Raw genomic sequence first — 51688 nt, forward strand, 5'->3', positions numbered from 1 at the left:
AAGCTTAGCCTCGTGGGGTCGGGGATGTGTATAAGGGCCAGGGCCTACAGTGACTACCAGGCTTGCGCCAGCAAGCTGCTGCCCATGAACTACGACCAGGTGCGTCAGACCCAGGTGGGCTTCCCCGGTGGCGGCATCGTGCTGGATCAGGCGGCCAAGGCCCGCCTCGATGTGCTGCTCGAATACATGAAGGCCGACCCCAGCGTCAATCAGGTGGCCTTGGACGGGCATTCCGACAACAGCGGCAATCGGTTGACCAACCGCGACCTGTCCCGCCGGCGGGCACTGGCGGTCGCCGATTACCTCATGGCCCACGGCGTGCCTGAAAGCCAGATAACCGTGCGTTTCCACGGCGAGCGTTATCCGCTGGCCAAGAACAACAGCGCCGGCAATCGCGCCCGTAACCGGCGGGTCAACATCGAACTTGAGCGAGGCCCTGCCCAGGCGCAGCCCACGCAAAAGGCGGTCGAGGCCCCCGCCGCCCCCGCTGCCCCGGCGCAGGCTGCAAGTGCCACCAAGCCGGTCCCGGACAAACCCGCCACTGCCAAGTAGCGGCCGTCGCGCCATCGACAATTCTTGTCGCTTTGTCGTCAGAAGCTGTCGCGCCTCTATAAATTGAGCCTCAACGCCGTTAGAATCGGGCCTTTTCCGTACAACCCCGTGGAGTGATGGCATGGCGGACGTAAAAAAGGTCGTACTGGCGTATTCCGGCGGCCTTGATACTTCGGTGATTCTCAAGTGGCTGCAAGATACCTACAACTGCGAAGTGGTGACGTTCACCGCCGACCTGGGGCAGGGTGAAGAGGTCGAGCCGGCGCGCGCCAAGGCTCAGGCAATGGGCGTCAAAGAGATCTACATCGACGATTTGCGCGAAGAATTCGTGCGCGATTTCGTATTCCCGATGTTCCGCGCCAACACCGTGTATGAAGGCGAGTACCTGCTGGGTACCTCCATCGCCCGTCCGCTGATCGCCAAGCGTCTGATCGAAATCGCCAACGAAACCGGTGCCGACGCTATCTCCCACGGCGCTACCGGCAAAGGCAACGACCAGGTTCGTTTCGAACTGGGCGCCTATGCCCTCAAGCCCGGCGTCAAAGTCATCGCGCCATGGCGTGAATGGGACCTGCTCTCGCGCGAGAAACTGATGGACTACGCCGAGAAGCACGGTATCCCGATCGAGCGTCACGGCAAGAAGAAGTCGCCTTACTCGATGGACGCCAACCTGCTGCACATCTCCTATGAAGGCGGTGTCCTGGAAGATACCTGGACCGAGCATGAAGAAGACATGTGGCGTTGGAGCGTTTCGCCCGAAAACGCCCCAGACCAGGCAACCTACCTTGAGCTGACCTACCGCAACGGCGACATCGTCGCAATTGACGGCGTAGAGAAGAGCCCGGCCACCGTGCTGGCCGATCTGAACCGTATCGGCGGCGCCAACGGCATCGGTCGACTGGACATCGTCGAAAACCGCTACGTGGGCATGAAGTCGCGTGGCTGCTACGAGACCCCTGGCGGCACCATCATGCTCAAGGCGCACCGCGCCATCGAGTCGATCACCCTGGACCGCGAAGTCGCCCACCTCAAAGACGAGCTGATGCCCAAGTACGCCAGCCTGATCTACACCGGTTACTGGTGGAGCCCGGAGCGGGTCATGCTCCAGCAGATGATCGACGCGTCCCAGGTCAATGTGAACGGTGTCGTACGCCTGAAGCTCTACAAGGGCAACGTTACCGTGGTCGGCCGCAAATCCGACGATTCGCTGTTCGATGCCAACATCGCCACCTTCGAAGAAGACGGCGGTGCCTACAACCAGGAAGACGCAGCGGGCTTCATCAAGCTCAATGCGCTGCGTATGCGTATCGCTGCGAACAAGGGCCGTTCGTTGCTCTGATCCAGCAAGCCGTTCTTCAAAAACCCGGCCTGGTGCCGGGTTTTTTGCCTTTACTCGAGCGGGCTGACTGAAAGCCGGACACATTGCCCTCTTGGCACATTGCAGAACTGCCAGGTGCGAGCCGGCTCAGGCGCTTGGGCGAGCGCTTGCAACAACTCTTTTTCCATCAACTGACTCGCCTCTGGCCCGCTGAACATGAAGGTCACCGGCTCGCCGTGCACGATTGCGCTTGCGGTTGGCAGGGTCGTGGACGTGATCTTCCGGGCGCTCTGCGCACTGTCCACTGATTCGATACGCGATCCAGCAGGCGTATAGAAAGACTTGTGATTGAAGTTCAGCGTCAAGAAGAACAGGGCGGTCAGGAAGAAGGGAAAACCAACCAGAAACCATGTATACAGCGTCTGGCTGGCTTCGCTGAGAAAGGGCAAGGTAGCCAGGGCGGAGGCTTCGATTATGCCCGCAAAGATAGCGACGATTGTTAGCGGAGCAACGGGTTGTGCTTGATTCATGGAGCCTTCTCCTGCGCTTTCGTACATCTATAACCTAGGTCCTTGCTCAGCTAAACCCTGCACCGTTTCCCATACCGGGCCTGCGCCTGCCAAGCGCTTCAAGCGTCACGAACAACGGTGTCAGTGTTTGATGTGGAAGTTGTCGGGAGTTGTCCTCTAAGGGAGTTCTTATTCGCTTTTATTAATTAGCTTGTAACAACTCTTCATCTTGTGTGTAGGAAACTTCCGTAAGTTTAGTAAGCCGTGTCTGTACGTCCATTTCTAGGCGAAAATGCCGCGCCATGAGTTCTTCTCTCGGTTATCGTGGCCTGCCAATGCAACAGCAATGAATGGATATCGCATGAACAAAGTGCTTATCGTGGATGATCACCCTGTGATACGTCTGGCCGTACGCATGCTGATGGAGCGGCATGGGTACGATGTCGTCGCTGAAACGGACAACGGAGTGGCCGCGCTGCAACTGACACGGCAACATCTTCCCGATATCGTCGTGCTGGACATCGGCATACCCAAGCTCGACGGCCTCGAAGTCATAGCCCGCATGGCCAGTTCAAGCCCATGCAGCAAAGTACTCGTACTGACCTCCCAGGCACCCGGCAACTTCTCGATGCGGTGCATGCAGGCAGGGGCGGCAGGGTACGTGTGCAAGCAACAGGAACTGACCGAGCTGCTCAGCGCGATCAAGGCGGTGTTGTCGGGCTATAGCTACTTCCCCAACCAGGCGCTGCATGCCTCGCGAGGGCGCAGCGGCGGCAGTGAAGCGGAAATGGTCAACCGCCTTTCGGCAAGGGAGATGACAGTGCTTCAGCAATTGGCGCGGGGCCGGTCGAACAAGGAAATCGCCGACAGCATGTACCTGAGCAACAAGACGGTCAGTACTTACAAATCTCGGTTGCTGCTCAAACTCAACGCACGGTCATTGGTGGACCTGATCGAACTGGCGCAGCGACACGGGTTGAACTGATGGTATGCAGAGCCTCCTGCAGGAGGGCTCTGCACCGAATTCGAGGCCTGAACGGAGAGGGAGCGGGTCTTTCGGAGGCCCGCCAGCAAGCACCTACCTAGAGATCGTAATCGAAATCGGCCAGCTGCCTCTGCAGTCGACGTTCTTCCAACAGATTGTCGATGGTGCGACGTTTGCTCAGATTGGTTTTCGCCGGTTCCACTTGCGGCTCGACTTCTTCTTCAGCTGTCACAAAATCATCTTCAATCGCGAGGTCGTCTTTATCAGTGCTCATGAGTCGCTCCACGGCAAGGGCCAATGGCCGACCTTATAACCATAAAGCGAGCGATGGTAAAAAAGATTTTTTCAATCGAAGCGCAGTTTTTTTACTATTGCTTCAATCATCAGAGGTCTTGTGCTTGAATTCGCACAGGTCCTCGATTCGGCAACTGCCGCATCTGGGCTTACGCGCCTGACAGACATAGCGGCCGTGCAAGATCAACCAATGGTGTGCGTCGAGCAAGTAATCCTTGGGGACGAACTTGAGCAGTTTTTTTTCCACCTCCAGCACCGTCTTGCCCGGGGCGATGCCCGTGCGATTGCTGACGCGGAAAATATGGGTATCCACCGCCATGGCCGGTTGGCGAAACGCCGTATTGAGCACTACGTTGGCTGTCTTGCGGCCAACGCCCGGCAAGGCTTCGAGGGCCTCGCGCGTGTTCGGCACCTGCCCGTCATGCCGCTCCATGAGCAGGCGACAGGCCTCGATGACGTTTTTGGCCTTGCTGTTGTAGAGCCCAATGGTCTTGATGTACTGGCTCAGTCCGTCGACACCGAGCGCGTAGATAGCCTCAGGGGTGTTGGCAACTGGAAAAAGCCGCGCTGTCGCCTTGTTCACACCCACATCGGTGGATTGCGCGGAGAGAGTCACGGCTACCAACAGCTCGAAGGGTGTGGTGTAAGCCAGCTCGGTTTTGGGTGTCGGGTTGTCTTCGTGCAGTCGACGGAAGATTTCTCGACGTTTGACGGCATTCATGAATTCGTAGCGTTCCTGGAGAACATAAGCAGGCCGTTGGACTTGGCCGCTCTAGGCAAAGCGCAGCAGCCGGTGGCTGGGCGCCATTGTCGCAAGGCAGGGGCCTGCTGCAGGCCCCGCTTATGAGTCACTTGATGCGCTGACCGGGCTTGGCGCCGCTGTCGGGGCTGAGCAGGTAGATTTCTTCACCGCCAGGGCCGGCGGCCATCACCATTCCCTCGGAAACCCCAAAGCGCATTTTACGTGGCTTGAGGTTGGCGACCATCATGGTCAGCCGGCCTTCGAGCTGAGCGGGGTCAGGGTAGGCTGACTTGATGCCGGAGAAGACGTTGCGGCGCTCATCACCGATGTCCAGGGTCAACTGCAGCAGCTTGTCAGCACCCGGTACGGCCTCGGCCTTGACGATCAGTGCCACGCGCAGGTCGACAGCGGCAAAGGTGTCGAAGTCGACTTCCGCCGACAGCGGGTCCTTGTGCAGCTCGCCATTACCCACAGGTGCCTTGGGCTCCTCGGCGGCCAACAGGTCCTCCTTGCTGGCCGCGATCATGCCTTGCACCTTGGCAGGTTCAATGCGGCTGAGCAGGGCCTTGAATGGGTTGAGTGAGTGATTTTCCAGGCGCGAACGGTGATCGTCCCAGGTCAAGGGAGCCACATTCAGGAAAGCCTCGGCATCGGCCGCAAGCACTGGCAGCACAGGCTTGAGGAAGATCACCAACTGACGGAACAGGTTGATGCCCTGGGCGCAGATGGCTTGCACCTCATCTTGCCTGCCTTCCTGCTTGGCCAGCGACCAAGGCGCTTTTTCGGCAATCCAGGCATTGGCGCGGTCGGCCAGTGCCATGATCTCGCGCATGGCGCGTGCGAAGTCTCGGCCCTCGTACGCCTCGGCAATTGACGGTGCGGCTGCCAGGAAGGCTTCGGTCAGCTCTGGAGCTGCATCACCGGCCACCATCACGCCGTCGTTGCCTTTATGGATGAACCCGGCACACCGGCTGGCGATGTTGACCACCTTGCCCACCAGGTCGGAGTTGACCTTCTGCACAAAGTCCTCAAGATTCAGGTCCAGGTCATCGACCCCGCGACCGAGTTTGGCGGCATAGTAGTAACGCAGGTATTCGGGTTGCAAATGGTCGAGGTAGGTACGGGCCTTGATGAACGTGCCCCGCGACTTGGACATCTTCGCACCGTTGACGGTGAGGTAGCCGTGCACGTTGACCGCAGTCGGCTTGCGCAAGCCAGCGCCTTCGAGCATGGCGGGCCAGAACAGGGCATGGAAATTGACGATGTCCTTGCCGATGAAGTGGTAAAGCTCAGCGCTGGAGCCTTGGTTCCAGAAGGCATCGAAGTCCAGGTCCGGGCGACGCGCGCACAGGTTCTTGAAACTCGCCATGTAGCCGATCGGCGCGTCCAGCCAGACGTAGAAGTACTTGCCAGGCTCGCCAGGGATCTCGAAACCGAAATAAGGCGCGTCCCGGGAGATGTCCCACTCCTGCAGACCGGCATCCAGCCATTCGGCGAGCTTGTTGGCCACGGCGTCCTGCAACGTGCCGCTGCGCGTCCATTGCTGGAGCATGGCCTGGAAGTCGGGCAGCTTGAAGAAGAAGTGCTGGGAGTCGCGCAGCACCGGTGTAGCACCTGAAATGGCAGACTTGGGGTCTTTCAATTCGGTCGGTGCATAGGTCGCGCCGCATTTTTCGCAGTTGTCGCCATACTGGTCTTCGGCCGCGCACTTCGGGCACGTGCCCTTGATGAAGCGGTCTGCCAGGAACATGCCCTTTTCAGGGTCGAAGTATTGGGTCACCGAGCGAGTGGAGATATGCCCCGCCTCGCGCAGCCGGGTATAGATCATGCCCGACAGCTCACGGTTTTCTTCGCTGTGGGTGGAGTGGAAATTATCGAAGTCCACCAGGAAATCGGCAAAGTCGGCGCTGTGCTCGGCCTGTACGTTGGCGATCAGTTGCTCTGGCGTGATGCCTTCCTTTTCGGCTCGCAGCATGATGGCCGAGCCGTGTGCATCATCGGCACAGACATAGATGCACTGATTGCCGCGCAGCTTTTGAAAGCGGACCCACATGTCTGTCTGGATGTACTCGAGCATATGGCCAAGATGGATCGATCCATTGGCATAGGGCAGGGCGCTGGTGACGAGAATCTGACGTGGCTCGGACATGGTGGCTCGGCTACTTATCTGGCGACGGGTGAAAATGAGGATGATCGGCCACTATAAAGGGCTGACGAATATATTTCACCCCGCGCACGCATCTGCTGACGATTGACGGGTTAGGATAGGCGCTTGTTTTACATTCAGTTTGCCAATGGGAGTGTCCATGAGTGCCCTCAATCGCGCCGCCATCGAAGGCGTGCTTCGCCAGTACACCGACCCCTATCTCGACCAGGACCCGGTCACTGCCGGTTGCGTGAGTGCCATCGAAATCCAGGATGGGTGTGTCAGCGTACAGATGCAGCTCGGCTATGCCGCAGGCCTGTTCAAGCAGGGCTGGGCGCAGGTGCTGGAAACGGCGATCGGTAACCTTGAGGGTGTGACCCGCGCACAGGTGAGCATCGAGTGCGTGATCGCGGCCCACAAGGGCCAGGCCCAAGTGCCCGGCATGGCCAACGTGAAGAACGTCATCGCCGTGGCATCGGGCAAGGGCGGCGTGGGCAAATCCACCACCGCCGCCAACCTGGCGCTGGCACTGGCCCGTGAGGGTGCGCGCGTAGGCATCCTCGATGCGGATATCTACGGCCCCAGCCAAGGCGTGATGTTCGGCATCGCCGAAGGTACGCGGCCGCAGATTCGTGATCAGAAATGGTTCGTGCCTATCCAGGCCCATGGGGTCGAAGTGATGTCGATGGCATTCCTGACCGATGACAATACCCCCATGGTGTGGCGCGGTCCCATGGTCTCGGGGGCGCTGCTGCAGTTGGTCACCCAGACGGCCTGGAATGATCTCGATTACCTGGTCATCGACATGCCGCCTGGCACCGGCGACATCCAGCTGACGCTGGCGCAGAAAGTGCCGGTGGCAGGTTCGGTCATCGTGACCACGCCCCAGGACCTGGCGCTGCTCGATGCCAGAAAAGGCGTGGAAATGTTCCGCAAGGTCAACATCCCGGTGTTGGGCGTGGTCGAGAACATGGCCGTACACATCTGTTCGAACTGCGGCCACGCTGAGCATCTGTTCGGCGAGGGTGGCGGTGAGAAACTCGCCAGCCAGTACGGCGTCGATCTGCTGGCGTCGTTGCCGCTTTCGATGGTGATCCGCGAGCAGGCCGACAACGGCAAGCCTACGGCCATCGCCGAGCCTGAGAGCCAGATCGCCATGGTGTACCAGGAGCTGGCGCGCAAGGTGGGAGCGCGTATCGTACTGCGTGAGGCGGCAGCGCCAGCGATGCCGAGCATCACCATCAGTGAAGACTAGTCGGCTGTAGTACCGCAGCCTTTCAGATCAGGACCAGAGGGCGGCTCGGTGAGCCGCTCGTGCTGACAGGTCGTGCTCATAGGAGGCCAGGCGCCTATCTGTTCAACGGGCGATCCTTGACCATGGTCAGCGCGCCCTGGCGCCTGCTGACTGAGTAGCAGGCATAAAAAAACCCGCCGAAGCGGGTTTTTTTGAAAGCTAGAAAGCTCGATCGACTTAGGCGATCTGAACTTCTTCAGCCTGCATGCCTTTCTGGCCGCGGGTAGCGACGAAAGTAACAGCCTGGCCTTCTTTCAGGGTTTTGAAGCCGTCAGCTTGGATGGCTTTGAAGTGCACGAACAGGTCATCGCCCGACTGAGGGGTGATGAAGCCGTAGCCTTTCTCATCGTTGAACCACTTGACGGTACCGCTTTGACGATTGGACATTTTTCTGTCTCCTTGGACAATTTGATTTCGGTCAGGAAAAACCCTGCCCGGGACTGAGCGCAAAGAGAGCAGAAAATTCAGCGATGGGCCGATCAGGATCGTGCATCAAACTAGAGATTCTCGGTGTCACGTGCAGCACAGTGGCAACACCTTACCCCACTTTGCTCAAGCTGCCAATGGCCAGACGCCGCTTTCCCTGAAAAGAGATCGACGGCGGCTGCAAGCCACGCCTCGCGGGCACTGTAGCCGCGGCGGGCGGCAAACGCAGGATGGAACTTTGAAGACCGCGCCGGGACCGGTAAGATGCGCGTCTATCTTTACCTTGCAGACTCTTCAGGACATCCCGCCATGAGCATCAAATCGGACAAGTGGATTCGCCGCATGGCGCAGGAACACGGCATGATCGAGCCGTTCGTCGAGCGCCAGGTGCGTGGCGAACAGGATAACCGGGTCATCTCTTTCGGTGTTTCCAGCTACGGCTACGACGTGCGCTGCGCCGACGAATTCAAGGTCTTCACCAATATCAACTCGGCCACCGTCGACCCGAAGAACTTCGATGCCGGCAGCTTCGTCGACATCAAGAGCGACGTGTGCATCATCCCGCCCAACTCCTTTGCACTGGCGCGCACCGTGGAGTACTTCCGCATCCCGCGCGACGTGCTGACCATCTGCCTGGGCAAGAGCACCTATGCGCGTTGCGGCATCATCGTCAACGTGACCCCGCTCGAGCCCGAATGGGAAGGCCACGTGACGCTGGAGTTCTCCAACACCACCACGTTGCCGGCCAAGATCTATGCCAACGAAGGGGTAGCGCAGATGCTGTTCCTGCAATCGGACGAGCCTTGCGAAGTGTCCTACCGGGACCGCGGCGGCAAGTACCAGGGCCAACGTGGCGTCACCCTGCCACGCACCTGACCGACAGGCGTCGGGAATTTCATCGGCTTTTGACGCTCCAAGTGGTAACCCTGCCGATTTGCATAAAGCGGGTCGGCTGTTGTCAGGAGGTGCCAATGAAACTCCACCCAACGATCAGTGCGAAGTTGGCTGGCTTGCAGCCCAATCACATCGGGCTGCTGTCCTGGTCGCTGTTGGCTGACCCATTGCCGCTGCATGCCGGCGGTGTGCCAGGGCAGCCTGACCCCGACACGCCGCAGCCTGGCCAGCCGGGTGATACGCCTATGGAACCTGGCGAGCCCACCCTTCCCGATGAACCGCCTCCGGCGCCTGTGGCCTGATTCATTTCATAGCGGCCATACCCGGCCGGCACCGGCCAGATAGACCTGGCTGGTGCCGGCGGGCTCGATCTCCCAACCGCCTGTAAACTCTCCGAAAGCTGGCAAAAGGCTGACATGTTCGTCTATTAGGAAGCACGGCAGGCGCAGCCGTTGGCGAGCCCTGCCGCGCAGTACGAAGACCGGGTGGACGTGCCCTGAAAGCACCGTGAGCGCCGGATGCGCCTTGGGTTCGTGTTGCAGGGCGAACGGCCCCACCACGTAAGGTTCGTCTACCACGTCGATCCCCAGCTCAACAGGTGGATCGCCTGCGTTGCGGTCATGGTTGCCGCGTATCAGCACGATGCTCAACCCCGGATGACGCTCTCGCCAGGCTTGCACCCGGGCCAGCGTAGCCGGCGCCCGCGCAGTCCGGGCATGCAGGAAATCACCCAGCACGATCAGTTGCTCGCAGTCATGCTCGGCAAGCAGTGTGTCGAGCCGGGCCAACGTGGCTTCGGTAGTGCCTCTGGGAACAGGTTGGTGCAAGGCCCTGTAGCTTGCCGCCTTGCCGATGTGCACATCGGCCAGCAGCAACGCCTTGCGGGCTGGCCAATACACGGCTTTGTCCGGCAGCAGCCAGAGTTTCTGCCCGGCCAGTTCGATGGCGCAATGTGTCGTCATGTGCGGATCGCCAGGCCGTCGATGGCCAGCGATATGACCGCTACCCCATGAATGCGTTTGGTCGTTATCTGGTTCAACCTGCAATGCTCTCCAATTCCGCTACCATCCGCGCAATGCGGTCTGCCAGTTTTTCCGTGCTGAGGGTTTCACGCAGCCCTTCGACCAGTAGCGCGAACGCCAGCGGCCCGGTGCGCTCCATCACACGCAAGTCCAGCCTGAGGTCGGTCAGTTTCAGCAACTGGGCCCGAAGCCGATCGATTTCCAACTCCTCGCTAAGTACCTCATCACGTGCCTGGCCCAGCAGCAGGTTACCTGCGTCGTGCTTGCGGAACACCTCGTAGAACAACCCGCTCGAGGCCTGGATCTGGCGCATGCTCTTTTGCGCCGCAGGATAGCCACCGAACACCAGCCCAGCGATCTGGGCGATTTCCCGGAACCGGCGCAGCGCCATTTCCCCGGCATTGAGGCTGGCAAGCACATCCTCCAGGAGATCCTCGGTACTCAACGCACGGGGCAAGTAGCTGGCCCAATCCACCGGCCCAGGGCTTAGCAGCTCGAAGCCGTAGTCGTTGACGGCGATGGAAACCGACAGCGGTTGCTCACGGCTGACACGCCAGGCGATCAGGTTGGCCAACCCCATGTTGGCCATGCGCCCGGCAAATGGGTACACGAACAGGTGCCAGCCCTGCCTGGATTTGAATGTCTCTGCCAGCAGGGTCCCTGTCGTCGGCAGCGCCGACCACTGGGCTTGTACCGTGAGCAACGGCCTTACTGCGCGCATTTCAGGGCTGTCGAAGCGACCGTGCGCTGCGGCGTCAAGTTGCTGGACCACAGCATCTGCCAGTTCGCTGGAAAGTGGCATGCGCCCGCCGTTCCAGCGGGCCACCGCCGCCTTGCGCGCATTGCTGCGGCGCACATAGGCGGTCATGTTTTCCACGCGAACCAGCTCCAGCACGCGGCCGGCGAAGACGAATGTGTCCCCGGGCCTCAAGCGTGAGATGAACGCTTCTTCCACGCTGCCCAGGTTCTTGCCGCCACCGCCTTTGCTCCAGTATTTCAGGTGCAGCGAGGCGTCACTGACGATGGTGCCGATGCCCATGCGATGGCGGCGCGCCAGGCGCTCACTGGCGACCCGGAACATGCCGTCTGGGTGCATTTCAACACGTTGATAATCGGGGTAGGCGCTGAGCGAGCTGCCGCCATGGCAAACGAAATCCAGTGCCCATTGCCACTGGCTGTCGCGCAGGTCGGCGAAGGCCCAGGTGCTGCGCACTTCAGCAAGCAGTTGCTGCGGCTCGAACCCGCTGCCCAGGGCCATGCTGACCAGGTGCTGGACCAGTACATCCATGCACAGGCGCGGCGACCGTCGGCCCTCCAGGTGGCCGGCCGCCAGGGCCTGGCGCATGGCGGCGGCTTCCACCAGCTCCAGGCTGTGGGTGGGCACCAGGGTGATACGCGAGCGCCGTCCAGGCGCATGCCCTGAGCGGCCTGCGCGCTGCATCAACCGGGCGATTCCTTTGGCCGAACCGATCTGCAGGACGCGCTCGACCGGCAGAAAGTCCACGCCCAGGTCCAGGCTCGATGTACAGACGACGGCTTTGAGCGTGCCCTCCTTGAGGCTGCGTTCGACCCAATCGCGGGTGTCACGTGCCAGGCTGGCGTGATGTAGCGCGATCAGGCCCGCCCAGTCGGGGCGCTCCTCGAGCAGGGCCTGGTACCAGAGCTCGGCCTGCGCCCGGGTGTTGGTGAACACCAGGCAACTGCTGCTGGCGTCGATTTCCCGGCTCACCTGCTTCAACATCTTCAGGCCGATGTGCCCTGCCCATGGGAAGCGCTCGATGTGCTCAGGCACCAGGGTATCGACCTGCAGCACCTTGTCCTGGCGCCCGCGGACCAGCTGACCACCTTGGGGCAGCAACACGTCCAGGGCATGCTGCAGGTTGCCGAGGGTGGCCGACAGCCCCCAGGTCGGCAGGCCAGGGTGCCAACGCCGAAGGCGGGCCAACGCCAGTTGCAGCTGAACCCCCCGCTTGTTGCCGAGCAGTTCGTGCCACTCATCCACCACCACCATGCGCAGCGTCGCGAAGTCATTGCTGGCCTGTGCCCTTGTCAGTAGCAGGGTCAGGCTTTCAGGTGTGGTGACCAGCACGCTGGGCATGCGCCGGGCCTGGCGTGCGCGCTCGGCGCTGCCGGTATCGCCGCTGCGCACGCCAACGCTCCAGGGCAAGCCCATCTCGTCGATGGGCGCCTGCAGCGCTCGTGCCGTATCGGCGGCCAGGGCGCGCATGGGGGTGATCCAGATGACCTGGAGCGGCGCCGCGTGGCGCCCCTGGGCCTGGGCCTTGAACGCCCGCAGTGCCGCCAGCCAGACCGCATACGTCTTGCCAGCGCCAGTGTTGGCATAGAGCAGGCCCGACTCCCCACGCTCGACGGCGGCCCACACCTTGCGCTGGAAAGCGAACGGCTTCCAGCCGCGTTGAGCGAACCAGGCATTGGCAAGATCGGTGGCGGTGGGCATCAGGCGGGCAGTCCCTCGAAGGCTGTGCTTCTAGAGACCACCGCTGCAAGGCATTGGTTTACTTGTCAGTTGGCCAACAGATTGCCGCTGCGGCACACCTGCTCGCCGGCAACATGGGCGATCACCATGCCTGCCGTGGCCATGCGCCGCACGCTGCGCGCATACAGCAGGCCGGGCTGGCTGTTGCGCAAGGGCATGACGCGATCACTGAGCGGGTCGATGACCTCGGCAATCAGTTGCCCTGCCTCCAGGTACTGACCTGGCTTGGCGTGGTAAACCAGCAACCCGCCCGCAGCGGCCGTGATCGGCTCCACCGCAGCCAGTGGCGTGGCTGGCCAGCGCAAGGGCGGCAGGGCAGGGGCATGGCCCTGTATCACGCCGGCATGGGTCAGGAAGTCGAGAATGGCCTGGCAGTCCTGGCGCGCCAAGTCGTGGCTCACATCCGCCTGGCCGCGCAATTCTAGGGTGACTGAACACGTGCCAGCCGGGATGGGGAAACGTTTGCCAAAGCGCTGTTGCAGCTGCCACCACAGCAGGCTGAAGCACTCGTCGAAAGACTGCCCGCCCGAATCGGTCGCCAACAGACTGGCCTGGGCACCCAGGTAACGGGCCAAGGGCTCGAACTGCGGCCAGGCGTCCGGGGTGGTATAGAGATGTTCGACAGCTTCGAAGTCGCAGTGCAGGTCCAGGACCAGGTCGGCATCGCACGCCAGGCGCTGCAGGATCAGGCGCTGCGCTTGCAGTGGAGTACGCGCCGGATGAGCATCCAGGCCACGGCGCAGGTATTCGCGGATCAGGGCCTGATTGTGGAGCGGGTCCTGGGTCAGGTGGGCCTCGACCTGATCACCGATGCTGTCTGACAGGTCGACGAAATTGCGGTTGAAGTTCTCGCCACTTTGCAACTCGAACCGGCCCAGCGGGGCGTCGAGCAGCACCTGCTCAAGGCCTACCGGGTTGGCAACCGGCACCAGGATGACCTCGCACTGCAGGCGGCGTTGCTGGTCCAGTTCCAGCAACTGGCGCTTGAGGTGCCAGGCCACTAGCATGCCGGGCAATTCGTCAGCATGCAGCGAGGCCTGGATGTACACCTTGCGGCCACCGCGTGGCCCGAAGTGGAAGCTGTGCAGTTGGCGGGTTACCCCCGGAACAGGGGAGAGGATGTCGTGGGTCGAGTGGTGCATGATGGTCCTGAATACGGGGCTGGAACGGTCTGGAGCACGGGCTGAGCCTTCAGATGAAAGCACAATTTCGCTGCCAGCGCCTCACGCCCGCCCCTCACAGCTGCCTGTGATCCCTGATCAGGCCAGCAAGGCCTGTAAGGTCGCCAGGTCGTCGGCCTCCTCGACAGGCTTGTCCAGGCGCCAGCGCAACATGCGTGGAAAGCGCACGGCGATGCCGCTCTTGTGGCGCTTGGACAGAGCAATGCCTTCAAAGCCCAACTCGAACACCAGCGTGGGCGTTACGCTGCGCACGGGGCCGAAGGTTTCCTGGGTGGTCTTGCGCACGATGGCATCGACCTTGCGCATCTCTTCGTCGGTCAGGCCGGAATAGGCCTTGGCGAAGGGGATCAACGTGCGGTCCGGGGTGCCGGCAGGGCCGTCCCAGACTGCGAAGGTGTAGTCGCTGTACAGGCTGGCGCGCCGTCCGTGGCCACGCTGGGCGTAGATCAGCACGGCGTCGACGCTGAACGGATCGATCTTCCACTTCCACCAGGTGCCCATGTCTTTGGTGCGACCAACGCCATACAGTGCCTCGCGCTGCTTGAGCATCATGCCTTCCACGCCCAGGCTGCGTGACTGCTCCCGCTGCCGGGCAAGGTCTGCCCAGTCGGGCCCTTGCAGCAGCGGGGAAAGCAGTACGGGTGCCAGTGGGCAGGCTTCAAGCACACGTTCGAGTTGCGCGCGCCGCTCATGCTGCGGGCGACTGCGCCAGTCCTCGCCTTGCCACTCCAGCAAGTCATAGGCCTGCAACACCACCGGGGCATCGCTCAACAATTTCTTGCCCAAGGTCTTGCGACCCAGGCGTTGCTGCAGCAGGGCGAAGGGCTGAACGGAGGCCTCTGCCTTGGCATCGCTCGCTTTCCAGACCAGGATCTCGCCATCGAGCACCACGCCATCGGGCAGGGTCTGGGCCAGGCTCTGCAACTCGGGAAAACGTTCGGTGACCAGCTCCTCGCCGCGCGACCATACCCACAGCTGCCCGTCGCGCTTGACCACCTGTGCCCGGATGCCATCCCACTTCCATTCGATTTGCCACGCGCTGGGCGGCCCGAGCAGCGTATCGAACTGTTCGACCGGGGCCTGCAGGGGGTGCGCGAGAAAGAAGGGATAGGGCTGCCCGCCACGCTGACTATGCTCGTCGGCAGATTCGGGCGCTATCAGTTGAAGGTAGCGCTCGGCGGTTGGCCGGTGGCTGATGTCGGTATACCCGACCAACCGCTGGGCTACCCGCTTGGCGTCCAGTTCCGCCAACTGAGCCAGGGCGCGTGTGACCAGCAGTTTCGATACGCCGACGCGGAAACTGCCGGTGATCAGCTTCAGGCACAGCATCAGGCTAGGGCGATCCAGCCGTGCCCACAGAGGTGGCAGACGTTGCTGAAGTTCCTCCGGGGGCAGGCCGCGCAACGGCAGCAGGTAGGTTTCGACCCAGTGCGCCAGACCTTCGTCATCGCCCTGCTGGGTGTCGGGCAGCAACAGCGAAATGGTCTCGGCCAGATCGCCCACCGCCTGGTAGCTTTCCTCGAACAGCCAGTCCGGCAACCCTGCCATCGCGCCGGCCAGTTCGCGCAATACCCGGGTGGGCACCAGCTGACGCGGGCGCCCGCCAGCCAGGAAATACACGGCCCAGGCGGCGTCGTGGGCCGGTGCGCTGGCGAAGTATTCACGCAGGGCCTGAAGCTTGGCATTGCTGGAGGTGGTGCCATCGAGACGCAAGTACAATTCGGCAAAGGCTTTCATGCGCCCTTCTCCCCGGCTGCGGCGTCATCTTCCTCACCGTATTCGGTGACGAATGCGCGGGCGTCGAGCCCCTGTTCATTCAGGTAGCGCACCAGCACGCCCACCGATCCGTGGGTGACCATGACCCGTTCGGCGCCCGTCTGGCCGATGGCCCACAGCAGCCCAGGCCAATCGGCGTGGTCCGAGAGCACGAAGCCTTTGTCCACACCGCGTCTGCGCCGGGTGCCGCGCAGCAGCATCCAGCCACTGGCGAACGCGTCGCTGTAATCGCCGAAGCGCCGCATCCAGCTGCTGCCGCCAGCGGACGGCGGGGCCATCACCAGGGCCGTGCGCAACAGCGGGTCGTTGCGTGCAATGTCGCCGGCATAGCGGGTTTCGGGCAGGTACACCCCCGCTTCGCGATACACCCTGTTCAGCGGCTCGACGGCACCGTGCACCAGGATCGAGCCAATGCTGGGGTCCAGGCCATGCAGGATGCGCTGCGCCTTGCCGAAGGCATAGCAGAACAGCACGCTGGCCTTGCCCTGTTCGCTGTTGGCCCGCCACCAGGCATTGATGCCGGCGAAAACATCCGCCTGGGTCGGCCAGCGGTAGATGGGCAGGCCAAACGTCGATTCGGTGATGAAGGTATGGCAGCGCACTGGCTCGAAGGGCGCGCAGGTGCCGTCTGGCTCGACCTTGTAGTCGCCCGAGGCCACCCAGACCTCGCCCTGGTATTCCAGGCGCACCTGTGCCGATCCCAACACATGCCCGGCAGGGTGCAGGCTCAGGGTCACGCCGTGGTGCAACAGGCGCTCGCCGTAAGGCAGGGTCTGCAAGTTGATGTCCATGCCCAGGCGGCTGCGCAGGATACCGGCGCCGGGGTCTGCGGTGAGGTAGTGGCGATTGCCGGAACGCGAGTGGTCACCGTGGCCGTGGGTGATCACGGCGCGGTCTACCGGCCGCCAAGGATCGATGTAGAAATCGCCGGGCGGACAGTACAGGCCTTCGGGTCGAGCGATGACGAGGTCCATGGCACACGCACTGGTAGGGAGTTACCAGTTAGGAGCCGCAGCGGCCAAGGGAAGTTCGACCGGTGGTTTGTTCATCCCTTGACCGTCGCAGCTGCTGCACGCCGCGGACCTTTTCTACTTGCCCGGTACCAGGGTCAGGCGCTGGGTGCCATAGGCACGTGCGAAGTGCTGGGGCGCAAGCGGCATGACCGCGAAGCGGCCCTTGAACCAGGCATCGAGGCCATCCCCATGATGCGGGCTGGCCGGGTTGCCGGACTGGCCGCTGCTGGTCAGCACCTGCAGGGGTTCAGCCTGGCTGAAGTCCACGATCAGCCGCGCCGATGCCGGCAGGCGGGTGACGAAGTCGCTTCCCCAGGCGTAGGGGGTAAAGGCGAGCGTGCTGAAGTCGCCGCCTGCAGGCTGTGCCGGGCGGCCGATGGCATCTCCCAGCCCGTGGTAGGCCGGTGCAGGCCATTGGTATTGGTGCAGTTTGCCCCATTGCCAGGCGCTGCGATCGGCGCCTAGTTGGGCGATGCCCGTGTCCATTGCCGCAACCAGGCTGCGGGCCAGGATGGCGGGTTTGTCTTCCTTCTGGGGCGTACCGCGGTCGTCCCAGAACGGGCTGTCATCCCGGCCCAGCAGGTGATCGGCCTGTGCCGAGAACGACAGGCGTGCATTGCTCACGAATGCCTGCCAGGCCGCCCCGGACTCCGGCCCCAGTTCATCGAGGAACGTCTGACGGGCCGCGGCCTGGAGGAACAGGGCGTACAGCGCAGCATCGGACGACATCGGGCTCAAGCGGCCATCGAATGCCTTGAGCCTGGCCAGTGCCGTACGGGCCTTGTCGCGCTGATCGGCGGGCAAGGCATTGATGGCCTGCTGCAGCGGGCCTGCCATGCCTGGCGCTTCGAACATCTGCTTGAGCTTGCCGGCCAACAAGGTGACCTGATCGTTCTGCAACGCCATCAGGCTGCGGCCATCAAGGCGGCCATTGCCAGCGAGTTGGCCCAGGCGCTCGGCACGCTCCGGGTAGTACCAGCTGCTCGACAGCTGCATGCCGTAGCCGCGCGGCAGGCTGCGCTGGTTGGCGTGGCCGATCCAGCCAGCGGTCGGGTCCTGGTCGTACGGGTGCAGCATGGGGTCGGCATAGCCATCCCAGTCATAGCGCCCATCCCATCCCGGCGAAGGCAACAGGCCTTGGCCTTCTCGGCGGTTGGGGTAGCGCCCGCTCACCTGCCAGCCAATGTGCGAAGGTTCGGCAAAGACGAAGTTCAGCGCAGCAGCCGTGATATCACGGGTGCTGTCGAACGCGCGCTCCACGGTCTTGGCACGGGTCAGGTCGAACAGTGCATCAAGGCTGCGATCACCTTTGAACTGCGGCAAGTTCAGGGCAAGGCCCAGGCTGGCATTGCCTGGCTGGCCGAGTAGCGTGCCATGACGCGTGTCATGCATCACTTCGCGCTGTGGGCGCTCGCCGCGCACCAGGAAGGTCTCGGTGTGTGCCCTGGCTGCAACCCATTTGCCGTCCGCCAGGTAACTGACCTGGTTGCCTTGGTGGCGCAGCTTTTCCAGGAACAGGTCCTGGTTGTCGGCCATCACCGCGCTGCTGGTCCATGCCAGCTGGCCGTTGTAGCCAGCCAGCACGATCGGCAGGCCCGGCAGCGACAGGCCGGCCACCTGGTACTTGCTGGTGTGGATCTGTACCGGGCTCAGCGCCCAGACTGCACGGCTGTCGCTGGCCAGCAGGCTCTTGCCGCTGCGGCTGCGTTGCGGGCCGATGGCCAGGTTGGTTGAACCGGGGCTACCCAGCAGGTCAAGGTCGACCAGTTTCTGGCTGGCAGCTGCCAGGGCAGACAACCCCGGCAACTGACTGGCAAGGTCCAGGCCCTTGAGCTTGGCTGCTTCGCCTTCGGCCAGCGGTTCGTCGGCGGCGCCGGGCAGCAGCCAGGCCAGCTTGTCACTGCCGACTTTCTGCGCCAGGGTCAAGGCGCTGATCTCTTCTTGCAGGTTGACCGACTGGCTGAAGGCATACAACGCGAATATCAGCGCGGAGTCTTCAGGCTGCCAGTATTCGGGGCGGTAGCCGCTGTTGGCCAGGTCCGCCGGCAGCTTGTCGCGGTAGCGGAACAGGTAGGCGTTGACCCCGCGCGCATAGACGTCGAAGAAGCGCTTGAGCCGTGGCGATGCGTCGGCGTACAGCTGTGCCGCGCTTTGCTTGAGGTTGGCGGCGCGCATCAAGCGGTCGATATCCAGTGCATCGCGGCCGGCCACTTCAGACAGCCGCCCCTGGGCCAGCAACCGCATGGCAACCATTTGCTCGATCCGGTCCCCGGCATGCACGTAGCCCAAGGTGAACAGCGCGTCATGGAATGTGCTGCTCTCGATCAGCGGAGCGCCCATGGCATTGCGCCTGACCGACACGTTCTGGGCCAGGCCCTTGAGCGGCTGCACGCCGCTGGCCGGCGGCAGGCTGTCCTGTTGGGCAGTGGTCTGGCAACCGGCCAGGCCAAGTGAACCGAGCAGCAGGGCAGCCGTTGCAGCGCGCGGGCGGAAAAAGAAAAGGGCGGGGGCGGCCATGGCAAGGCTCCTGCAAGGCATAGCGGGGATGGAAAGGCGCTAAGGTAGTGAGCAGGCCGCGTGGGTGCAAGGCCTGCCCTGGCTTTATTTCGGCACATCGGCCCAGCGCTGGATGAGTGGCAAGACCCTGTCGGCCATTTGCCAATCCCCGGCCGTGACGCCGGGGTATCCAGGGGCGCGTTGCAGCGGGTCAAACTTCGAAATGCACAGCCATGGCGTCGGAAAAGTGCGTGCAGTTGATGCGGGTGTACCGAACGTAGTTGCGCGTGATCGCAAAGGATTCGCCAGGCATCAGCAGTACATCGTGCTGTTCGAGTTGGCGCAAGAAAGGATGCAGGTTGGCAATATCGGGGTGATGGACCCACAGGAACATGCCGCCGTGCGGCGTGATGTCGAAGCGCCAGCCGCGGTCTGTCAGCGTGCGCTGGGTCTGAACCTGCTGTCGAATCAGGCGTTGCTGCAAGTCGCTCATGTGCCTGGCGTAGGTGCCGTCGGTGAGGATCGTATTGACGAAGCGCTCGCAGAATGCAGGCACGGCCACGCAGGTGAGCAGTTTCAGGCGCATGAGCGGTTCGACCAGTGCAGCCGGGCAGGCGATGTAACCCACGCGCAGGGAGGCGGACAGGCACTTGGAGAAGCTGCCGATATAGATGACCTGCTGCAGGTTGTCCAAGCCGGCGAAGGTCTGGCGCACACCCGGGCTGAAGTCGCCGTACACGTCGTCTTCGACGACGTAGAAGCCGTGTTCGATCGCCAGTCTCAGCACGCCGAAGGCGTTGTGCGGGCTGACGTTACTGCCGGTGGGGTTGTGGAATGTGCTGTTGCAGAAGAAGGCCTTGACCTTGTGCTGGGCCAGGCGCCGCTGCATGTCTTCAAGGTCCGGACCGTCCTGCAGTCGACGGATGCCGACCACGTGCCCCCCGGCCAGCTCGATCAGCTTGATCAGGTTGCCGTTGCAAGGCTCGTCGACGAACACGTGATCGCCAGGGGCGATCAGCAGGCGGGCCACCAGGTCCAGGGCCTGGGTGGCGCCCAAGGTGCTGATTAATTGCTGCGGGCCTACATCGATCTGGGTCATGCGCCGCAGGTGCACGCACAGCTGTTTGCGCATGGGCAGGTAACCCTGGATGTCGCCATAGTCGGCCAGCGAGCTTTGCTCCAGGCGCGCCGTACGCCGCACGGCCTTGGCCAGCAGCTCGGTGTCGCGCCAGGCAGGGGGCAGCCAGCCGCAGCCGAGCTTGGTGTAGTGCTGGCCGCCTTGCAGCAGCTTGAACAGCGCGTCCCCGGCCATATGCCCGGGCGCCTCGTCCCTGGCTGGCGGCCGAGTGGTGCCGGCCACGAAGTAGCCACGCCCTGGCACGGCCGTCAACAACCCTTCACTGACCAGGCGCCCATAGCTGGACACGACCTCGTGGTAGGTGGCACCCGTGCTGGCCGTGAGCTTGCGAATCGACGGCATGCGTTGCCCCGGCAGCCATTCGCTGGCAGCCAGACGCTGCCGGAGTTGATGAAGGAGAATGTCAGCACGCATCGACTGGCCCGTCAGTGTTAGAAAAAACAGCCTAACAGTTAGCTGGAAACCGCGTCGACTGTTCGCCCGTGGTCAGCCGATCAGTGAGAAGCTTCGGCGCATTCATTGACTGCGCCTTCAGCGAGCACGCCATGACCGAAACCCTGCCAGCACGTACCTACCTGTATTTCATTGCGCAATCGGTCAACCTCACCACGGCTGTGATGTCCGTGACCATGGCAGCCCTTGTCGGTGCTGCCCTGGCGCCCGATCCTGCCTGGTCGACGGTGCCCTACGGGTTTCAGTTTCTCTGCGTGATGCTGGCCACCTACCCGGTGTCGTGGCTGATGGGGCGCATCGGTCGTCGCCGCGCATTCATGCTGGGTGCTCTGCCCTTGGCCGTATCCGGCGTCAGCGGGTTCCTGGCCGTGCAGCACCAGCACTTTTTCGCCTTGATACTCAGCCACTGTGCCTTGGGGGTGTACATCGCGTTCGCCAACTTCAACCGGTTTGCCGCTACCGACAACCTGACACAACACCTCAAGGCGCGAGCGCTTTCACTGGTGGTGGCAGGCGGCGTGATCGCGGCCGTGGCGGGGCCGGCCTTGACCGGGTGGCTCAGGGATGTGGGCGGGTATCCACTGTTCTCGCTGTGCTATGCCGCCTTTATTGGTCTGGCGCTCGTGTCGTGGTTGATAGCCCTTTGCTTGCCCAAGGAGATGCCGGTGAATCGCCCGCAGCAGGGGCTGCAAGCGTCCGAGACGGTGCGACCTGCGCCACGCAGGGTGTTGATGGTGGCAATGAGCGTGGCGGCGCTGGGATACGGCATCATGAACCTGTTGATGATCCAGGCTTCGCTGCACATGAAAGGTATGCACCAGGACTTCGCCGACGTGCGCATGGCCATCCAGTGGCATGTCGTGGCGATGTTTGCGCCGTCGTTCTTCACAGGCAGCATCATTCAACGGTTGGGCATCAAGGTAACGATCTGCGCAGGGTTAGGCCTGTTCGTGGTGAGCACGGCCTTGAACATGGGGTCCAGCAGTTATGCAGTGATGACCGCGGCCCTGATAGCCCTAGGCCTAGGTTGGAACCTGACCTATGTGGGCGGGGGCGCGCTGCTGGCGCAGGCATTGCAGGACAGCCCGTGCGCGATGCGCCTGCAGGGCAAGAATGACCTGGCCATTGCCGTGTGTGCCACGCTCGGGGCCTTTACGCCTTCCTTGTTACTGGACACGGCAGGCTGGAAGGGCACCAACGGTCTGTGCATGGTGCTGTGCCTGGGGCTGTTGCTGGCCACCGCGCTACGGTTGCCAGCCAAGCCGGGCACCTCGGCGCCCAAGCTGCAGACCGCGCCGCGCCCGCGCTAACGGACAGGCGCGGTGCCGTCGAACGGCGGGGCGGCGGTCAGGCGCCGTGGCACTTCTTGAATTTCTTCTCGCTGCCGCACGGGCACGGGTCGTTGCGGCCAACATCCTTGAGGGCGTTGCGCACCGGCTCCTGGTGACCATGGTTGCAGTGCGGCCCATGGACATGGCCGTGATCATGGTGATGATCGTGGTCGTGGTCGCAGTCAGGGCCGTGAACGTGAGGCTGTTGGGACATTGCAGGGTTACTCCAGGTAATGATCGCCGGGCATTATCTCACCACCGCGCAACAAGTGCAGGTTCCGATGGATCAACAGGCCGGTGCCCAGTTCGGCCTTGAGCGTGTATTTCAAAGGCTGGTGGCTCTTGAGCATCTTGGCCAGTGGCTTGAGGCGCTGCCACAGGTTGGTACGGGCGGTGATCTTGAAGGTGCGCTGGTCGTGTCCGCCAACGCTGCGCCACAGGCTGGCTTCGTCCTCTGCCAGCAGCACATCGTTCAACCGCAGGGCATAGGACAGGTTGCGGATGAACAGGCGACTGCCGTTGGGGTTTTCCACCCGCACATGGAGCACGAATTCCTGTTGCAGCAGGCGAGCCTTGACCGTTTCCACCCTGACCAGGTGGATCTCCGGTTGCCGCCAGGGCTCACCGCCCCAACTGACGCAGCCGCCCAGAAGCATCACCAGCAAGGCAGGCAGCAGGACACGCAGGCGGGTCATCATGCTCAGCCACCCACATAGCTGGCGCAGCATTTCTTGAATTTCTGCCCGCTTTGGCAAGGGCAGGGATCGTTGCGCGTGGCGTTCAGGCCCACGGTGGGGTCGATGAAATACCAGCGGCCTTCGTGCTGCACGAAGGCCGAGCGTTCGCGGTGCTGATGATCGCCGTCCTGGTCATGCCAGCGGGCAGTGAAGGTCACGAAGCCGTGCTCGGGCTGGCCACCGATCAGCTCGGCGTCCTCCACCTCCAAGCCCAGCCAGGTGCTCTGGGCACTCCAGGCGGCCATGGCGGCGCGATCAAGGCCGGCCTGCTGGGCTGGCAAGGTGGTCGCCACCAAGTAATCGACCAGCCCCAGCACATAGGCGCTGTAACGTGAGCGCATCAGCGCCTGGGCATCCGGTGCCGGCGTGCCGGCGTGGTAATGCCCGCAGCAGGCGTCGAGCAGGTTGCCACTGCCACATGGGCAGACCGAAACACTCATCATCACCACCAGTATTTGCCGAAGTTTTCAGGGTTGGCCCAGAACCGGGCGTTCAGCCAGTCAGGGACCTGCTTGTAGTCATGTAGATCATAGGTGAACAGGCTCAACACCTGCTGGTCGCGCTGAAACTTCTCGCTGGCCGACAGGGCCAGGGCGAAGAAGTCCGTGTCCTGCCAGCCGCAGGCCGTCAGGTCGGCCAGCACTGCGACTCGACTGGCGTTGAGATTGCGGATGCCACCAAGCAGTTCCAACCCGTTGCGCTTGGGCAGGTGCTCCAGGCAATCGACCAGAAGCGCCAGGTCGAAGCGCTGGGCTGCCAGTTCAGCCGGCAGTGGGCCCGGCGGCGCGCTCGCCAGGCTCGCCTCAGGGTGGGCCAGCAGGAAGGCGTCGAGTGCCGGGAACCGCGTGCCCACCAGCAACACGCGTTGCGGGGTCACGCGCTCGAGCAAGGCGGCGAGCGCCTGCTGTGGCGTGCGTTGGGAAAAACCTTCGGTCATTGCCAGTCCTCATCAAGATCAGCCAAGACTATCGGGCCAGCGCCTGTCGGCATAGGGCTGTGGCATCCGGTCATGGCAAATGGCTGGCAGGCTGCGCAAGCAGCGTCTTTACTGCCCTGATCGGCCACGATGCCGATTCCCCCCTAAAAGAGGCTTTGAAATGAGCATAGTACGCACAGCTGTACCTCTGGTTCTGCTCACCAGTGTGTTGACTGGTTGCGCGGGTTTGCAAAAGACCGACTGGCCCAAATGTGCGGCGGTCGGCGGTGTGGGCGGCGCGGCACTTGGCGCTATCGAAAGCTCGAGTTGGGCAGGCTGGGGTGCACTGCTCGGGGGCGGGCTTGCGGCGGGGGATTGCTGGGCCCATGGGGATGGCGACGAAGACGGCGACGGCGTACCGGACAGCCGCGACAAGTGTCCAGGTACACCGCGCGGCGTCCAGGTCGATGCTAACGGTTGCCCGCCGCCTGCGCCGCAGGTCGAAGCTGTGGTCGTCGAGCAGGTGGTGGTCGAGAAAGAAGAAGTGATCGTCATCCGCGACGTGCATTTCGAATTCGACTCTGCAAAGCTGACCGCTGCCGACAAGCAGCGCCTCAATACCATCGCCACACGCCTGAAGCAGGAAGCGCCTTCGGCCCGCTTGAGCGTAAGCGGCCACACCGACAGCGTGGGCGCCGACAGCTACAACCAGAAACTCTCCGAGCGCCGTGCCCATTCGGTCACCGACTATCTGGTTGAAAGCGGCATCCCGCGCAACAGCTTCGTGTCCGTGGTCGGGGCTGGCGAATCCCAACCTGTTGCCGACAACGCCACCGCCGAGGGGCGTGCCATGAACCGTCGTACGGAAATCAAGATCCAACGGTGAGGCAATGGCGCCCGCGCACCGTTACAGCGCGGGCGCTCTGCAATCGCCTTGGGCGGTAATGGCCGGGGGACTAGACCTTGCCGAGCAGGATATGCGCTGGCGCGGTTCCCGACCGAGCAGTTACTGTGAAACGGTCGCGTTGGCCATCCCGGCAGTACGCCATACGGTGGGGCAGAGCATGAAATTCATCTTGAGCCTGGGCAAGCTCCTGACCATAGTCTTCTGGGGCGTAGTGCTGTACAACCAGATGGTGCCGCAACCTGTGCCGTTGAACCTGTTGATCAACGTCACGGGCTTGATGTTGGCGCTGCTGCACCTGCTCGAAATGCTGGTGTTCAATGCCAGTCTGCGCGGCCGTAGCCATCGCTGGTTCGACCGTCTGCAGATCCTGTTGACGGGCATTTTCCACATCATGTCCATCCCCCGCGCGCAAGAGGCGCCACGAAATGCGTAATCTGATGTTGTTCGCCCTGCTGGCCGCGCCGCTTGCGCAGGCACAGAACCTGGAAGTACCCGCCAATTCCATGCTGCGCCTGCCAACCAAGTCGGCCGAGGTGCACCTGGAGCAGCTCAGGGTGGCGGACGATGCCACCTTGCTGCTTCCCGCCACGCTCGCCTCGCTGACGGTCGATCGGCTGGAGCTGGGCCGTGATGCCCGTATCGCCGTGGCACCGGCCGATACCCCGCTCTTGATCGAGGCCGCCAGTGCCAGCCTGGGTGCTGGCAGTGAGTTCAGTGCGCCGGGCGCGCCTGGGACCTATGAACGTGCCGCGCGTTCAGGGCGCGGGCTTGACCTCAAGCTTGCCCAGCTAGAGGGCGAACAACTGTCCATCGATGCCCGCGGTGGCGCGGGTGCGCCAGGGTTCGCCGGGCTCGATGGCGCCAACGGCCAGGCCGGTGGTTGCACCTGGGGCCGTGCCAGCCGTGGTTTCAACGGGGATGATGGCGGCAATGGCCACGACGGTGCACCGGGTGGTCGAATTCGCCTGAGCGTACCCGAGGCTTTCCCGGCCGATCGCATCAGGGTGCGCCTTGACGGGGGCGCGCCGGGTAAGCCTGGTGCCGCAGGCCAGGCGGGCAAGGGCGGCGCGAGCAAGGGTTGCCTGGTCTACCGCACCTCGCCGGGCCACAGTGGCCGCGCCGGGCAACCGGGTCAGCCAGGCCTTGCCGGGGCTGCTGGCGAGCTGATCCTGCAGCGACTCTGATCGCTGCGGGTACGCTCAGAACATCAGGCGGGCACTGGCCACGGCGACCACGGCCAGGCCCAGCAGCAGGTTCACCCCCACCATCCGGCGGATGCGCCCCAGCACGGCCGCTGCCCCCGGCCAGTCCTCGGCCTGGACCGCCGTTTTCATTTGCGGAAGCAGCAATGCCTGGATGCGCATGAACAGGGCGAACATGACGATACCGCCCCCGATCATCACCTGGACATACCGCGGCGCGGTTTCGAAGCCATTGAAGCGCAGGTGAATCATGCCCACGCCGCTTATCGCCAAAATCGCCACGGCCACCCAGATCCAGCCGAAGAAGCGTCGGAAAACTTCCACCCATAACCGTAGCCTGGCAGGCCCGTCCAGCGCTGCAACCGTTGCCGGGCGCAGCACCATCCAGGCGAAGAACATGCCCCCCACCCAGACCAGGGCGGCCAGAACGTGCAGGGTGTAGGGCAGGGCAAAGGCAGTCATCCGGATCTCCATGCGGCATAAACAGCGTGAGCGGGGTATGATAGCCGCCCTATGCGCGATACTGAAAATATATCCAGCCCTTCGGGCGCCTGCACACCATGATCAGCACTGAACTCAAAGCCACCATCCAGGGTGCCTATACGCGATTTCTCGAAGCCAAGAGCCTCAAGCCGCGTTACGGCCAGCGCCTGATGATCGCCGAGGTAGCCAAGGTCCTCGGGGACATTCCCTGCGACGACGAAGGCCGCCGTGCCGGCGAGCCCGCCGTCGTGGCGGTGGAGGCGGGCACCGGTACCGGCAAGACGGTTGCCTACAGCCTGGCGGCCATTCCGGCGGCCAAGGCGGCAGGCAAGCGTCTGGTCATCGCCACTGCGACCGTGGCGCTGCAGGAGCAGATCGTCTTCAAGGACCTGCCTGACCTGATGCGCAACAGCGGGCTGAATTTCAGCTTTGCCCTGGCCAAGGGGCGGGGCCGCTACCTGTGCCTGTCCAAGCTCGACATCCTGGTCCAGGAAGGCCACGCCCAGACCTCCCAGGCGCAGTTGCTGGAGGAAGAAGGTTTTCGCATCGACGTGGACGAGCGCAGCCTGAAGCTGTTCAACAGCATGATCGAAAAGCTGGCCGGCAACCGTTGGGACGGTGATCGCGACAGTTGGCCAGACAGCCTCGAAGACGAGGACTGGGCACGGCTGACCACCGACCACAGCCAATGCACCGGCCGCCACTGTCCCAATTTCCAGCAGTGCGTGTTCTACAAGGCCCGTGAAGGCATGGGCAAGGTAGACGTAATCGTCACCAACCACGACATGGTGCTGGCCGACCTGGCGCTGGGCGGCGGTGCGGTGCTCCCGGCCCCCCGGGACACCATGTACGTGTTCGACGAAGGGCATCACCTGCCAGACAAGGCCATCGGCCACTTCGCCCATTATTCACGGTTGCGTTCGACGGCCGACTGGCTAGAGCAAACCGCCAAGAACCTGACCAAGCTGCTGGCCCAGCACCCCCTGCCGGGCGATCTGGGCAAGCTGATCGAACAGGTGCCCGAACTTGCCCGCGAAATCCGCACCCAGCAGCAGTTCATGTTCACGCTCTGCGAGCAGGTGGCCGATTTTCGTCCAGGCGAAGACAACGAAGGGCGTGAACGCCCCCGCTACCGTTTTCCAGGTGGCGTGGTGCCCGATGAAATCCGCGAGGTCGGCGTCGAGCTGAAAAAAGGCTTTGCTCGCCTGAACGATGTGTTCACTCGCCTGACCGACCTGCTAAAGGAAGGCATGGGCGGCGAGGTCAGCATTGGCATCGCCAGCCACCAGGCCGAGGAGTGGTACCCACTGTTCGGTAGCCTGCAGACCCGTGCCCAGGGCAACTGGGAATTGTGGACGGCGTTCACCGCCGAAGACCCCGAGGACAGTCCGCCCATGGCCCGCTGGCTGACCTTGGCCGAGAGTGGGGCACTGTTCGATATCGAGGTCAATGCCAGCCCCATTTTGGCGGCCGAAATGCTGCGGCGTAGCTTGTGGAACGTGGCACACGGCGCATTGGTCACCTCTGCGACCCTGACTGCGCTGGGCAAGTTCGACCGCTTCCGCATGCGCTCGGGGTTGCCCCGCGATGCGGTTTCCTGCGTGGTGCCCAGCCCGTTCGTGCACGGTGATGCAGGCCTGCTGCGGGTGCCCGACCTCAAGGCCGACCCCCGTGACGCCGCCGGCCACACCGCGGCCATCATTCGCGAGCTGCCGGGCATCGTCGAAGAGGCCCGCGGCGCGCTGGTGTTGTTCTCGTCACGCAAGCAGATGCAGGACGTGTTCGATGGCCTGGACCGGGACTGGCGCAAGCTGGTGCTGATCCAGGGCAACTTGTCCAAGCAGGAAACCCTGAACAAGCACAAGGCCCGCGTCGACGACGGCCAGCATAGCGTGCTGTTCGGCCTGGCCAGCTTCGCCGAGGGCGTCGACTTGCCGGGGGCCTATTGCGAGCACGTGGTCATCGCCAAGATCCCGTTCGCCGTGCCTGACGACCCCGTCGAGGCGGCCTTGGCAGAGTGGATCGAAGCGCGAGGCGGCAATCCGTTCATGGAAATTGCCGTGCCTGATGCCTCGTTGCGCCTGATCCAGGCATGTGGCCGACTGTTGCGCACCGAGCAGGACCGCGGTGTCATCACCTTGCTGGACCGGCGCCTGGTCACCCAGCGCTACGGCAAGGCTATTCTCAATGCGCTGCCGCCATTTCGGCGGGAGATTTCCTGACGGCCGGAGCGCTTGCGCCGGCACGTTGTCCAACCTCAGTCGTGGGCCATGAGGGCCCTGAAGGAGAGACCCCGCCCTATGGTTCGCCGTACCTTGCCCGCTGTCATCGCCCTGCTGTTGAGTCCGCCGTTGCTGGCGGGGCAGCAGACGTTGTTCAGCTTCGTGCGCCCGGCCTCGGTGGTCAATGTCGCAACCGTGGATGCCGGCATGCCCCAGTACAACGCCGAGCAGACCGCCCAGGGCGAGGTGTTGCGACGCGTGGTGTTCAACGCCGCCGAGCGGCCGACCTTGCGCATGAGCCCGCAAAGCGGCACCTGGGACTGGTCCACCGGCCGCTTCCTGACCCTGCGTCTGCAAAACGCGATGCCCTGGGCGCTGACCTTGGATGTGACGGTGCAGGGCAATGACGGCCGTACGCTGACCAGCCGTATCGACTTGCCGGCAGGGCCTGCGCAAACGGTGATGGTGCCGTTGACAGCGCGTTCGCCCCTGCAGCAAGGGCTGCGTGCAGGCCCGCCCATGCCGTGGAGCTTCGGCGGCCAGCGCGTGCTACTCGGCAGCAGCACAGGCGCGGTGGACCTGGCACAGGTCGCGGCGGTCAGCCTGAGCATCCCTGGTCCCAAGGCAGCCCAGAGCCTGCTGATCGAGCGCGTGGGCATCCAGGATGACGACCAAGCGTGGCAGGCGGCCTACCGCGAACTCATCGACGCCTACGGCCAGTCCACGCGCAGCACCTGGCCTGAGAAAGTAACCAGTGATGAGCAGCTCAAGGCGAGCGCCGGGCGTGAACAGCAGCAGATCAGGGGGTGGTTGGCCGAACGTGAAAAGCAGCCGCTGGACACCTATGGCGGCGTGACGGCAGGCACGCCCTTCGAGGCTACCGGGTTCTTCCGCACCGAAAAACGCGAAGGGCGCTGGTACCTGGTGACGCCGCTGGGGCACCCGTTCTATTCCCTGGGCGTCAATGCCGTGGCCGCAGATGGCGGGCGCACGTATGTGGCGGGGCGCGAGGGGATGTTCAAGGCGCTGCCGCAACAGGGCGAGCCCCTGTCCGCCTTCTATGGCCAGGGCAATAACGATGACGGCAATGCCTCGTCCCAGGGGCGCGCCTTCAAGAAGGGGCAGTGGTTCGACTTCTATGCCGCCAATCTCGAACGCACCTATGGGGCACCGTGCCAGGGGGCCGACCCGCTGGCGCCAGCGCAGTCGGCCAATTGCCCTGCTGCCAAGTTGGACAGCGCCCGCTGGCAGCGCCATACGCTCGACCGGCTGCAGGCCTGGGGCTTCAATACATTGGGCAACTGGAGCGATGCGGCCTTAGGCGAGCACCAGCGCGTGCCTTACACCTTGCCGCTGTCCATCGTGGGCGATTACGCGAGCATCAGCACCGGCATGGACTGGTGGGGCCGCATGCCCGATCCCTTCGACCCACGCTTTGCGATGGCCACCGAACGGGCCGTGGCCATCGCCGCCCGCGACCACCGCGATGACCCTTGGCTGATTGGTTATTTTGCCGACAACGAGTTGGCCTGGGCGGCCCCGGGCGATGACCCGAAAGCGCGCTATGGGCTGGCCTACGGTACCTTGCGCCTGACCACCGACGTACCGGCCAAGCGCGCATTCCTCAAGCAGCTGCGTGACAAGTACCGAAATCAGGAAGGCTTGTCCAAGGCCTGGGGCATCGAGCTGTCGGCTTGGGAGTTGATGGAAGACCCCGGTTTCGAGGCCCCACTGCCCAGCCCGGAACACCCGGAAATCGAACGCGACTATCAGTATTTCCAGCAGGTGTTCGCCCAGACCTATTTCAAGACCCTCTCCGACTCGCTCAAGTGGCATGCGCCGAATCACCTCTTGCTGGGTGGGCGGTTTGCCGTGAGTACGCCCGAAGCGGTCAAGGCCTGCGCCGAGTTTTGCGATGTGCTCAGCTTCAATTTCTATACCCTCAAGCCTCAGGACGGCTATGACTTCGCGCGCCTGGCGGAGCTGGACAAGCCGGTGCTGGTGTCCGAGTTCCAATTCGGCTCGCGCGATCGCGGGCCGTTCTGGCCGGGGCCGGTGGAGGTCGCACGCGAGGAAGACCGCGGGCCTGCCTATGGCAATTTCCTCAAGGCGGCGCTCGCCCAGCCCACGATCGTCGGCGCCCATTGGTTCCAGTACCTTGACCAGCCTGCCAGCGGCCGATTGCTGGACGCAGAGAACGGGCACCTGGGTTTGGTTGCCATCACCGACATCGCCTACCCAGGCTTCGTCCAGGCCGTGCGCAAGAGCAACCTCGAAGCATTGGACCAGTTGCGCGCGCACAGCCAAGCGCCAGCGTCGCCGTGACGAGCGATGGGCGCCTGTAGGCAAAAGGCCGAACTACTGAAACAATGCAGGCCCTTTTGCCAACATGCCGCATGGAGAACACAGGGTGCAGATTCAGGGTCATTTTGAGCTGAAATTCGAAGCAGTGCGCGAAGCCTTCGCGGCGCTGTTCGATGATCCCCAGGAACGCGGGGCTGCGCTGTGCATTCAGGTGGGCGGTGAAACGGTAGTGGACTTGTGGGCGGGCACCGCCGACAAGGATGGCCAGCAGCCTTGGCACAGCGACACCATCGCCAACCTGTTTTCCTGCACCAAACCCTTTGCCGCCGTCACCGCCTTGCAACTGGTGGGCGAGGGCAAACTCGAACTGGATGCCCCGGTGGCGCGTTATTGGCCTGAGTTCGGTCAGGCGGGCAAAGCGGCTATCACGCTAAGACAATTGCTTAGCCACCGTGCCGGTCTGCCTGCGATTCGCGAGCTGCTGCCGGCCGAGGCCCTTTACGACTGGCAGGCAATGGTCGATGCCCTGGCCGCGCAAACACCGTGGTGGACACCGGGTAGCGAGCACGGCTACGCCGCTATCACCTTTGGTTGGCTGATCGGTGAGTTGATTCGTCGCGCAGATGGGCGCGGCCCAGGCGACTCCATCGTGGCGCGTACGGCGCGGCCGCTGGGGTTGGACTTCCATGTGGGGCTGGCCGACGAGGAGTTTCATCGGGTAGCCCATATTGCGCGCGGCAAGGGCAACCCTGGTGACGCTGCTGCCCAGCGCCTGCTGCAGGTGACGCTGCGTGAGCCCGAGGCGCTGTCTACAAGGGCGTTTACCAACCCGCCCGCCATTCTGACCAGTACCAACAAACCTGAGTGGCGGCGCATGCAGCAACCCGCAGCCAATGGCCATGGCAATGCCCGCAGCCTGGCTGGGTTCTATGCAGGCCTGCTCGAAGGCAGCCTGCTGGAGTCGGAGCTGCTGGAGGCGTTCACTCGCCAACACAGCCTGGGCCAGGACCGGACCTTGCTGACCCAGACGCGCTTCGGGCTGGGCTGCATGCTCGACCAGCCTGATGTGGCCAATGCCACCTTCGGCTTGGGTGCTCGCGCCTTCGGTCACCCCGGTGCCGGGGGCTCGGTCGGGTTTGCCGATCCGGAGCGAGATGTGGCTTTTGGCTTTGTCGTCAATACCTTGGGCCCCTACGTGCTGATGGATCCTCGCGCCCAGAAACTGGTGCGCGTACTTGGGCAATGCCTTTGATCGGTTAGTGCGGGTATTGCCCAGCCTCTTTGACTATCCTCAATGCCGACGCCTCAAGAGTGTGGGCAAAATTCCTTTCTAATTCATGGTGTATCGCTGATGTCTTCACATAAAACCTTAGCACTCGCCCTGTGCCTGACCGCTGTCACCGGCTGCGCCAGCCATCCCGAGGGTTCTGCCAAGAGCGCCAGTTCAAGCTGGTGGCCATTCGGCTCGGACAAGGTCGCCGAACAGGAAGTGAAGGCAGCAGTCACGGAAAAGGTCGCCAAGGCCGACGCCAAATCCGAAAGCAGCAGCCGCTGGTGGTGGCCGTTTGGCGGTGAGCAGAAGCAGGCCCAAGGGCCGGTGGTGCCGAAGATCGACCAACAGGCCACCCAGGCCTGGTTGGACGAGTACGAACCCAAGCTGCGCGAGGCCATCAAGGACAGCAAGCTGGAGCTCGAGCGGCGCGACAACGTGCTGGCAGTCACCTTGCCAGTAGACGGCGCGTACAACCCTGACCGTCCGAACATGTTATTGCCTGTCACCCTGGGCCCCATCACCCGCGTGGCCAAGACGGTCGAAGGCGACCCCAAGACGGCCGTGCTGGTGCTGGGCCACGCCGACACCAGCGGCGTGGTGGCTGCCAACCAGAAGCTGAGCCTTGAGCGTGCTGCCTCGGTATCGGCCATCTTCCGCCTGAGCGGGTTGCAACGTGATCGCCTGATCCTCAAGGGCATGGGCTCGGTGATGCCTCGCGCCGCCAACGACAGTGCCGAAGGCCGTGCACTGAACCGCCGCGTGGAAATGCTGCTGACCCCACAGAACACCATGGTCGCGCTGCTGAGCAAGTATCAACAGGCCACGCCAACGCCGTCGCCGGCTGCCATGGTAGCCGTGCAGGATGCCAAGGCACCTGTGACCAAGGCTACAGCCGCCAAGGCCCAGCCAAGCAAAGCTGCAGCCAAGCCAGCCGGCAAAACCGCTGCCAAGAAGCCTGCCGCCAAAGCCAAGTCCACGGCCAAGACGGCGAGCAAAAAAGCGGCGGCCGCCAAACCTGCCGCCAAGAAAGCTGCCACTGACAAGAAGGTAGCTGCCAACAGCCCTGCGAAGACCAACTGATCGTCAAGGAACGCAGCAATGACCCAATCCCTGGCCGATATGCGCCGCGATTACACCCGCGACGGCCTGACCGAGGCTCAGGCCCCGGCCGAGCCGTTCGCCTTGTTTCACCAATGGTTCGGCGATGCCGTGCAAACAGAGCAGGCGCCGGTGGAAGCCAACGCCATGACCCTGGCCACGGTGGATGCCGATGGGCGACCGCACTGCCGTGTGCTGTTGCTCAAGGGGCTGGACGAGCAGGGCTTCACGTTCTTCACCAACTACGACAGCGCCAAGGGTAGGCAGCTGCAGGCCAACCCGTTCGCCGCCATGACCTTTTTCTGGCCGGCGCTCGAACGGCAAGTGCGTATCGAGGGCCGTGTCGAGAAGGTCTCGGCCAAGGAATCGGACGATTACTACCAGGTCAGGCCGTTGGGCAGCCGCCTGGGCGCCTGGGCATCGCCCCAGAGCCAGGTGATCGCTGGGCGCGAGGCGCTCGAAACCCTGGTCAAGGCGACCGAGGCGCGTTTCTCCGACACCCAGCCCCACTGCCCCGAGCATTGGGGTGGCTACCGCCTGCTGCCAGAGCGCATCGAGTTCTGGCAAGGGCGCGCCAGTCGCCTGCATGACCGCCTGAACTACCGCAAGGCGGCCCAGGGCTGGCACCGCGAGCGTCTCGCGCCTTGATACACGGGGCTACAAGATAGCCCCATCGGCCTTGTTCTTCAGCGCGAATACGCCGCCGCCTCCTGCGCAAGCCACTGAGCCAGTGCGTTGCGCCCCATCTTCGACTGACGCGCATGTTGCAACCGCTGCAGCATGTACGCCTGCTTGTGCGGGTCGCCACCTGCCAGTGACAGCGCCAGGTCACGGTCCATCCATTGCCGCATGCGCACGTACAGCCAGGCGTGGAAACCCAACCCGGCGAGGGTGGCGACCACAACGATGAAGTAATCCATGGTTATCCTTGGTCTGATGGGTAAGCGCCCTGCCTGACCGCGTTGGCTGTACGCTGGCTGAATGAAAGCAATTTTATGCAGTGAGTACCGTGACAGCCGTCAATGTGCAGCGTCTAATGAGTACCTGACTTATGGAGATTCTACCCATGCGTAAATCCGCTTTGCTGGTTGCGACCTTCACAGCCACCGCGCTGCTACTCGGTGGCTGTGCGTCAAACTTGAGCGGCGACAGCTATTCGCGCGATGAGGCCCGCCGTGTGCAAACCGTGCGCATGGGCACCATCGAATCGCTGCGCCCTGTGAAGATCGAAGGTACCAAGACACCGATTGGCGGAGGCGCTGGTGCCGTAGTGGGTGGCCTGGCGGGCAGCGCCGTCGGTGGCGGGCGTGGCAGCATCGTCGCTGCCGTGATTGGTGCCGTTGCCGGTGGCCTGGCCGGTTCGGCCGCCGAAGAGGGTATCACCCGTACCCAGGGTGTGGAGATCACGGTGCGCGAAGACGACGGCAGCATGCGCGCTTATGTGCAGTCCGTGCAGGAAAACGAGATTTTCCGGGTGGGCGACCGTGTGCGCATCATGACGGTCGATGGCACCAGCCGCGTCTCGCACTGATCAACGCCCTGAAAAAACCCGATCAGGCTTCTGGCCTGATCGGGTTTTTTTGTACCGGCATTTCAGGGCTTGTTACTGGGCCAGCATGGCCTTGGCCACCGCTTCAGCAACCCGAATGCCATCAACCCCTGCAGACAGAATGCCACCTGCATAGCCCGCCCCTTCGCCGGCAGGGAACAGCCCCTTCACGTTCAGGCTCTGGAAATCTTCGCCCCGCGTGATGCGAAGCGGCGAAGAGGTGCGGGTCTCGATCCCGGTCAACACCGCGTCATGCAGGTTATAGCCCTTGATTTGCCGATCAAAGGCGGGCAAGGCCTCGCGTATTGCCTCAATGGCGAAGGCCGGCAGGCTTGGCGCCAGGTCACCCAGGGTCACGCCAGGCTTATAGGACGGCTCGACACTGCCCAGTGCGGTCGAAGGCTTGCCAGCCACGAAATCGCCCACCAGCTGAGCCGGTGCCTGATAGTTGCTCCCGCCCATGACGTAGGCGTGCGCTTCCAGGCGCTCTTGCAACTCGATGCCGGCCAGCGGGCCGCCGGGGTAGTCCCGTTCCGGGTCGATGCCGACGACAATGCCGGAGTTGGCATTGCGTTCGTTGCGTGAGTACTGGCTCATGCCATTGGTGACGACGCGGCCGGGTTCACTGGTGGCGGCCACTACCGTGCCGCCTGGGCACATGCAGAAGCTGTAGACCGACCGCCCGTTCTTGGCGTGATACACCAGCTTGTAGTCCGCCGCACCCAGCTTGGGGTGACCTGCATACTTGCCCAGGCGCGCCTTGTCGATGAGCGATTGCGGGTGCTCGATGCGGAAACCGACGGAAAACGGTTTGGCTTCCATGTACACACCCTGCGCATGCAACATGCGGAAGGTGTCCCGGGCGCTATGGCCCAATGCCAGAACTACATGCCGTGAAAGCAGCTGCTCCCCACTTTCAAGCACCACGCCCTGAACCTGGCCTTCTTCGATCAGCAGGTCGGTGACCTTTTGTTCGAAACGAACCTCGGCCCCCAGGGCGATCATTTCCTGGCGCATCTGCTCGACCATGCCGGTGAGGCGGAAGGTGCCGATGTGCGGCTTGTTGATGTACAAGATCTCGTCAGGCGCGCCGGCCTTGACGAACTCCTCCAGCACCTTGCGGCCGTGATGCTGCGGGTCCTTGATCTGGCTGTACAGCTTGCCGTCGGAGAAAGTCCCGGCGCCGCCTTCGCCGAACTGCACGTTGGACTCGGGGTTGAGCACGCTCTTGCGCCACAGGCCCCAGGTGTCCTTGGTGCGCTGGCGCACTTCCTTGCCGCGTTCGAGGATGATCGGCTTGAAGCCCATCTGCGCCAGCAGCAAGCCGGCGAAAATCCCGCACGGGCCCAGGCCCACCACGATGGGGCGTGCGCCCAGGCCCTCAGGGGCATGGGCGACATACTTGTAGGTCACGTCCGGCGCGGGCCCGACGTTATGGTCGTCGGCGAACCTGCGCAGCAACTCTTCTTCGTTGCTGGCATGCAGGTCGATGGTGTAGATGAACAGCAGTTCGGTGTTCTTCTTGCGCGCATCGTAGCTGCGCTTGAACAGGTTGAAGCTGATCAGCTGCTCGTCGCGGATGCCCAGGCGCTGGACGATGGCCTCGCGCAGTGCTTCATCGGGATGGTCCAGGGGCAGCTTGAGTTCGGTGATTCGTAGCATGGCAGGGTCCAGTATCCCGGCCATGGGCGGCCGGCGGCTTAACACAAACCGCCAAGTATAAAGCTTTAGCCGCCTCGACTGGCAGGATTAAGCCGCCCGGTCATCAGTCATCGCGCGCGCCACCGTAATAACCGCAGCCTTGCAGGGTCGTGCCATCAATGCGCAGCTCGGCGCGCAGATGGTTGAACGCGCCCGTGGCCGGGTCCATGCAGCGCTGTGGCGCCAGCCAGAGTTCGACGCGCTGCCCATTGGCTTCGCTGGTCAGGGTCAAGCCGCCACCGGGTACCTGCTCCTCCAGAAAGGGCAGGGCAAGCGGGGGTTGGTCGGCACGGTTGAGCACCATGCCCCGGCTATTGGCCTTGACGTCCCAGTCAGGCTTGTGGCCACCGGCTCGCAGGGTGAGCTGCTTGAAGTTGGGGTCGATGCACCCATTGCTGGCGTGTTCCAGGCGGTACAGGCGGCGCAGGTCCAGTTGCCCATCGGTATTGGCCTGCTTGCTGCCTGTAAGCCGGCCACGCACGTCGGCGAACAGGGTGTCGTTGGCACCGGTTGCAAGGTTCGCTGCTTCCTGCAGGATACCCGTGGCGGCGGCATCGTTGATGACGAAGCTGCGGGGTTCGTTGCAGGGCTTGAATAGCAACTGCCCACCGGCAGCGTGAACCTGGCCTTGCATGCGGGTGCTGCCGATATCAGGGTCGGCGGGTTTTTCGGCCAGGAGCTGGCAGCCCGCGAACAGGGGCAACAAGGCGGTCAGTAGCAGGGAAGGGGTCAGGCGCATGACGGGCTCCGGTGTTCGAGAGGCCGTCACGTTACTGAGGCAGGCAGGGGCAATACAAGCCCGGCGAAGATAAATAGACGGCTGCCACCTGCGCGCAGTCCGTGCTGTTTGATCGTGAAGCGGGGGGTGCAAGCGTGCAGTGTCAAGATAACGGGGCCCTCGCAGGCCCCGCTGGCATCAACCGCCTAGATAGGCGTCACGCACTTTTGGATCGGTCAGCAGCCCTTCGCCCGTACCCTGCATCACCACATGCCCATTCTCCAGCACATAGGCCCGGTCGGCGATTTTCAGCGCCTGGTTGGCGTTCTGTTCTACCAGGAACACTGTCACGCCATCACGGCGCAGTTGTTCGATGATGTCAAAGATCTGCTGGATGATGATCGGTGCCAGGCCCAGGGAGGGTTCGTCGAGCAGCAGCAACTTGGGTTTACTCATCAGGGCACGCCCGATGGCCAGCATCTGCTGCTCGCCCCCGGACATGGTGCCGCCGCGCTGGGCATACCGCTCCTTCAGGCGCGGAAACAGCTGCAGCACTTTGTCCAACTGCGCCTGATAGTCGCCCTTGTCGGTGAAGAACCCGCCCATGGCCAGGTTCTCCTCGACGGTCAGCCGGGCGAACACCCGGCGGCCTTCGGGCACCACGGCAATACTCTTGCGCATGATGTGCGAGGAGGGCTGGCCGACCAGTTCCTCGCCCAGGTACTTGATGCTGCCGCTGTGGGCTTGGGGTGAACCGCACAGGGTCATGAGCAAAGTGGATTTGCCCGCGCCGTTGGCGCCGATCAGGGTGACGATTTCGCCCTGGTTGATCTCTACGTTGACGCTGTGCAGCGCCTGGATCTTGCCGTAGAAAGTGGAAACGTTCTCGAACTTCAGCATTTACGCTTCCCCCAGGTAGGCTTTGATCACTTCAGGATTGTCGCGGATTTCCTGGGGCGTGCCATGGGCCAGGGGCGTGCCCTGGTTGATGACCACGATGTGATCGGAAATGCTCATCACCAGCTTCATGTCATGCTCGATCAGCAGCACGGTCACGTTGTGTGATTCACGCAAATAGGCAATCAATGCCTTGAGGTCCTCGGTTTCTTTCGGGTTCAACCCGGCAGCCGGCTCATCGAGCATGATGATCCTTGGGCGGGTCATCATGCAGCGGGCGATTTCCAGGCGCCGTTGCTGGCCGTAGGCGAGGGTGCCGGCGGTGCGATTGGCGAATTCGGTCAAATTGACCTTGTCCAGCCAGTACTGCGCCCGCTCCATGGCTTCCTTTTCACTGCGGCGAAACCCCGGGGTCTTGAACAGCCCGGCGAAGAAGTTGGTGTTCAAGTGCCGGTGCTGGGCGATCAGCAGGTTTTCGAGCGCCGTCATTTCCTTGAACAGGCGCACGTTCTGGAAGGTGCGTACCACCCCTTTGCGCGCGATCTGGTGCCCGGCCAGGCCTTGGATGGGCTCGCCATCGAGCAGGATGGTGCCGCCGCTGGGCCGGTAGAAACCGGTCAGGCAGTTGAACACCGTGGTCTTGCCGGCGCCGTTCGGACCGATCAGCGCCACCACTTGTTTTTCCTTGACGGTCAGGCCTACGCCATTGACCGCCAACAAGCCGCCGAAGCGCATGCTAAGGCCGCTGACTTGCAGAATTTCGCGGCTCATCGACGCAGCTCCATGTGGGGACGTTGCATTGGCAGCAGACCTTGCGGACGCCAGATCATCATCAGCACCATCAGCGCACCGAACATCAGCATCCGGTATTCACTGAATTCGCGCATCAGCTCCGGCAGCAGGATCATGACGATGGCAGCGAGGATCACGCCAAGCTGCGAGCCCATGCCGCCGAGCACCACAATGGCCAGGATGATGGCCGACTCGATGAACGTGAACGATTCCGGCGTCACCAGCCCTTGGCGAGCGGCAAAGAAGCTGCCGGCAAAGCCTGCGAAGCAGGCACCCAGGGTGAAGGCCGAGAGCTTGATCACGGTGGGGTTCAGGCCCAGGGCACGGCAGGCGATCTCGTCTTCGCGCAACGCTTCCCAGGCACGGCCGATGGGCATGCGCAACAAGCGGTTGATCACGAACAGCGCAAGCAGTGCCAGCAACAGTGCAACCAGGTACAGGAAAATGACCTTGTTGATCGAGTTGTAGGGCAGGCCGAAATACTCGTGGAAGGTCTGCATGCCCTCGGCGGCGCGTCGCTCGAAGGTAAGGCCGAAGAATTCGGGCTTGGGAATGTTGCTGATGCCGTTGGGGCCACCGGTCCAGTCGGTGAGGTTACGCAGGAACAGGCGAATGATCTCGCCGAAGCCCAGCGTCACGATCGCCAGGTAGTCCCCCCGCAGGCGCAACACCGGAAAACCGAGCAGGAAGCCAAAGGTGGCGGCCATCAGTCCGGCAATCGGCAGGCAGACCCAGAAACTCCAACCCAGATAGTGCGACAGCATGGCGTAGCTGTAGGCACCCACGGCGTAGAAGCCCACATACCCCAGGTCCAGCAAGCCGGCCAGGCCGACCACGATGTTCAGGCCAAGGCCGAGCAACACGTAGATCAGGATCAGGGTGGCGATGTCGACCGCGCCGCGCGAGCCGAAGAAGGGCCAGATCAGGGCCACCACGACCAGCCCAAGAATCACCCAGCGCTGGGTTTTGGGAAGGGTCAGGTAGTTGCTCAGCGCAGGTGGAATCAGCTTGCGGTCCGAGCGTCGGCTCATCACCGAGCTCCACTGCCGGTCGAACAGCACGCGAAGGAACATCAGCACCGAGCATACGGCGATGATGCTGATAGTGAACGAGCCCTGGCTATGCACCACCAGGCTGATGCCGTCGATGCTCAGCTTCAGGCCCAGCACCGGGAAGGCCACGGCCCATACCAGCAAGGCGCTGAAAAACGCCGGTTTGAGATTCTTGTTCATACTTTTTCAACCTCCGGGCGGCCCAGGATGCCGGTCGGCCGGAACAACAGGACGAGAACCAACAAGCCGAATGCCACGACGTCCTTGTACTGGTCGCCGAAGATGTCGGCGCCGAACGCTTCGGCCACACCCAGCACCAGCCCACCGAGCATGGCGCCCGGAATGCTGCCGATACCGCCTAGCACCGCGGCGGTAAAGGCCTTCAGGCCAACCAGGAAGCCGGCGTTAGGGTTGATGACCCCGTATTGCATGCTCAGCAGCACGGCCGCGACGGCCGCCAGGGCAGCACCGATGACGAAGGTGAGGGCGATGATGTTGTTGGTGTTGATGCCCAGCAAGTTGGCCATCTTGATGTCCTCGGCGCAGGCGCGACATGCGCGGCCCAGTCGCGAACGGGAGATGAACAGGGTCAGCAGGGTCATGGCCACCAGTGTTACCACGAACACCAGCACTTGCATGTAGGACACCAGGACTTCTTCTGCGCCGCCTGGTCCGAACGAGAAGCTGCCCGGAATCAGGTTGGGAATGGACTTGTCCTTGGAGTCTTGGGACAACAGCACGGTGTTCTGCAGGAAAATCGACATACCGATGGCAGAAATCAGCGGAATCAGCCGGTTACTGTTGCGCAGTGGACGGTAGGCAACCCGTTCGATGCTGTAGCCATAGGCACTGGTCACGAAAATGGTCGCGACGAAGGCAACGGTCATCAGGATCGGTAGCGAATGAATACCCATCATGGCCAGACCCGCCAAGGCGATGAACGCCACATACGAGCCGATCATGTAAACCTCGCCGTGGGCGAAGTTGATCATGCCGATGATGCCGTACACCATCGTGTAGCCGATGGCGATCAAGGCATAGGTGCTGCCGATGGTCAATCCATTAACCAGTTGTTGGAAGAAATGGTAGATCTCAGGCATTACAGCGCTCCTAAAAACCTGATTTGCATTTCGCTGGCCGGGGTACGGCCAGGAAACCGCGGGTGACGGTTTTAAGATTTTCAGGTGAGCCAGTCCCCGGATCGCGGGGGCGGGCCCATGAACCTCGTAAAACAAAGCCCACTGCTCGCACAGTGGGCTTCTCGGTCAGCTATTAGTCACGCTTGTTACTGAGGGGAGACTTCAGTCTTCGGTTTGCCGAAGTGCCATTCGTAAACCACGAACTTGAAGTCTTTGAGGTCACCCTTGTCGTCATAGGTCAGGGTGCCGGTAGGGGTCTTGAACGAGCCACTGTGGATGGCCTCGGCCACCTTGTCGGTGTCCTCGGATTTCGCGGCTTTGATGCCTTGGGCGATCAGCTCGACGGCCGAGTAGGCAGGGAAGACGAACGGGCCGCTCGGGTCCTTGCCGTCAGCCTTGATCGCGTCGACGATCTTCTTGTTCTCAGGGTCGGCATCGAACGACTTGGGCAGGGTGACCAGCAGGCCTTCGGAGGCATTCTGGGCGATTTGCGAAATGGAGTCGTTACCCACGCCTTCCGGGCCCATGAACTTGGCTTTCAGGCCTTTTTCCTGCGCTTGACGCAGGATCAGGCCCAGCTCTGGGTGGTAGCCGCCGTAGTACACGAAATCGACGTTGTTCTGCTTGAGCTTCTGGATGATGGACGAGAAGTCCTTGTCGCCGGCGTTGAGGCCTTCGAACACGGCAACCTTGGTGCCTTTTTGCTCCAGGGTCTGCTTGACGGCCGTGGCGATGCCTTCACCATACTGCTGTTTGTCGTGCAGTACCGCGACCACCTTGGGCTTGACGTGGTCGGCAATGTAGTTGCCGGCGGCAGGGCCTTGGGCGCTGTCCAGGCCGATGGTGCGGAAGATCAGCTTGTAGCCGCGGGAGGTGATTTCCGGGGACGTTGCCGCCGGGGTGATCATGATCACGCCTTCGTCTTCGTAGATGTCGGACGCTGGCTGGGTGGAGCTGGAGCACAGGTGGCCGATGACGAACTTGACGCCGTCGTTGACCACTTTGTTGGCGACGGCCACGGCCTGTTTAGGGTCGCAGGCGTCGTCGTATTCCTTGGCTTCGAGCATCTTGCCATCGACACCGCCTGCGGCGTTGATGTCCTTGATGGCTTGCTTGGCACCGATGAACTGCATGTCGCCATACTGGGTCACGGGGCCGGTCTTGGGCCCGGCGATCCCGATCTTGATGGTGTCGGCGGCAAACGAATGGCTGGCTACCCCGGCCAGAACCATTGCAGCGAACAGCTTGGAAATCTTGATCATAGTGCTCCACTCATTCTGTTGTAATTCTTATAGTCCTGGCGGCCAGGGCTACAGACCAGGCGGGTTGCGGCGTGGTCATGCCAACGCGCAAGCCCACCTTCCCCGGAACATGTCCCGGAACTGTACCGGTACAGTGTAGAGCGCTGTCTGCGCGCTTGAAAAGCGGGCAAAAAGCGCCTGGTTTCACGGTTGTCGCTTGCTTGACACTAAAGTACAAAAAGGCGCCATCAGATGGCCTATATTGGCAGTCGCACCTCGAAAAGACGTGGCCCGCCAGCCATTTGCATATTTGAAACCAGGTTTTTCTGCAAAAATGCCGGCCCTTTCAAAGCCAGATTTCCAGCGGATATTCCCATGACTGATCGAACAAGCACCCTCTATGCCAAATTGCTCGGAGAGACCGCCACCATCGAGTGGAAAGCCCTGGAAAGGTTCTGGGCAAAAGGTGACCTGATTTGGGTCGATCCCGCCCTGGATCTGATCACCGTGGCCACGGCAATGGCCGAAAACCGCAGTGATATCTTCGAGAAGTGGCGCACTGATGGCACTGTCGGCCCAGTGACGGCAGAACAGGCCAGTGAACTGCAAACCCGCGATCCAGAGATATGGGCGGTGGTCGTGTCGCCGTTCATCGTCATTCAAGTCAGGCAGTGAATAGCAGCCTTGTGCTTTTTTGGTGCGCGAAAACGCGCAGGCGCCTCTTTTGGGTGCTCGTGATTGCTCAATTGAGGTAGAGGTAAGTAACAATTCGGCGTGGCGGTAACAGTTTACGGCATGCGTAAAGGTGGTCATCACCGCAGTCACGCAGCGCGGCGTTGCCCCCAGCCCCTTTTTCAGCCAGGAGTACCTGATGAGCAACGCATTACCTTCGCTTGGCTTCGCTGGTGTCGGTCTGATGGGCCTGCCAATGTGCAAGCGCTTGCTGGCGGCCGGCTATCGGCTGTGGGTATGGAACCGCAGCCCGGAAAAATGCCAGGCGCTGGTTGCCGCAGGCGCACGACTGGCCGCAAGCCCCGCCGAGCTTGCACGGCAGGTGGACATGGTATTGCTATGCCTGGCCGATACCGCCGTGGTGCGCGAGGTGGTATTTGGCGATCAGGGCGTTGCTGCAGGCGGGCGGCAGGGCCAGCTACTGGTGGATTTTTCCAGCCTGGAGCCTGGCGCTACCCGGGAAATGGCAGCCCAACTGGGCGCCTTGTGTGGGATGGCCTGGCTGGATGCCCCGGTGTCCGGCGGCACGGCGGGCGCGCAGGCAGGTACCCTGGCCATCATGGTGGGCGGGGAGGAGGCTGACCTGGCGCGTGCTCGCCCAGTGCTGGAGGTGCTTGGTCAGCGGGTGACGCACATGGGGGGCGTTGGCGCGGGCCAGGTGACCAAGGCCTGCAACCAGATGATCGTGGCGTGCAACGCCCTGGTCATTGCCGAGGTCATCGCGCTGGCCGAGCGTTCCGGGGTGGACGCCGGGTTGATCGCCCAGGCCCTGGCAGGCGGATTTGCCGATTCCAAGCCTTTGCAGATATTGGCCCCGCAGATGGCAGAAAGCCGTTTCGCTCCCATCAAGTGGCATGTGCGAACGCTGCTCAAGGACCTGGATGGTGCTGTGAAGTTTTCACGCGAACAGGGCGCGGCGACGCCGCTGACGGGTCTGGCTGCCCAATTGATGCGCTTGCACGGCAGTCAGGGTTACCTGGACCAGGACCCTTCGACCTTGGTCGAGCAGTATCGCATCAAACGCCAGGACTAGGTGCTGACCAAGCGCGCGGTAGGGAAACCGCGCGAGGTTGGGACGGTCTGACCTGCAGCGGCCTCATCCCAGGACGGGTAAGGCCGCTGCAGGTCAGGCGGGCCCACTGCGGTCAGCCTGCGACCAGCACGCGGATCGCTTCAAGGCGCAGCGCTGCTTTGGCCAACATGGCCAGGCCTTCTTCGCGCTGCTTGCGCAACGCGTCGATTTCACTGTCCCTCACGCTTGGGTTGACCGCTTGCAGTGCCACCAGGCGGGCGAGCTCTTCGTCGGCCTCGGCGGCCAGGCGTCGTTGGGCTTCGGCCACCCGTTGCTCATGTAGCGGGACGATCTTTTCTTCGCCGCTGCCGATACGCTTTGCAAGCACGTCGCGCTGAGCCTGGACGAACTTGTTGGCACTGGCACGGGGTACGCTTTCGAGCTGATCGTTCAGGGTCTCGAATGCGACCCGCGACGCCAGGTCATTGCCGTTGGCATCAAGCAGGCAGCGCAGGGCGGCTGGCGGCAGGTACCGGCCCAGTTGCAAGCTGCGCGGCGCGACCACCTCGCTGACGAACAGCAACTCGAGCAGCACAGTCCCAGGCTTGAGCGCCTTGTTCTTGATCAGCGCCACAGCGGTATTGCCCATCGAGCCGGACAGCACCAGGTCCATGCCGCCTTGCACCATCGGGTGCTCCCAGGTCAGGAACTGCATGTCTTCACGCGACAGCGCCTGGCCGCGGTCATAGGTGATGGTCACACCTTCGTCATCGCCCAAGGGGAAGCTGGCGTCGAGCATCTTCTCGCTGGGCTTCAGGATCAGCGCGTTTTCCGAATGGTCTTCACTGTCGATACCGAACGCATCGAACAGGGTTTCCATGTAGATCGGCAGGGCGAACTGATCGTCCTGCTCGAGGATGGCCTCCACCAGCGCTTCACCTTCGCCGGCACCACCGGAATTGAGTTCGAGCAAGCGGTCACGGCCGGTATGCAGCTCGGCTTCGAGCCGCTCACGTTCGCTTCGCGCTTCGTTGACCAGGCTGTCCCAGGCCTTGCTGTCATCACTGTCGAGCAGTGCCAGCAGGCGGGGGCCGAACTGATGCTGCAGGGCGTTACCGGTGGGGCAGGTGTTGAGGAAGGCGTTGAGCCCTTCGTGGTACCACTGGAACAGGTGCGCTTGCGGCGTGCCTTGCAGGTACGGCACGTGCAACTCGATGGTGTGCTTCTGGCCGATACGGTCCAGACGGCCGATACGTTGTTCGAGCAGGTCGGGGTGGGCAGGCAAGTCGAACATCACCAGGTGATGAGCGAACTGGAAGTTGCGCCCCTCGCTGCCGATTTCCGAGCAGATCAGCACCTGGGCGCCGAATTCTTCATCGGCGAAGTAGGCCGCCGCGCGGTCGCGCTCCAGGATGCTCATGCCCTCGTGGAAGACCGAAGCCGGAATCCCGGAACGCACGCGCAGGGCGTCTTCCAGGTCCATGGCGGTCTCGGCATGGGCGCAAATGACCAGCACCTTGGTGCGCTTGAGCATTTTCAAGGTGTCGATCAGCCAGTCGACCCGCGGGTCGAAGCGCCACCAGCGCTCTTCCTGCGCCTGGTCCGCCTGGGACTGGAACGCCACCTCAGGGTAAAGCTCGGCGTGTTCGCCCTCGGGCAAGCTGGCGTACTGCTCTGGGTTGGGCAGTGGGTGAGGGTGCAACTGCCGCTCAGGGAACCCCTGGATGGCGGCGCGGGTGTTGCGGAACAGCACGCGTCCGGTGCCATGGCGATCGAGCAGTTCGCGGATCAGTCGGGCGCTGGCCTGGCTGTCCCCGTCGTTGACCGCCGCGAGCAGTGCGTCGCCCTCGGCCCCGAGGAAACCCTGGATGGTGGCGTGGGCCTTTGGCGACAAGCGTCCCTCGTCCAGCAGCTCTTGCACCGCCTCGGCCACCGGGCGGTAATGCTCGCTTTCGGCGCGGAAGGCCGCCAGGTCATGGAAGCGGTTGGGGTCGAGCAGGCGCAGACGTGCGAAATGGCTGTCCTGGCCCAATTGTTCAGGGGTTGCAGTGAGCAGCAGCACGCCGGGAATGACCTGGGCCAGCTGTTCGACCAGTGCATATTCGGCGCTGGCGTGTTCCTCGTGCCAGACCAGGTGGTGCGCCTCATCGACCACCATCAGGTCCCAGCCCGCCGCGAACAGCGCATCCTGGGCTTTCTCGTCGTCGACCAGCCACTCCAGCGCGACCAGCGCGAGCTGGGCGTCCTCGAAGGGGTTGCTGGCATCACTTTCAATGAACCGTTCGGCATCGAACAGGGCGACCTGCAGGTTGAAACGCCGGCGCATCTCCACCAGCCATTGATGCTGGAGGTTCTCGGGCACCAGGATCAGCACCCGGCTGGCGCGGCCGGTCAGCAGTTGGCGATGAATCACCAGGCCTGCCTCGATGGTCTTGCCCAGGCCCACTTCGTCGGCGAGCAGTACGCGAGGTGCGCTGCGGTCGGCCACTTCGCGGGCGATGTGCAACTGGTGGGCGATGGGCTGGGCACGGCAGCCGCCCAGGCCCCACAGCGTGGACTGCATCTGCCTGCTGGTATGCTGCAGGGTGTTATAGCGCAGGCTGAACCAGGACAGCGGGTCGATCTGGCCGGCGAACAGGCGGTCGCTGGCCAGGCGGAACTGGATGAAGTTCGACAGCTGGGTCTCCGGCATCGTGCGGGGCTGATTCTGCCCGTCGAGCCCGTGATAGACCATTAGGCCGTCGATGTCCTCGACTTCCCGCACGGTCAACTTCCAACCTTCGAAGTGAGTGATCTGGTCACCTGGCGAGAAGCGCACGCGTGTCAGCGGCGCATTGCGCAGGGAATATTGGCGGGTATCGCCAGTGGCCGGGTAGAGGACGGTCAGGAGGCGGCCATCCTGCGCCAGGATGGTACCCAGGCCGAGCTCTGCCTCGCTGTCGCTGATCCAGCGTTGCCCCGGTTGATACTGCTGCGCCATACTGCCTGCACTCCCGCGATGAAAAAGCCGATTATGTTAACGGATCGGCCGGGCAGACCAAAGTGCCGAGTGCACCTGAGGGTGCCGAACGGTCTCGGCCGGTGCATCAGTCTAGCCGTTTCGTCGCTTCCTGCCGTGCCGACGAGGGTTCTGCATCCCATGCCTGCCAAGCCTCTTTGCGTTGTCTTGAGCCTCACGGTCGGCGGCCTGCTCCTGGCAGGATGCAAGCCGAAGACCTTCGAAATGTTGCCGCCTATCCCCATGGAGCAACTGGAGGGGCTGGGCGTACAGGCACCGCTCAAGAGTGTGCACTACCGGGACAGGGACGGCGAAGGGCTGTTGGTCTTGAGCCGTGTCGATGGCCAGGCCAGCGATCCTGAAAGTGAGCAGGAAGTGGACAAGGTCGTGCTCAAGGCCACCTTGTACGGCCGAAGCAAAGCGCAGAAAGCCTTCCTGGCGCGCTGGCAGATCGATCAGCAAACCACGTGTCCGGGTTTGGACTTGGATGTGGATTTCTACACCGATGTCAGCGGCGTTGCCGACCTCGACCAGAACGGTGCGGCCGAGGTGACGGTGGCCAGCCATGCGTTCTGCGGAGGAGGTGTCGAGCCCCATGACATCGCCATCGAGATGCGGGACGGGCAAACGGTCTACAGCATCACGGGCCAGTCGCTGATCACCCCGGCAGGCGAAGACCCGATCGGCGGCGAGCGCCAGGACAGTGCCTCGCTCAAGGCCGCCCCGGCCTGGGTTCGGGCCCATATGGATGCAGTGTGGCAGCAGATCTACCAGCGTCCCTGGAGCGAAACCGCCTTGCAGGACCAGGATGAGGCGGCGGACGAACCGGGCTAAATGTTGTCCATGACTTCAAGGCAGCAGCAGGGCTGCCGATACAGGGGTACAGGAGAACCGCCATGCTGCCACCGATCATTCCGCTCAGCGCTGCCCCGGTCACCTCGCAGCAGGACCCGGTCAAACCGACCCCGGATATAAAGCCGGTAGTGCCGGCGCAGCCTGCGTCCGGTGAAAGTGCAATCGACCTCAAGCGCCAGCGTGACCCGCAGGACCAGCAGTTGCTGCTGCGCGAGGAGCAGCGCCGACAGCAGCAACGCCAGGGTAAAGGCAAAGATAACGATGAGCGATTCGACGCGTTGCCGGGCCATGAGGTCAACGCCGACAATACCGTGCCAGTGGTGCCCTTGATGGGTGAGCCCGTGCGCCAGGGGCTGCTGGTGGACATCGAAGTATGAAATGGGACTGGCAAGCGTCTGGTTCTGGCCCCATCATGCAGTATCCGTAGCGTGTAGAGCCCAGTATGAGCCAAGACAATCTCATTGATTTCGATGCCGAACGTGCACGCCGCGTGCATGACATCAAGGAAAAGCGCCTGAATGAAATGCGCGATGCCTTCGAGCAGGCACTGCCCTTGAATGCTGCCAAGAAGAAGTCCAAGCGCAAGCCCAAGAAACGCTGATGCTTGACGCAGGTCAACCCTGCACCCGCCCCACGCGCCCGTCCCCGGGCGTCATTGACCCTGGTCAATTTCCTCCCGCCCGACATTGGTTACTGTTCTCCCATCGGACAACGGCAAACAAATGGAGAGGTCGGCATGTTCTTCGACAACGTGGTTATCGCAGGGGTGGTAACGGTGGGGTTGATGATGGCTTTCTTCGCCGGTCTAGGCATTTTCATCTGGAAGGACTCGAGCAAGCGCAAGCGCCCTTGACCTTCTCGATTCACGAGCACGCAAGGCATTTAGGGCGACTTCGGTCGCCCATTTTTTTGCCTGGCATTTGTTTCGGCGACGTGGGCCATTACGCGCGGGTGTGGCTGGCAGCGGCAAGCATTTCGGTTTGATGGCTGCGCAGCGCGTTCCATTCATCGTGAGGTGGGGCATGACCATTACATCCCAGGATATCTGCAATGCAGCCGAACAGCTCAAGGGCTTCGTCGGCTTTCACGGTAAACGCGGCCTCTATATCGTGCGTTTCTCCGAGGATGCCTTTGGCATGGATATCGCCGACGACAGCATCATGCCGTGCAACGAGTTCGTATGGCGACCTGAACAGGGGCATCGCATGGCCTTGTGTCGCGAGCGGCTGGGCCTGTTGCTGGAGCAACGCATGGATGAGCGGCTGAATGTGAGTGAGCCGCTCAGGGCCTACCTTCGTCGGCACGACCTGCCGGAGATTGTGGCCGAGCGGCGCTTGCACCCGGCAGGTGTCATCGCGCCAGCGATATGAAGGCGGGGGGCTCGGCAGGAGGCGTCACGCTGGTATCGGCTCGATGAGTGGCCATGACGCGATCCCGACCGTTGCGCTTGGCTACATATAAAGCGGTGTCCGCCTGGCGTAACCAGCCGTCCGGCGTCTCCAGCGAGGGGTCGAACGGGCACAGGCCAATGCTCAAGCTGATGCGCAGGTGCGGCGTCTGCGGGTCGCGGTAGGCCGCCACACGCTCGCGCAGGCGCTCCATGGCCTGGCAGGCCTGGGCTTCAGTGGTGCTCGGCAGTATCACGCAAAACTCGTCACCCCCGTAGCGACCGGCCTTGTCGCCCTCGCGCAGGGCGCCGAGCAACTCGATGCTCACCTGGCGCAGCACCTGATCGCCCACTACATGGCCGAAGGTGTCGTTGATGGTCTTGAAATGATCGATGTCGATCAGGGCAACTACCGCTTCACCGCGCTGCTTCCTGCACCCGTGAAAACGCCTCGCCAGAAGGTCTTTCCAGGCGCCGTGGTTGAGCAGCCCGGTTAGGCTATCGGTCAAGCTGAGGGTGTTGAGTCGGCGTTTGTGCTCGGCCAGCTTGATCGCCAGTCGATAGCAAACCCACCCTAGCGCCGCCGGGTACAACGTCAGCATCGGCAGGCAGGCATAGACCTGAAAGGCGGTGGCGTCGGGTTGAAATCCCGCCCCCAGCAAGGCGCAAGCCGTAAGCATGCCTGCCACTTGCGCCATGCCTGCGCGAATAGCCAAGGCCTTGCCGCCGGCTGCGACGTTGTTCATGGTGATCATCGATAGAACGGTAACCGTCGGCAGCGGATTGAACTGCATGGCACCGGCCCAGAACCCACCCATTAGCGAATCAAGGAAAAAGTTGCGTTGCTCGGCCTGGTAGGGGGCTTTGGACCGGGCCGCCCACAGATAGGCCAAATGTGGCCACAGCAAGCCGTTGAACAGCATGAATGCCCAGACCCAGGCTGGGGGAGACAAGGGTTCCACTGCGGCCATTACCGCGAAAAGCCCCACACCTTTGCCCAGTACCCGGGGCAGATAAATCCGTTTGGCAAACGAAAGGCCTTTGCCGGTGCGTGTGTCCATGGGTGTGATCTCTATCGGGGCGCTTATCGCTTAACGTGCGCGAGTATTCTGGGCCATGGGCGGCGCGCGAGACATGGCCTTGCAAGCCAAATCACGGGTGATGCGAGCAGTGGAGGCGAGTATGCCTGACTGGGATCTGAAAGAAGACGGGAAAGCTGGGCAGCGTTGTCGGCACGCCTTTGCCCAGCTTCCTTATAGAAGAAGAGGAGATGTTACCCGCACGCCGTAAGGCTATGTTTCACTTTTGCTGATCGTCTTGGCGTTTTCGCGGGGGCTGTTCATCTTTGAGTAACTGCGAGGGCGACTTGCCGCTGTCGCTGCGCACTTGGGCATGGCTGATCAGGCCAAAGATGAAACTGCCGCCGATGATGTTGCCGGCCAGCGTAGGCAGGGCAAAGTGCAGCAGGAAGTTGCTCCAGGTCTCTTCACCTGCCCAGACCAGATACGAAACCTCTACCGACCCCACCACGATGTGGGTGAAGTCGCCCAATGCCATGAGGTAGGTGATGACCAGGATGATCCAGATCTTGGCATGCTCCATGGAGGGGATCATCCAGACCATGGTGGCGATCATCCAGCCGGACACGATGCCTTTGGCAAACATCTGGCTGACGTCGTTTTCCATCACCTTACGCCCCACCTCCAGGAAGGCGATGTCTGTCTTGGTATCGAAGATGGGCAGTTCGAGCATTACCCAGGCCACCAGCAAGGTACCGGCCAGGTTGCCGGCCAGGACCACGCCCCAGAGACGCAGCAGGCGACCGAAGTTGCCTAGCGTTGGCGTAGTCATCACCGGCAGGACGGCGGTCAGAGTGTTCTCGGTGAACAACTGCTGCCGTGCGATGATGACGGCTAGGAAGCCGGCGCTGTAGCCGATACTGGCGATGACCTGCGCGCTCTCGCCGTCCGGCAGACGCGAGTACAGAAGACCCATGGCCATCAGTGACAGCCCCATGGACAAACCAGCGGCAAGGGCTGACCACCAGAGCGCAGCCAATGTACGTTCCAGTTCCTGGTCGCCCTGCAACCGGATGGTTTCGTGGAGCACTGCCGCACGTGGCGGCTGGTTGGAGCTGACCTCCTGTTGTTCGTCTGCAGACAGGCCCGGGGTTTTCTCGCTTTGCGCCTCGCTCATTACCGCTACGCTCCGTGGTGGGTTTATCTACAGATTCACCTCAGCCTCATTAAGTTGCGGGGAGTGGGGCGGTACGTGTGCAAAAGTTTTTAAATCAAAGGGTTGACTCAAGATTCAAAGCGCGTATTATTCGCCACCTCGCAGCGAGTAACGCAGCGGGGAAGTCGGTCAGCGGTTGAAGTTTCAAGTCTTCGAGTAAGGCGCTTCAAA

The 51688-nt window shown here is 62.6% G+C and carries 51 protein-coding genes; 23 read left to right on the forward strand and 28 right to left on the reverse strand.

The features are described 5' to 3' along the window. A partial coding sequence (locus tag ACK59L_RS11555) for an OmpA family protein (protein ID WP_409273701.1) occupies window positions 1-552 on the forward strand: 552 nt, incomplete at its 5' end. A gap of 121 nt (window positions 553-673) precedes the next feature. After that, entirely contained in the window at window positions 674-1891 is a 1218-nt protein-coding gene (locus ACK59L_RS11560; protein ID WP_058606061.1) for an argininosuccinate synthase, read from the forward strand. 50 nt (window positions 1892-1941) lie between these two features. On the opposite strand, the gene ACK59L_RS11565 is transcribed toward ACK59L_RS11560, so the two are convergent. Next, complete coding sequence (locus tag ACK59L_RS11565) at window positions 1942-2400, reverse strand: hypothetical protein (protein ID WP_196136192.1); 459 nt, start codon at window positions 2398-2400, stop codon at window positions 1942-1944. Window positions 2401-2740: 340 nt separating this feature from the next. Here ACK59L_RS11565 and ACK59L_RS11570 point away from each other — a divergent pair, with 340 nt between their 5' ends. Next, a complete protein-coding gene (locus ACK59L_RS11570) occupies window positions 2741-3364 on the forward strand; it encodes a response regulator transcription factor (RefSeq protein ID WP_058637951.1) in 624 nt (207 codons plus the stop codon). 97 nt (window positions 3365-3461) lie between these two features. Here ACK59L_RS11570 and ACK59L_RS11575 read toward each other — a convergent pair whose 3' ends face one another. From ACK59L_RS11575 to metG, 3 genes are all read right to left on the reverse strand, one after another. Then, a complete protein-coding gene (locus ACK59L_RS11575; RefSeq protein WP_167339837.1) occupies window positions 3462-3638 on the reverse strand; it encodes a PA3496 family putative envelope integrity protein in 177 nt (58 codons plus the stop codon). A 102-nt stretch (window positions 3639-3740) separates the two neighbouring features. Further along, window positions 3741-4379: an endonuclease III gene (nth, locus tag ACK59L_RS11580; RefSeq protein WP_409273705.1), complete on the reverse strand. Its 639-nt coding sequence runs from the start codon at window positions 4377-4379 to the stop codon at window positions 3741-3743. Window positions 4380-4506: 127 nt separating this feature from the next. Continuing rightward, window positions 4507-6549: a methionine--tRNA ligase gene (gene metG / locus ACK59L_RS11585; RefSeq protein WP_409273706.1), complete on the reverse strand. Its 2043-nt coding sequence runs from the start codon at window positions 6547-6549 to the stop codon at window positions 4507-4509. A 157-nt stretch (window positions 6550-6706) separates the two neighbouring features. Here metG and apbC point away from each other — a divergent pair, with 157 nt between their 5' ends. Then, window positions 6707-7801, forward strand: coding sequence for an iron-sulfur cluster carrier protein ApbC (gene apbC, locus ACK59L_RS11590; protein WP_196136195.1), 1095 nt, complete (start codon window positions 6707-6709; stop codon window positions 7799-7801). A 216-nt stretch (window positions 7802-8017) separates the two neighbouring features. On the opposite strand, the gene ACK59L_RS11595 is transcribed toward apbC, so the two are convergent. After that, entirely contained in the window at window positions 8018-8227 is a 210-nt protein-coding gene (locus ACK59L_RS11595) for a cold-shock protein (protein WP_016488765.1), read from the reverse strand. A gap of 348 nt (window positions 8228-8575) precedes the next feature. Here ACK59L_RS11595 and dcd point away from each other — a divergent pair, with 348 nt between their 5' ends. Further along, window positions 8576-9142, forward strand: a complete 567-nt coding sequence (gene dcd, locus ACK59L_RS11600; protein WP_023535255.1) for a dCTP deaminase — start codon at window positions 8576-8578, stop codon at window positions 9140-9142. Between the two features lie 95 nt (window positions 9143-9237). Further along, window positions 9238-9462 (forward strand): hypothetical protein, encoded by a 225-nt coding sequence (locus tag ACK59L_RS11605; RefSeq protein WP_058606055.1) that lies wholly within the window; start codon window positions 9238-9240, stop codon window positions 9460-9462. A 6-nt stretch (window positions 9463-9468) separates the two neighbouring features. On the opposite strand, the gene pdeM is transcribed toward ACK59L_RS11605, so the two are convergent. From pdeM to ACK59L_RS11640, 7 genes are all read right to left on the reverse strand, one after another. Continuing rightward, window positions 9469-10122, reverse strand: a complete 654-nt coding sequence (pdeM, locus tag ACK59L_RS11610) for a ligase-associated DNA damage response endonuclease PdeM (RefSeq protein ID WP_196136196.1) — start codon at window positions 10120-10122, stop codon at window positions 9469-9471. Window positions 10123-10195: 73 nt separating this feature from the next. Next, a complete protein-coding gene (locus ACK59L_RS11615; protein WP_409273710.1) occupies window positions 10196-12640 on the reverse strand; it encodes a ligase-associated DNA damage response DEXH box helicase in 2445 nt (814 codons plus the stop codon). 65 nt (window positions 12641-12705) lie between these two features. After that, a complete protein-coding gene (locus ACK59L_RS11620) occupies window positions 12706-13821 on the reverse strand; it encodes a succinylglutamate desuccinylase/aspartoacylase family protein (RefSeq protein WP_409273712.1) in 1116 nt (371 codons plus the stop codon). 117 nt (window positions 13822-13938) lie between these two features. Next, complete coding sequence (locus tag ACK59L_RS11625; RefSeq protein ID WP_196126855.1) at window positions 13939-15597, reverse strand: ATP-dependent DNA ligase; 1659 nt, start codon at window positions 15595-15597, stop codon at window positions 13939-13941. Continuing rightward, window positions 15594-16610 carry a ligase-associated DNA damage response exonuclease gene (locus ACK59L_RS11630; RefSeq protein WP_196136200.1) on the reverse strand — a complete coding sequence of 339 codons (1017 nt, stop codon included), beginning with the start codon at window positions 16608-16610 and terminating at the stop codon, window positions 15594-15596. Before ACK59L_RS11630 ends, ACK59L_RS11625 begins: the two co-directional genes overlap by 4 nt. Before the next feature lie 114 nt (window positions 16611-16724). Beyond that, window positions 16725-19166, reverse strand: a complete 2442-nt coding sequence (locus ACK59L_RS11635; protein WP_409273715.1) for a penicillin acylase family protein — start codon at window positions 19164-19166, stop codon at window positions 16725-16727. 190 nt (window positions 19167-19356) lie between these two features. Beyond that, window positions 19357-20697 carry a PLP-dependent aminotransferase family protein gene (locus ACK59L_RS11640; protein WP_409273717.1) on the reverse strand — a complete coding sequence of 447 codons (1341 nt, stop codon included), beginning with the start codon at window positions 20695-20697 and terminating at the stop codon, window positions 19357-19359. 131 nt (window positions 20698-20828) lie between these two features. On the opposite strand from ACK59L_RS11640, the gene ACK59L_RS11645 reads away from it, so the two are divergent. Continuing rightward, window positions 20829-22046, forward strand: coding sequence for an MFS transporter (locus ACK59L_RS11645; protein ID WP_409273719.1), 1218 nt, complete (start codon window positions 20829-20831; stop codon window positions 22044-22046). 37 nt (window positions 22047-22083) lie between these two features. Here ACK59L_RS11645 and ACK59L_RS11650 read toward each other — a convergent pair whose 3' ends face one another. Genes ACK59L_RS11650 through ACK59L_RS11665 form a run of 4 tightly spaced genes read right to left on the reverse strand, consistent with a single transcriptional unit; the run spans window position 22084 to window position 23741 of the window. Continuing rightward, entirely contained in the window at window positions 22084-22281 is a 198-nt protein-coding gene (locus tag ACK59L_RS11650; RefSeq protein ID WP_023535239.1) for an SEC-C metal-binding domain-containing protein, read from the reverse strand. Window positions 22282-22288: 7 nt separating this feature from the next. Beyond that, window positions 22289-22765, reverse strand: a complete 477-nt coding sequence (locus ACK59L_RS11655) for an LEA type 2 family protein (protein ID WP_409273721.1) — start codon at window positions 22763-22765, stop codon at window positions 22289-22291. Between the two features lie 2 nt (window positions 22766-22767). Continuing rightward, window positions 22768-23244, reverse strand: a complete 477-nt coding sequence (locus ACK59L_RS11660; RefSeq protein WP_058606045.1) for a YchJ family protein — start codon at window positions 23242-23244, stop codon at window positions 22768-22770. A 2-nt stretch (window positions 23245-23246) separates the two neighbouring features. Continuing rightward, complete coding sequence (locus tag ACK59L_RS11665) at window positions 23247-23741, reverse strand: DUF6231 family protein (protein ID WP_409273723.1); 495 nt, start codon at window positions 23739-23741, stop codon at window positions 23247-23249. 160 nt (window positions 23742-23901) lie between these two features. Between ACK59L_RS11665 and ACK59L_RS11670 the strand changes: the two genes are divergently transcribed. The 3 genes from ACK59L_RS11670 to ACK59L_RS11680 all read left to right on the forward strand — a co-directional run bounded on the left by ACK59L_RS11670 (window position 23902) and on the right by ACK59L_RS11680 (window position 25811). Next, window positions 23902-24606: an OmpA family protein gene (locus tag ACK59L_RS11670; RefSeq protein ID WP_409273725.1), complete on the forward strand. Its 705-nt coding sequence runs from the start codon at window positions 23902-23904 to the stop codon at window positions 24604-24606. A gap of 178 nt (window positions 24607-24784) precedes the next feature. Beyond that, a complete protein-coding gene (locus ACK59L_RS11675; protein WP_409273727.1) occupies window positions 24785-25060 on the forward strand; it encodes a DUF1145 domain-containing protein in 276 nt (91 codons plus the stop codon). Next, entirely contained in the window at window positions 25053-25811 is a 759-nt protein-coding gene (locus ACK59L_RS11680) for a collagen-like protein (protein ID WP_167339846.1), read from the forward strand. The genes ACK59L_RS11675 and ACK59L_RS11680 overlap by 8 nt, the downstream gene beginning before the upstream one ends. A gap of 15 nt (window positions 25812-25826) precedes the next feature. Here the strand turns inward: ACK59L_RS11680 and ACK59L_RS11685 are convergent, their stop codons facing one another. Further along, window positions 25827-26291 carry a CopD family protein gene (locus ACK59L_RS11685; protein ID WP_144966393.1) on the reverse strand — a complete coding sequence of 155 codons (465 nt, stop codon included), beginning with the start codon at window positions 26289-26291 and terminating at the stop codon, window positions 25827-25829. 98 nt (window positions 26292-26389) lie between these two features. On the opposite strand from ACK59L_RS11685, the gene dinG reads away from it, so the two are divergent. From dinG to pdxH, 5 genes are all read left to right on the forward strand, one after another. After that, complete coding sequence (dinG, locus tag ACK59L_RS11690; RefSeq protein WP_058606041.1) at window positions 26390-28534, forward strand: ATP-dependent DNA helicase DinG; 2145 nt, start codon at window positions 26390-26392, stop codon at window positions 28532-28534. Between the two features lie 78 nt (window positions 28535-28612). Then, window positions 28613-30859 (forward strand): beta-galactosidase, encoded by a 2247-nt coding sequence (locus tag ACK59L_RS11695; protein WP_409273730.1) that lies wholly within the window; start codon window positions 28613-28615, stop codon window positions 30857-30859. 85 nt (window positions 30860-30944) lie between these two features. Next, on the forward strand, window positions 30945-32090 hold the full coding sequence (locus ACK59L_RS11700) for a serine hydrolase domain-containing protein (RefSeq protein ID WP_058637968.1): 1146 nt from the start codon (window positions 30945-30947) through the stop codon (window positions 32088-32090). Window positions 32091-32189: 99 nt separating this feature from the next. Further along, window positions 32190-33191: an OmpA family protein gene (locus ACK59L_RS11705; RefSeq protein WP_409273732.1), complete on the forward strand. Its 1002-nt coding sequence runs from the start codon at window positions 32190-32192 to the stop codon at window positions 33189-33191. A gap of 18 nt (window positions 33192-33209) precedes the next feature. Further along, a complete protein-coding gene (pdxH, locus tag ACK59L_RS11710; protein WP_058606037.1) occupies window positions 33210-33857 on the forward strand; it encodes a pyridoxamine 5'-phosphate oxidase in 648 nt (215 codons plus the stop codon). A gap of 38 nt (window positions 33858-33895) precedes the next feature. On the opposite strand, the gene ACK59L_RS11715 is transcribed toward pdxH, so the two are convergent. Then, window positions 33896-34129 (reverse strand): hypothetical protein, encoded by a 234-nt coding sequence (locus ACK59L_RS11715; protein ID WP_409273735.1) that lies wholly within the window; start codon window positions 34127-34129, stop codon window positions 33896-33898. A 146-nt stretch (window positions 34130-34275) separates the two neighbouring features. Here ACK59L_RS11715 and ACK59L_RS11720 point away from each other — a divergent pair, with 146 nt between their 5' ends. Next, window positions 34276-34740 carry a glycine zipper 2TM domain-containing protein gene (locus ACK59L_RS11720; protein ID WP_023535237.1) on the forward strand — a complete coding sequence of 155 codons (465 nt, stop codon included), beginning with the start codon at window positions 34276-34278 and terminating at the stop codon, window positions 34738-34740. A gap of 72 nt (window positions 34741-34812) precedes the next feature. Here ACK59L_RS11720 and ACK59L_RS11725 read toward each other — a convergent pair whose 3' ends face one another. The 7 genes from ACK59L_RS11725 to ACK59L_RS11755 form a co-directional block, all read right to left on the reverse strand. Beyond that, on the reverse strand, window positions 34813-36420 hold the full coding sequence (locus ACK59L_RS11725) for an NAD(P)/FAD-dependent oxidoreductase (RefSeq protein ID WP_078478109.1): 1608 nt from the start codon (window positions 36418-36420) through the stop codon (window positions 34813-34815). Between the two features lie 103 nt (window positions 36421-36523). Continuing rightward, entirely contained in the window at window positions 36524-37198 is a 675-nt protein-coding gene (locus ACK59L_RS11730; RefSeq protein ID WP_058606034.1) for a COG3650 family protein, read from the reverse strand. Between the two features lie 177 nt (window positions 37199-37375). Further along, the gene (locus ACK59L_RS11735; protein ID WP_023535231.1) at window positions 37376-38077 is read right to left on the reverse strand and encodes an ABC transporter ATP-binding protein; all 702 of its coding nucleotides are present in this window, start codon (window positions 38075-38077) and stop codon (window positions 37376-37378) included. Continuing rightward, the gene (gene livG / locus ACK59L_RS11740) at window positions 38078-38845 is read right to left on the reverse strand and encodes a high-affinity branched-chain amino acid ABC transporter ATP-binding protein LivG (RefSeq protein ID WP_023535212.1); all 768 of its coding nucleotides are present in this window, start codon (window positions 38843-38845) and stop codon (window positions 38078-38080) included. Next, window positions 38842-40098 (reverse strand): high-affinity branched-chain amino acid ABC transporter permease LivM, encoded by a 1257-nt coding sequence (locus tag ACK59L_RS11745; RefSeq protein WP_058606033.1) that lies wholly within the window; start codon window positions 40096-40098, stop codon window positions 38842-38844. The genes livG and ACK59L_RS11745 overlap by 4 nt, the downstream gene beginning before the upstream one ends. Continuing rightward, window positions 40095-41018 (reverse strand): high-affinity branched-chain amino acid ABC transporter permease LivH, encoded by a 924-nt coding sequence (livH, locus tag ACK59L_RS11750; protein ID WP_023535272.1) that lies wholly within the window; start codon window positions 41016-41018, stop codon window positions 40095-40097. Before livH ends, ACK59L_RS11745 begins: the two co-directional genes overlap by 4 nt. 185 nt (window positions 41019-41203) lie before the next feature. Then, on the reverse strand, window positions 41204-42319 hold the full coding sequence (locus ACK59L_RS11755) for a branched-chain amino acid ABC transporter substrate-binding protein (protein ID WP_058606031.1): 1116 nt from the start codon (window positions 42317-42319) through the stop codon (window positions 41204-41206). A gap of 354 nt (window positions 42320-42673) precedes the next feature. Here ACK59L_RS11755 and ACK59L_RS11760 point away from each other — a divergent pair, with 354 nt between their 5' ends. Together ACK59L_RS11760 and ACK59L_RS11765 are read left to right on the forward strand one after the other, a co-directional pair. Then, a complete protein-coding gene (locus tag ACK59L_RS11760; RefSeq protein WP_409273739.1) occupies window positions 42674-42973 on the forward strand; it encodes a DUF2288 domain-containing protein in 300 nt (99 codons plus the stop codon). A 196-nt stretch (window positions 42974-43169) separates the two neighbouring features. Beyond that, complete coding sequence (locus ACK59L_RS11765; RefSeq protein WP_058637972.1) at window positions 43170-44063, forward strand: NAD(P)-dependent oxidoreductase; 894 nt, start codon at window positions 43170-43172, stop codon at window positions 44061-44063. A 112-nt stretch (window positions 44064-44175) separates the two neighbouring features. Here the strand turns inward: ACK59L_RS11765 and rapA are convergent, their stop codons facing one another. Continuing rightward, on the reverse strand, window positions 44176-47022 hold the full coding sequence (rapA, locus tag ACK59L_RS11770; protein WP_409273742.1) for an RNA polymerase-associated protein RapA: 2847 nt from the start codon (window positions 47020-47022) through the stop codon (window positions 44176-44178). A gap of 159 nt (window positions 47023-47181) precedes the next feature. Here rapA and ACK59L_RS11775 point away from each other — a divergent pair, with 159 nt between their 5' ends. From ACK59L_RS11775 to ACK59L_RS11795, 5 genes are all read left to right on the forward strand, one after another. Beyond that, window positions 47182-47874 carry a M949_RS01915 family surface polysaccharide biosynthesis protein gene (locus ACK59L_RS11775; protein WP_409273744.1) on the forward strand — a complete coding sequence of 231 codons (693 nt, stop codon included), beginning with the start codon at window positions 47182-47184 and terminating at the stop codon, window positions 47872-47874. Between the two features lie 62 nt (window positions 47875-47936). Then, the gene (locus tag ACK59L_RS11780; protein ID WP_409273746.1) at window positions 47937-48272 is read left to right on the forward strand and encodes an aspartate-semialdehyde dehydrogenase; all 336 of its coding nucleotides are present in this window, start codon (window positions 47937-47939) and stop codon (window positions 48270-48272) included. A gap of 65 nt (window positions 48273-48337) precedes the next feature. Further along, window positions 48338-48496 (forward strand): hypothetical protein, encoded by a 159-nt coding sequence (locus ACK59L_RS11785; RefSeq protein ID WP_088523537.1) that lies wholly within the window; start codon window positions 48338-48340, stop codon window positions 48494-48496. A gap of 135 nt (window positions 48497-48631) precedes the next feature. Next, a complete protein-coding gene (gene ccoM, locus ACK59L_RS11790) occupies window positions 48632-48748 on the forward strand; it encodes a cytochrome c oxidase subunit CcoM (RefSeq protein WP_329603047.1) in 117 nt (38 codons plus the stop codon). A 169-nt stretch (window positions 48749-48917) separates the two neighbouring features. After that, window positions 48918-49265, forward strand: coding sequence for a DUF2025 family protein (locus ACK59L_RS11795; protein ID WP_058606025.1), 348 nt, complete (start codon window positions 48918-48920; stop codon window positions 49263-49265). On the opposite strand, the gene ACK59L_RS11800 is transcribed toward ACK59L_RS11795, so the two are convergent. Next, entirely contained in the window at window positions 49246-50343 is a 1098-nt protein-coding gene (locus ACK59L_RS11800; protein ID WP_409273749.1) for a diguanylate cyclase, read from the reverse strand. The genes ACK59L_RS11795 and ACK59L_RS11800 overlap by 20 nt on opposite strands. Window positions 50344-50581: 238 nt before the next feature. Next, complete coding sequence (locus tag ACK59L_RS11805) at window positions 50582-51478, reverse strand: formate/nitrite transporter family protein (RefSeq protein ID WP_409273751.1); 897 nt, start codon at window positions 51476-51478, stop codon at window positions 50582-50584. Between the last annotated feature and the right edge of the window lie 210 nt (window positions 51479-51688).

Source organism: Pseudomonas sp. KCJK9111 (genome assembly GCF_046231935.1).
Taxonomy (GTDB): Bacteria; Pseudomonadota; Gammaproteobacteria; order Pseudomonadales; family Pseudomonadaceae; genus Aquipseudomonas; species Aquipseudomonas parafulva_B.

Bases quoted from the DNA above. Each gene is read 5' to 3' on its own strand.
- ACK59L_RS11560 (WP_058606061.1), top strand. From the start codon at position 674: ATGGCGGACGTAAAAAAGGTCGTACTGGCGTATTCCGGCGGCCTTGAT.
- ACK59L_RS11565 (WP_196136192.1), bottom strand. From the start codon at position 2,400: ATGAATCAAGCACAACCCGTTGCTCCGCTAACAATCGTCGCTATCTTT.
- ACK59L_RS11570 (WP_058637951.1), top strand. From the start codon at position 2,741: ATGAACAAAGTGCTTATCGTGGATGATCACCCTGTGATACGTCTGGCC.
- ACK59L_RS11575 (WP_167339837.1), bottom strand. From the start codon at position 3,638: ATGAGCACTGATAAAGACGACCTCGCGATTGAAGATGATTTTGTGACA.
- nth (WP_409273705.1), bottom strand. From the start codon at position 4,379: ATGAATGCCGTCAAACGTCGAGAAATCTTCCGTCGACTGCACGAAGAC.
- metG (WP_409273706.1), bottom strand. From the start codon at position 6,549: ATGTCCGAGCCACGTCAGATTCTCGTCACCAGCGCCCTGCCCTATGCC.
- apbC (WP_196136195.1), top strand. From the start codon at position 6,707: ATGAGTGCCCTCAATCGCGCCGCCATCGAAGGCGTGCTTCGCCAGTAC.
- ACK59L_RS11595 (WP_016488765.1), bottom strand. From the start codon at position 8,227: ATGTCCAATCGTCAAAGCGGTACCGTCAAGTGGTTCAACGATGAGAAA.
- dcd (WP_023535255.1), top strand. From the start codon at position 8,576: ATGAGCATCAAATCGGACAAGTGGATTCGCCGCATGGCGCAGGAACAC.
- ACK59L_RS11605 (WP_058606055.1), top strand. From the start codon at position 9,238: ATGAAACTCCACCCAACGATCAGTGCGAAGTTGGCTGGCTTGCAGCCC.
- pdeM (WP_196136196.1), bottom strand. From the start codon at position 10,122: ATGACGACACATTGCGCCATCGAACTGGCCGGGCAGAAACTCTGGCTG.
- ACK59L_RS11615 (WP_409273710.1), bottom strand. From the start codon at position 12,640: ATGCCCACCGCCACCGATCTTGCCAATGCCTGGTTCGCTCAACGCGGC.
- ACK59L_RS11620 (WP_409273712.1), bottom strand. From the start codon at position 13,821: ATGCACCACTCGACCCACGACATCCTCTCCCCTGTTCCGGGGGTAACC.
- ACK59L_RS11625 (WP_196126855.1), bottom strand. From the start codon at position 15,597: ATGAAAGCCTTTGCCGAATTGTACTTGCGTCTCGATGGCACCACCTCC.
- ACK59L_RS11630 (WP_196136200.1), bottom strand. From the start codon at position 16,610: ATGGACCTCGTCATCGCTCGACCCGAAGGCCTGTACTGTCCGCCCGGC.
- ACK59L_RS11635 (WP_409273715.1), bottom strand. From the start codon at position 19,166: ATGGCCGCCCCCGCCCTTTTCTTTTTCCGCCCGCGCGCTGCAACGGCT.
- ACK59L_RS11640 (WP_409273717.1), bottom strand. From the start codon at position 20,697: ATGCGTGCTGACATTCTCCTTCATCAACTCCGGCAGCGTCTGGCTGCC.
- ACK59L_RS11645 (WP_409273719.1), top strand. From the start codon at position 20,829: ATGACCGAAACCCTGCCAGCACGTACCTACCTGTATTTCATTGCGCAA.
- ACK59L_RS11650 (WP_023535239.1), bottom strand. From the start codon at position 22,281: ATGTCCCAACAGCCTCACGTTCACGGCCCTGACTGCGACCACGACCAC.
- ACK59L_RS11655 (WP_409273721.1), bottom strand. From the start codon at position 22,765: ATGATGACCCGCCTGCGTGTCCTGCTGCCTGCCTTGCTGGTGATGCTT.
- ACK59L_RS11660 (WP_058606045.1), bottom strand. From the start codon at position 23,244: ATGAGTGTTTCGGTCTGCCCATGTGGCAGTGGCAACCTGCTCGACGCC.
- ACK59L_RS11665 (WP_409273723.1), bottom strand. From the start codon at position 23,741: ATGACCGAAGGTTTTTCCCAACGCACGCCACAGCAGGCGCTCGCCGCC.
- ACK59L_RS11670 (WP_409273725.1), top strand. From the start codon at position 23,902: ATGAGCATAGTACGCACAGCTGTACCTCTGGTTCTGCTCACCAGTGTG.
- ACK59L_RS11675 (WP_409273727.1), top strand. From the start codon at position 24,785: ATGAAATTCATCTTGAGCCTGGGCAAGCTCCTGACCATAGTCTTCTGG.
- ACK59L_RS11680 (WP_167339846.1), top strand. From the start codon at position 25,053: ATGCGTAATCTGATGTTGTTCGCCCTGCTGGCCGCGCCGCTTGCGCAG.
- ACK59L_RS11685 (WP_144966393.1), bottom strand. From the start codon at position 26,291: ATGACTGCCTTTGCCCTGCCCTACACCCTGCACGTTCTGGCCGCCCTG.
- dinG (WP_058606041.1), top strand. From the start codon at position 26,390: ATGATCAGCACTGAACTCAAAGCCACCATCCAGGGTGCCTATACGCGA.
- ACK59L_RS11695 (WP_409273730.1), top strand. From the start codon at position 28,613: ATGGTTCGCCGTACCTTGCCCGCTGTCATCGCCCTGCTGTTGAGTCCG.
- ACK59L_RS11705 (WP_409273732.1), top strand. From the start codon at position 32,190: ATGTCTTCACATAAAACCTTAGCACTCGCCCTGTGCCTGACCGCTGTC.
- pdxH (WP_058606037.1), top strand. From the start codon at position 33,210: ATGACCCAATCCCTGGCCGATATGCGCCGCGATTACACCCGCGACGGC.
- ACK59L_RS11715 (WP_409273735.1), bottom strand. From the start codon at position 34,129: ATGGATTACTTCATCGTTGTGGTCGCCACCCTCGCCGGGTTGGGTTTC.
- ACK59L_RS11720 (WP_023535237.1), top strand. From the start codon at position 34,276: ATGCGTAAATCCGCTTTGCTGGTTGCGACCTTCACAGCCACCGCGCTG.
- ACK59L_RS11725 (WP_078478109.1), bottom strand. From the start codon at position 36,420: ATGCTACGAATCACCGAACTCAAGCTGCCCCTGGACCATCCCGATGAA.
- ACK59L_RS11730 (WP_058606034.1), bottom strand. From the start codon at position 37,198: ATGCGCCTGACCCCTTCCCTGCTACTGACCGCCTTGTTGCCCCTGTTC.
- ACK59L_RS11735 (WP_023535231.1), bottom strand. From the start codon at position 38,077: ATGCTGAAGTTCGAGAACGTTTCCACTTTCTACGGCAAGATCCAGGCG.
- livG (WP_023535212.1), bottom strand. From the start codon at position 38,845: ATGAGCCGCGAAATTCTGCAAGTCAGCGGCCTTAGCATGCGCTTCGGC.
- ACK59L_RS11745 (WP_058606033.1), bottom strand. From the start codon at position 40,098: ATGAACAAGAATCTCAAACCGGCGTTTTTCAGCGCCTTGCTGGTATGG.
- livH (WP_023535272.1), bottom strand. From the start codon at position 41,018: ATGCCTGAGATCTACCATTTCTTCCAACAACTGGTTAATGGATTGACC.
- ACK59L_RS11755 (WP_058606031.1), bottom strand. From the start codon at position 42,319: ATGATCAAGATTTCCAAGCTGTTCGCTGCAATGGTTCTGGCCGGGGTA.
- ACK59L_RS11760 (WP_409273739.1), top strand. From the start codon at position 42,674: ATGACTGATCGAACAAGCACCCTCTATGCCAAATTGCTCGGAGAGACC.
- ACK59L_RS11765 (WP_058637972.1), top strand. From the start codon at position 43,170: ATGAGCAACGCATTACCTTCGCTTGGCTTCGCTGGTGTCGGTCTGATG.
- rapA (WP_409273742.1), bottom strand. From the start codon at position 47,022: ATGGCGCAGCAGTATCAACCGGGGCAACGCTGGATCAGCGACAGCGAG.
- ACK59L_RS11775 (WP_409273744.1), top strand. From the start codon at position 47,182: ATGCCTGCCAAGCCTCTTTGCGTTGTCTTGAGCCTCACGGTCGGCGGC.
- ACK59L_RS11780 (WP_409273746.1), top strand. From the start codon at position 47,937: ATGCTGCCACCGATCATTCCGCTCAGCGCTGCCCCGGTCACCTCGCAG.
- ACK59L_RS11785 (WP_088523537.1), top strand. From the start codon at position 48,338: ATGAGCCAAGACAATCTCATTGATTTCGATGCCGAACGTGCACGCCGC.
- ccoM (WP_329603047.1), top strand. From the start codon at position 48,632: ATGTTCTTCGACAACGTGGTTATCGCAGGGGTGGTAACGGTGGGGTTG.
- ACK59L_RS11795 (WP_058606025.1), top strand. From the start codon at position 48,918: ATGACCATTACATCCCAGGATATCTGCAATGCAGCCGAACAGCTCAAG.
- ACK59L_RS11800 (WP_409273749.1), bottom strand. From the start codon at position 50,343: ATGGACACACGCACCGGCAAAGGCCTTTCGTTTGCCAAACGGATTTAT.
- ACK59L_RS11805 (WP_409273751.1), bottom strand. From the start codon at position 51,478: ATGAGCGAGGCGCAAAGCGAGAAAACCCCGGGCCTGTCTGCAGACGAA.